The organism is Pseudomonas neuropathica (assembly GCF_051174785.1).
GTDB classification, from domain to species: domain Bacteria; phylum Pseudomonadota; class Gammaproteobacteria; order Pseudomonadales; family Pseudomonadaceae; genus Aquipseudomonas; species Aquipseudomonas neuropathica_A.
In genome coordinates this window covers 5,851,829-5,908,813 of the sequence record NZ_CP195111.1, presented here as the reverse complement: position 1 = coordinate 5,908,813, position 56,985 = coordinate 5,851,829, and the positions used below count along the sequence as shown (strand labels likewise).

Sequence of the window (56,985 nt, the reverse complement as noted above, 5' to 3'; positions counted from 1 at the left end):
CAGTTGATCGGCAGCCTTCAAGCTCTTTCAGTAACCGTTCTGCGGAGGGATGGTCCAGGTTGTTGTATTGCGTTGCGTTGGCTGTAACCGCAGCGGCAGCCGATGCATCGCCCCCAGTGATAGCAGCGGTCAGTACGCCAACCAACTGCGAGGCTGCCAGTAATTTGTTTATTCCTTGCTGATAAACCGCACTGTTCTTGTCAACGCCTACCGGCAACAATTTGTCAGCCAAAAAATCAACCAACGCCTCATTCGCACCCGCTGCAATCGCACCGGTGCGGAAATCGCCGCCCATCGCTTCGGCCATCAAGCCACCCAGCGCGGCATGCATCACGACTTTGGTGACTTTGCCTTGGTCGAATACGGTGATGTCACCAATTTTGTTGGCCGCTACTGCGCCACCGATGGCAACGACTGAGCCAAGCGCTGAAGAAACTAGGTTGTCCTGGAGACTCCCGCCCATGACTGCCGTTTTCGCCAAGGCATCAAATGTCGCCTTCATAGCCACACTTTGGACACTGTCCAGATCGAAGTGCAGATCTGTGGGGTTATACCCGAACTTCGAGGCAATACCTGCCGTGATTGCAGCAAAAACGTAACTCTTGAAACTCTCCGAAGAGATCACATCTTTGAAGGTCTCGCCCAAGTTTCCCTTGTTGTTGATTGCACTGGTGGCTGCCTGCCCTACCGCGGCAGAAAACGCCGCCGTGGCTGCCGCCGATGCAGCCGCGGCAATGGTTGCAGCCGTGGATGCGGAAGCACCTGCAGCGATTGCCGCAGACGAAGCCGCTTGACCTGCAGTAGCCCCTATCGTCGCGGCTGTTCCTGTTCCTGCTGTCAGTACAGAAACAATGATGACCACCGCCAGCATCGCCGCCGGCCCCATTCCGGAGTTGCTGTATTTGAACGACTCGTGGGTTTCCTTGACCATGCGCCAGTCAACATCACCGCGCTTCTCGGCTTCTTTCAACCAGGCCAGCCCCGGGTCTGCTTTGACCATTGCGTCGATTGTTTGACTGACCGACTTCTGGTTGATATCGCGCAGATCGATATTCAAGCCGTCAATGGCACTGATCACCAGATTGCCATTTGCGGTGAGTTCAGTCTGGCGCAACGTTTCATCAGTATTACCTCGGCCCTTGGAAGAACTCCATACCGAGCTTGAGCTGCTCTTTTCGTGACTCTCCTGATGCAGATCCTTGACGCCTTCGAAGGTGACTGAGCCGCCACTGGTAATGGTCAGGTCATTGCCACTCTTCAGTTTCGCGGCCTGATAGTGTTGATCGCCATTACTCACCAATACCATGTCACCACCCGAGGTGATCACACTGCCAATGTTATTGACCTTGGTCACCTCATCACGCTTGGTTTTACTGGAACCAAAAGAGCCCTTTTTCTTCTTGTCGTACAGAGAGTAATCAGAGTCCTGAGCCGCGAGAATATTCAGGTTGTTACCCGCTACCAGATACGCCTCGTCGCCCGCCGTGACCCGGCTGGAAACAACGGTCAGATCTTCGCCAGAACTAAGCGCCACACTGCCGCCCGCCGTCACACCTGACATGACCTGGCTGACATGATCCTCCTGAACCGTAAGCTTCTTGCTCTTGGACAAAGAGTGCTGTTCGTCCGCCGCAGAACTGATGATCAGGTTTTCGGCTGCGCTCATCGAAACATCACGTTTCGCATCGATCTGGCTGGCGATCACCGCCAGGTCGCGACCGGCCTGTGCTGTAAGGTCGCGACCGGCATTGACAGTCGCACCCAACTGAGTCGTGTCACTACTGTTGTGTTTGCTGTCGTGAAACACGCTGTTATTGACTTGTGTCGCTGCGATACTGAGATCGCGCTCGGCATCAAGATCCATGTCTCGACCGCTTTGCAGCACACCACCGGAGATATTTATATCGCGGCCGGACATGATGCTCAGGTCATTGGTGGCTTCGATACGTGCAGCGGTATCAGCAAAGTCGTGATGCTGGGTACCGAAACGCGTGCTGCTGTCGGACGAGGTAATGGTTCGCTCGTTGATGACATCCCCGTTGAGAGTGTTCAGCGACACGTCACGCCCGGTGATGATGCCCCCGGACTTATTGATAATGTCGTTGGTCGCCAACAGATCCAGACGGTTACCCGCCTCGATCGAACCACTATTGACCAGATCCTTGCCCGCCGTCGCCGACAGATTATTCGTCGCCTTCAACGTCCCGACGTTATCCAGGTTCTCACCGGCAATCAGCGTCACATCGTTACCGGCAATCAACGCCCCGGTCGGGCCCAAACGGCCATTGGCCTGCGCCAGATACACCACCGGCACCAGCACTTTTTCGCCATTCACTTCGTGCTCTTCGAGCCAGACGATGTCGTGGGTCAGTGCCGCGACTTGCTGCGAGGTGAGACCGACGCCGACGGACAGGTTGAGTGCGTCCTTGCTGGCGATGGCGTTGTTCATCAGGTACTTGAACATGCCCTCGTTGGAGGTCTGGCCGTCGAGGAAAGCCTGACCGGTGCGTGCGGTGACGGCTTGCTGGATCAGGCGTTGCTCGTAGAGACCGTCACCGAGGCGCTTGGCGCTCTGGTCGGGGTCGTAGCCGAGCTTATCCAGCAAGTAGTCGGAGCTCATGAACGACTTGAGGTCGGTGAGCACCGGGTTGGTTTCGATCAGGTATTTGTGCGCGTTGGACGGTGCCCGGGTGTCCGGCAAGCCGGTGACACGGGTGATCGGACGGCTGTCGATCAACTCCTTGGCATCGTTTCCTCGGTCTTTCATGCCTGGGCCAGCGGAGCTATCCGGCACCTTTACATCGACGGAACTGGCGACGGCCTTAACTACGCTTGGGGTACGGTGGAAGGTGTCGACTGCGCGAGTGCTGTCGGAGACAGCTGCCGGGGCATCGATAAACAAATTGCGCGGGCCGCCGCTGGTCGCGGCTACCAGATGGTCCTGCGCGTTCACCGCTTCAGTGCCGACAGTCCAAGTCGGCGCCGGCCCGGTATTGCCGGACGCTGCTGCGTTGCTCGTGCCCTGCCCGCTCAGACGGAACAGTCCGTTTTCCCCGGTTGGCAGGGAGAAGCCCGGCAAGCTCAGCGGATTGACTTGTTGCTGGGCGAGGTCGGGTGGTAGCTGGCTGTTGATGCGGATAACGGCCGTTGCGCTGCCTCCGAGCTTGGTATCGGCAACTTTATTGGTGCCGCCGCTGGAGCCGTAATCCTCATGGATCACGCTGTTTTCAACTTCCCGGGTAGCCGTGATCGAGACGTTGCCGCCCGCCTGGATGACCGCATTGCGACCGGTGACGGTGCTGGTGTTGCCAGTACTGTCGACGGCGAGTTCAGTGGTCTTGGTCGGTGTGAGTTGGGCCAGTTGGTCCGGTAGCGCTACCAGATTGTTCGGGTCATAAAGCGAGGGCGTTGATGTTTCAAAGCCATTGCTCAACCCGGACAGTGCCCGGCCATATTTGCGATCGCTGACGATTTCGCCCGTTTCGGCATCCTTCAGTGACACGATTTTGAAGGTTTCGCCGTCTCGTCCACCTTCTCGCTTGGTGCTCGAATAAGCGATCGCTTTGCGGATCTGGCTTTCTGGATCGAGGTAATACACATACGGGAAATCAGGGTTGTTGCGCTGGTTGTAAGGCATCACGACACCGGCGAAAAACCGTCCGGTGCCACCATCGGTCAAATCCATCGAGTAGTAGCGCGTGACTTCAATAGTCCCGGTTTTAGCGCCAATATTCTTGAGGCTATCGGCGTTGATCGTAATGTTGCCACTCGCCGCCACGGTGCTTTTGCTATTGAGAAAGGTCCCGCCCTGGAAAACGAAATCCTTGCCGACGTTAAGGACGGCAGACGGGCTGGTATCGCTGTCAGTGCTTTGATAGGTCTCGCGGGCAGCCAGGAACACGCTGTAGTTGTCCCCGACGCAATCGCCGCAGCTGCCGGCGATAAAGCCCGATATCAGCTTGCGATCAGCCGACATTACCGGACCTTCGCTACGGTTTTCGAACACATCGGCGTTGAGATTGAAACCGCCACCACTCTCCATCGAACCGGAGATGTTGTAGACCGCAGCGGCTCGTGGAACGCCGCCGTATCCGCCGATCGCAATGTTGCCCAGACCGTAGATATCACCGTGCTGGTTGGTCAGCGTGCTGACGCCGAGGGTCATGTTGTTGCCGCTGAAAATCAGCCCGCGATCGTTGAGCAACGAGGGCGTGTTGATGATGAGGTTCTGCGCCGCCCCCAGGGTGCCGTAGTTGGCAACACTGCCCGCGTTGATCGTCAGGTCTTCACTGGAGGTCATGCGCCCGGCGTTGCTGAGCTGCCCGCCGATATTGACGGTCGACGTGGCACCCACCGCGAAGCTGCCGCCCGCCGCAACGTTCATCTGCGCGACGGAAAGGTAAGCGACGCGCTGACTGGTCAAGCGGCCGCTGCCGGCGTAGGTTCCGCCGATTTGCATATCGAGGATGCCATCACTGGCGATCAAGCCATCGTTGGTCCAGTTGCCGCCACGGATCTGCAAGGAATCGGAAGCCAGCAATTTGCCGCTGGCGGTCTGGCTGAATTGGCCGACGTTGACGTTCAGGCGACCGGCCTGAATGACGTTGGAGTTGCTCCAACTGTCGGCATTGAGTTCCAGCAACCCGCCGGTGACGATGCTGCCGCCAGCGCCGATGACATTGACGGTGGAGATGTCGAACTTGCCGCGCCCGACGTGGTTGAGTTGCCCGCCGGCATTGAGCAGACCGCCGACGGCCAGGGTCATGTCGACGTTGGCGGTTTCCAGCACGCCGTTGCGGTTGTCGAGCAAACCGCCGATCTGGAACAGGGTTTTGCCGGTGTTGCCCAGCGAACGCAGACGACCGTTCTGGTTGTCGACGCTGGCGGCTTTTACGCTCAATTGGGTATCGCTTTCAATGACGCCCGTGCCGTTACGCAACGCGCCGCTGAGACCGAAATCGATGCGGTTGGCAGCGATCTGCCCGCCAGCATTTTCCAGACTTGTGCCGGTGACGCCCAGCAGTCCTTTCGAGTACAGCACTCCACTGCTGTTATCCAGCGCCGCCGTGGTAATGCTGTTGTCGGCCGACTGCGCGGAAATGCGCCCGCCGTTGTTGTTGAGGCCAGCCAATGCAGTAAGCGTCAGGCTCTGCGCCTGAATGATGCCGCCCTGGCGATTGTTGTTCAGGTCGAAGCCGTTGCGCAGCACGCCAACGGTGCGTGCTTCCAGTGCGCCTTTGATACTGGACAGCGTGCCGCCACGGTTATCGATGTTGGCCGCTGTGACCAAGACATTGCCGTTTTGCGCGATGACCTTGCCGCTCTGGTTGTCGAATTCACCGCTGACTTCAAGGGTCAACGCGCCTTCGCTCTGGATCGAACCTTTACCGTTGCGCAGGCTGGCTGCGTTCAGTTGCACGCCGGCCTTCTGGCTGTAGATCAGACCGTCGGCGCTGTTGTTGACGGCGCCCGTTGCGGTGATCTGCAATTGGTCGTTCGCCGCGACGGTGCCCTTGTTGCTGTTGTCCAGAGAATCGGTGTGCGCTTCCAGTGTTTTCTGGCTGGCGATCTGGCCGTTCTGGTTGCGCAGATCGGTCACGCCTTTAATCAACATCGCGCCGCTGCTCGCCAGTTTGCCGGCGTTGTTGTTCAGCTCTCCGCTCAGGTTGAGGGTGATCGCGGCGTTGCTGGCGATCTGGCCGCCGTTGTTGTCCAGACGAGTGGCCGTGGCCGTGAAGGCCTGTTCGGCATTGATTGAGCCGCCAGCATTGGTGAATGCCGTGCTGACGAGATCCAGCGCCGCGCCACTGAAAATCAGGCCTTGGCTGTTGTTGAGTGCGCCGCCCAGTGTCAGGATTTGCCCTGCGCCACTGCTCAGATTGCCCTTGTTGCTGTTATCGAGGCTACCTGCCTTGACGTTCAGATGGCCTTGAGCGACGACGGCTCCGGCCTGGCTGTTAAGCAGCGCATTGTTGAGGTCGACCGAGACATCGGCGAACTTGCTGGAGAGCGTGCCGCTGTTGCGGTTGTCCAGGCTGTCGGCGTTGACGGTGAGTCCTTGCCAACCGGAGATCAGGCCCTTCTGGTTGACTAGCTCGGTGCCACGCAACAGCAGTTTTTCACCGCTGATGATTTTGCCGGAGCTGTTGTTCACGGCTCGGGCAATCAGCTCGAAACCGAGGTTGCTGGAAATCTCGCCGCTCTGGTTGTTCACCTCACGCAGACGTTTGAGCGTCAATGGCCCTTGAGCCGTGAGCACGCCGCGCTGGTTGTCGAGATCACCATTAGCCAGATCGAGAGTGACGGCTTTGTCACCCACCAGGCGTCCGCCGTTCTGGGTCAAAGACGTCAGGTTCAGATCGATGTCACCGCTGGCGGATACTTCGCCGCCGTCGCTGGAGTCCAGTCCGCTGGCGTTCAGCGTCAGTTTGCCCTGGCTGTTGATCAAACCACTGTCGCGGTTGTTCAAATCGGCACTGGTGATCTCAAGGGTTTGCGCCGCACTGATCAGCCCATGGCCGTCATTGCGCAGCAGCCCGTCCACGGTCAGGCCGAGGTCGCCCCGGCTGACCAGGTTGCCGCTGCTGTTGTTCAGGCTTGCGGCATGCGCGTCGATGGTGGCTGCGCCGATCATGCCTTTGACGTTATCGAGGGCAGCCGCGATGCGCAGGGTCAGGCCTTGATTGCTCAGGAGCTTGCCGTTGCTGTTGTCGAGGCTTTGCGCGGTCAGGGTCAGCGCTTCGGCGCTGGAAATTGTGCCGCCCTGATTGTTGACGCCGTTCAGTTGCTTGAGTAGCAGCGTGCCCGGCGCGTTGATCAATCCACCGATGTTGTTCAACTGGCCGTGGTTCAGGTCCAGGCTCAGTTGCGTGTTGCTGAACAGTTTGCCGCCCTGTTGATCGAGCCCGCTGACCGAAGCCGTCAGCGCGTTCTGACTGCCGATACTGCCATCGCCACTGTTGGTGACCTGGCCGGCAGTGAGGTTCAGGGTGTCAGCGCTGGTCAGTCGACCATTGCTGTTATCAAAGGCGCCGGTGGTGACCGTGACCGCACCTTTACCGCTGAGCGTACCCTTTTGACGGTTGTCGAGGCTGGCACTGTCGAGGACGAGCGCGCCATCGGTAACCACTTGCCCGCCTTGGTTGTCGACTCTGCCGCGGCTGTCCAGCTTCAGATCCGCCGCGCTGGACAGGCTGCCACCGGCATTGGTCACTTGTGCAGTGTTGACCGTCAGCGTGCCTTCGCTGCTGACTTTACCCGAGGTGTTATCAAAGGCGCCGGTGAGGTTCAACAGCATGCCTTGCTGACTGAGCAATTGGCCGCCATTGTTATCCAGCGAGCGCCCCTGCAGATTGAACTGCGAGCCCGCATCGAGCAGACCTTTAGTGCGGTTTAGCACTTCGTCGACGGTCAGCGTCAGGGCCTTGCCGGTGAAGATTTTTCCGCCGTCGCTGTTATCGAGCTTGCCACCCGTAACGCGCAAATCGCCCTTGCTGCTGATCTCGCCGCCACGGTTGTCCAGGTCAGCGACGGTCAGGGTCATGTCTTGGCTTGATCCCAGCAGACCGTTCTGCCGGTTATCGAGTTGATCGGCCTCCAGTTTGAGGACGCCGATGGCGATCAACTGACCCTTCTGGTTGTTGACGGTTTTTGCCTGCACGCTGGCATCGGCCTTGCCGGTGATATTGCCTTCACGATTGTCCACACTATCAGCGTTGACGGTCAGTTGACCGTCGGCGATGACAGTACCGAGCTGGTTATCCAGGGTCTTGTCGGTGGTAAGCAACAACTCGCCGCGACTGCTGATCAAGCCTTCGTGGTTGTCGAGACTACCGCTGTGGCTGTCCAGCGTGGTGCCGGAAATGACGCCTTTGAGGTTGTTCAATGCCGCCGCAATGCGCAACGTCAGGCCCTGCTGGCTGAGCAATTTGCCGTTGCTGTTGTCGAGGTCGTGCGCGGCGAGCGTGAAGGCTTGCTGGCTGGAGATCTCCCCGCCCTGGTTGCTCACGCCGTTGAGGTTTTTCAACAGCAGCGTGCCGGGCGCATTGATCAAGCCGCTCTGGTTGTTCAACTGGCCGTGATTCAGATCGAGGGTCAGATCAGTCTTGCTGAACAGCTCACCGCCCTGCTGATCCAGCCCGGTGAGCGAAACGTCCAGCGCTTGCTGGCTGGCGATGCGTCCAGCGGCGTTGTTGACCTGCCCTGCCTTGAGCGTCAGCGCCGCGCCGCTGGTGAGTTTGCCACCCTGGCTGTTGTCGAATCCGCCGGTCTCGACCCGGCTGTTGCCTTGGCCGTAGATCACGCCTTTGCGGCTGTTATCAAGACTGCCGCTGTTGAGGGTCAGTGCGCTGTCGGTGTTGATCGAGCCGGCCTGATTGAGCAACGCGCCAGTGCTGATCAGTTTCAGGTTGCCAGCACTGCCGAGGCTGCCGTTGCTGTTGTCGATGCGAGCAGCCTTGACGGTCAGTGTGCCGTCACTGCTGATCGCGCCGAGCGAATTGGTCAGCGCGTCATCAAGGGTAATCACCAGACCGTTGCGGCTGCTGAGATTGCCGCCGCTGTTGTCCAGCGTGGTGCCGGTCACTGTTATCGCGCCTTGGGTGGCGGCGATCAAACCTTTGCTCTGGTTGATCAGCTTACCGACGCTCAGGCCAATGTTGCTGCCGGAGAGGATTTTGCCGCCGTCACCGTTATCCAGACGCAGGCCTTTGACGTTCATCAGCAAGCTACTGGAGATTTCGCCACTGCGATTGTCGACGTCGTCTACCGAGAGTGTCAGCGCTTTTGTCGTGCCGACAAGGCCACCGTTGCGGTTGTCGAGTGTCTTGCCAGTCAGGCTCAGATTGCCTTGGGCAACCAGCGCGCCGCCCTGTTGTTGCAGCAAGCCGATGGTTGCCAGCAGGTCGCTCTGACTGGCAATCCGTCCGGCCGCGTTTTGAATTTCGGCAGCGGTCAGGTTGACCGGGCCGACCGCACTGACAAGACCACCGCTGTTATCCAGACGAGTGCCAACATAGGTCAGGTCTTGTTTGCCGCTGATCACGCCTTTTTCGCGGTTATCCAGTTGCGCGATATTCAGGGTCAACTGCTGGTCGGCCTGAATCACCCCGCCCCGGTTGTCGACCATGTCGCCGCGCAAGGCCAGCGTGCTGTTGCCAATGACTTTGCCTGCGCTGTTCAGCAGCGTGCTGGCCTGCAGATCAATCGCGCCTTTGGCCGAGATGGCACCCTTGTTGCGGTTGTCGAGTGTGCCGCTGATGCGTGCAGTCAGGCTGCCATCGCTGACCAGCGCCCCGGCCTCGCGGTTATCCAGACTGGCTGCTTTCAGAAACACTGTGCGTGCCGAACCGAGAACACCGTCACGGTTGTCCAGCACACCGCTGAGATCGATATTCAGGCCCAGGTCACCGAGAATCTCCCCGCTGCGGTTATCGAGCATGCCGCCGGTGACGGCGATATTCTGCCCGCTGAGCGTACCGCTCTGGTTGTTCAGGGTTTGCGCGGTGTTGACCGTCAGGTTGCGGCTGGCGGTGAGCGTTTTGCCGGTGTTATCGAGGTTTTGCGCGGTGAGGCTCAGATCACCGTTGGCGTTGCGACTCCCATCGGCGTTGACGCCGGCTTCAATGGCACCGGCGTTGGTCAGTTGGCCGCCGGCGCTGAGGGTGAGGCTGTCGCGGGCCGCGAGGGTCTGGCGGTTGCTCAGATTGCCTTGGGTCTGCACGTTGAGCGCGGTGCCGGCGTAAACCGGGCCGCGTGCATCAAGGCTCGCGGCTTTGACGTTGACCGCGCCGGTGGCCGAGGTATCGGCCAGACTCAGTTGGCCGTTGGCATCGAGCTGAATATCACCGCCACTGGCAATCAACTTGCCGTCGAGTTTCACCCCGACCCCGGCCTCGGTGCCGACCAGTTTGATCGCCCCAGCGTACATGCCGCCCAGCGCCGAAGAATCGATCGCCAGTTGCGGCTTGCTGCTGCCGTCATCAGCCCGCGCCGTGGCATTAAGGGTTTGTGCGTTGACGTCATTGCGCCCAGCAACGATGGTCAGGTTCTGCGCCTGAAGTTGCGCGTTGATCTTTGCGCTGCGGGTGATGATTTCGAAACGGTCGACGTTGGTGGCGTTGAGGCCTGCACCTTCGATGGCCACCGAACCCTGATCGACTTGAAAGCGATCCAGCCGACCGTTATCGAGCACCGGTTTGCCGGTGGTCAATGTCACCCGTGGCGAGTTGATGAAACCGCAACCGTTGCAGGTAATGCCATACGGGTTGGCGACGATGACCCGCGCCGACTGCCCCGCCACTTCCGTGTAGCCGCGCAACTGACTCGGGTTGCCACTGATGACTTCGTTGAGAATCGCCTGCGCCGAACCGCTGTTCTTCAGGTTCGGGTTGTCGATGATATGCCCGCCCAGCTGGGTGAGATTATTCTGCGTCGAACCGTTGTTGAGAATCAGCCCCTGCGCACCGACGTTGTAATCGTGGAACTGGTTGTGCGACAGGCCGCTGGCATTGGGCGTGGCGATGTTGATGATCGGCACGCCATTGCCGGCGCGATCCAGCGAGGTATTCGGGTTGGCCACCACAATGCCGTCGGCCTGCGCCCACATCGGTTGCCAGAACATGACGTTGGCCAAGAGAAACGCCAGCCCGCGCTTGGGCATACCCAAAAAACGTTCACGGTCTTTCACGACCGCAGAAGGTTGGAACGCGAGAGAGGCAAACTGGCGAACGTCCATGTCGATAATCTCGATGAATTGTTTTTAGAGGAAGAAATCCAGGCGGAAGTAGATCGGTGCTTCACGCTCGGTCAGCGCATCCGGTCGTTCCAGGGAATGAGCAAACGTCACCCCGGCGGACAGGTATTTGCCACGGGCAAACAGGTCCAGCGAGTTGCTCGACATGCGCCCGTGCTGATCGCCGTTGTAGCGACCGTTCTGGATCACACCCTGGTCGTAACCGAGGCTGGTGCCGTATTCGGAGAACACCGGTTGCAGCCATTCGATGGTCACCGGACGCGTCCAGCGCAGGTCATTGCGCCAGTAACCACCGCTGTCACCGGACAGTGATTGATCCTTGTAACCACGAATCGACGACGAGCCGCCAAGGCTGGTGCGTTGCGGGCTGAACAACACGTCTTCACTGCGCTGACCGGTCATCAGGCTGCTGAAACTGAACGACTCGCCCCAGAGTTTGAATGGCTGCAAATAGCTCAGGGTGGCGGTGTATTTGCGGTAGCGCGCATTCGGTTCACCCGGACCCGGATCATGGCTGCCCTGCGCATCGAAGGCACCGATGCCTTCTTGCATGCCGGCGTCAAAGTTGACGAAGGCACTGCCGACGCGACGACCGTGGTTGAAGCCGAACTGCGCTTCGCTGATGCGGTTACTGCTCAGCTTGAGTTTGCTGTCTTCAATGAAGTTGTTGGTGCGCAGGTACGACAGGCCAGCGCTGAGCGAGGTCTTGCTGACGGCGTCGCGATGGATCACTCGTTCGGCGCGCAACTGATGGTTTTCGCTGTCGCCGGTCTGCTTGAAGTTGTAGAGGTTGGCGGCAATTTGCGAGCGGTATTCGCTCTGGCTGTAGGTGTAGCTGAACGTCCACCAGCCCCACGGCAAGCTGTAATTGAGCATGGCGTTACGCGAGGTGTGCTGATGATCGGTCATCGCATCGTGACCACCGCGCAGGCTCAACTGATCGGCCAGGCCAAGCGGGCTGTCCCAGTCAAACGTGGTGCCCCATTGCTGTTCGCCGGTGCTGCGCTGGCCGTCGTTGTTGCGTGACAGCCCGACTCGCCATGGTTTTTGCGGGGTGTTGGTGACCAGCACTTCGCTGCCGCCGACATTCTGGCCGGGCGCCAGCTCCATTTTTGCCTGATTGGATGGCAGGCGGTTGAGCTGATCGACCATTTGCTCGATCTCGCGCAGGTTGACCAGTTCGCCGGTTTTGCCGGGAAAAGCCATGGCCAGTTCGCGCTCTGAGAGTCGACTGCTTTCCGCGCCTTTCATGCCTTCGAGCTTGCCTTCAACCACCAGCACTTGCAGGTGCCCGCTGGACAGATCCTGCTGTGGCAGGTAGGCGCGGCTGGTGACCAAGCCTTTCTCGATGTAGTGATCGGTGATGACTTTGAGCAGCTCGTTGAGTTGAGGTACGCCCAGGCATTCGCCGATGTAGGGTTTGAGCAGACGGTTTTTTTCGCTGTCCGACAGGCTGTCGGCACCCTTGAGCTGGATGTCTTTGATCGGGAAGCAACGGGTATCGGTCGGGGCAGCCGGTTGCGCAGGCTTGGTGTCCTTGCCGGGCAGATCCTTGAGTTCTTCGAGGCGCCGCTGCTGCTCTTCGAGCAGACGATTCTGGCGGTCACGGATAAGATCGGTGTCACCGGGTGTGGGGGCAGCAACGGTGATCTGAAGCGGAGAAAGGCATAGCAAAGCCAAGCACAACCTCGCCACGAGGGCGGGTGAGGACATGTTCGATCCCTCGAGACGAAAGTGACATCAAAATAGTGGCGCGATATTAGATGGCCATCATTTTGACGTCAAACAATCGTTTCGACCTTTTGTCGGTTTTGTAACGAGAAATGTACATGACTCAGCTGAAGCAGCATTGCCCTTCAGTGTTCGACACCCAATCGCGTCGCAACGTCCTCCGGCGCCAGTGCGCGACCATCGGCCGAGGTCAACACCAGCTTGCGAATCGGTTGTCGATTTTGCGCGTCTACCATCACCGAACCCGGCTCGCCCGGCGCGTACATGAATTCACCGCCCCACTGCGACAGCGCGACGATCACGGTTTGCAAGGCTTTACCGCGCTCGGTCAGCACATATTCCTTATGGGCCCCGCCATCGACGGCCGGGACGGTCTGCAGGATCCCCTGCTCCACCAACGCCTTGAGCCGGGCACTGAGCATGTTCTTGGCGATGTCGAGATTCTTCTGAAAGTCATTGAAACGCCGAATGCCATCCAGTGCGTCACGAACGATCAGCAGCGACCACCAGTCGCCGATCAGGTCCAGCGTCCGGGCGACCGGGCAGGCATTGCCCTGCAGACTTTTGCGCTTCACTTGAACGTACTCCCTCTATTCATCATTCGGCTACGCGGCTTGGGGTTGCATCATACAACTCTGGAGCGGATCCATGACTGAACCGGCGCAAAACCAGCACCTGCATACAAGTAGCCGGATCGCTTTGCACTGATAGTGAATGCCGCCATTTCGGCACTGAACCCCGAAGCAGGAGTTTCCATGAGCACCTTCACCACGCAAGACGGTACCGAGATTTACTTCAAGGATTGGGGCAGCGGTAAGCCCGTGCTGTTCAGCCACGGCTGGCCGCTGGATGCCGACATGTGGGAATACCAGATGGAATACCTGAGCAGCCGCGGCTATCGCACGATTGCCTTCGACCGCCGTGGTTTCGGCCGTTCCGATCAGCCGTGGACCGGTTATGACTACGACACTTTTGCCGATGACATCGCGCAACTGATCAACCATCTGGACCTGCGCGACGTGACGCTGGTGGGCTTTTCCATGGGTGGCGGCGACGTCAGCCGTTACATCGCCCGCCATGGCAGCGAGCGGGTTGCCGGTCTGGTGCTGTTGGGCGCGGTAACCCCGCTGTTCGGTAAAAAAGCCGATTTCCCGCAGGGCGTCGACACGTCTGTATTCGACGGCATCAAGGCCGGCCTGCTGCAGGATCGTGCGCAGTTCATCGCCGATTTCGCCGCACCGTTCTATGGCACCAATCAAGGCCAGAAAGTCTCTGACGGCGTGCTCACGCAAACCCTCAACATCGCCCTGCTGGCTTCGCTCAAAGGCACGGTGGATTGCGTCACGGCGTTCTCGGAGACCGACTTCCGCCCGGACATGGCCAAAATCGACGTGCCGACGCTGGTGATCCATGGCGACGGCGATCAGATCGTGCCATTGGAAACTACCGGCAAACAGGCGGCGGCGCAGATCAAGGGCGCTGAACTGAAGGTTTACGCCGGGGCGCCGCATGGTTTTGCAGTGACCCATGCGCAGGCATTGAATGAAGATTTGCTGGCGTTTCTGAATCGCTGAAACCGGCGCAGTGGTGAGGGGAAGATTCTGCTCACCACTGCACGTCAGGCCAAGCTGTTTTTTTGCCTGTCAACCTCAAGCCGATTCTGTGCAAACCCCGTGTTTCAAGGGTTCCCAACCCTGCATCAGAATTTTATCTTCACATCCCAGCTTAATAATATTTTACCGATACCCCCCTCCTCCCTAGTCTGACCTCAAGCCAAACGGACAAGCCAACAGCGGCCCGAATCCCACTGCCTTGCTAGGAAGGATGTAGAGATGACCACTGCAATAATAAAAACCGACACGCTGATCGTGGGTGCTGGCCAGGCAGGCGTCGCCATGAGCGAGCACCTGAGCAAACTCGGTGTGCCGCACCTGGTGCTGGAGCGCAATCGCATTGCCGAACGCTGGCGCACCGGGCGCTGGGACTCGCTGGTTGCCAATGGCCCGGCGTGGCATGACCGCTTTCCAGGCCTGGAATTCGATGACGTCGATCCCGACGCTTTCGCTCCGAAAGAGCGCGTGGCGGATTACTTCGAAGCCTATGCAAAGAAATTCAATGCGCCGATCCGCACCGGCGTTGAAGTGAAGAGCGTGGTGCGCAATGTCGGTCGCCCGGGGTTCACCGTCGAAACCTCCGAAGGTGTGATCGAAGCCAACCGTGTGGTCGCCGCCACTGGCCCATTTCAGAAACCGGTGATCCCGGCGATTGCCCCCATGGACGAGCGCCTGCTGCAGATCCATTCCGCTGACTACCGCAATCCGCAGCAACTGCCGGCAGGCGCAGTGCTGGTGGTCGGTGCCGGCTCCTCCGGCGTGCAGATCGCCGATGAGCTGCAACGTTCCGGCAAGCAGGTTTACCTCTCCGTTGGCGCCCATGACCGCCCGCCTCGCGCCTATCGCAACCGGGATTTCTGCTGGTGGCTCGGCGTGCTTGGCGAGTGGGATCAAGCGGCGATGAAACCGGGGCGTGAGCACGTGACCATCGCAGTCAGCGGTGCCCATGGCGGGCGCACCATCGATTTCCGTGGTCTGGCCCATCGCGGCATGACCCTGGTCGGCGTCACCGAATCGTTCAATAACGGCGTGGTGACTTTCAAGCAGGACCTGGTCGGCAACCTCACTCGCGGCGACGAGAACTATCTGGCGCTGCTGGATGCCGCCGACGCCTACATCGAGCGCAACGGTCTGGACCTGCCGGAAGAACCTGAGGCCCGCGAAACCTATCCGGACCCCGAGTGCGTGAAAAATCCGCTGGCCGAACTGGATCTGGCCAAGGCTGGCATCACCTCGATCATCTGGGCCACCGGGTTTGCCGTGGATTATTCCTGGCTGCAGGTCGCGGCGTTCGATGACAAGGGCAAACCTGTGCATCAGCGTGGTGTGTCGAGCGAGCCGGGGGTGTATTTCCTCGGTCTGCCGTGGCAGTCGCGCCGGGGCTCGTCGTTTATCTGGGGCGTGTGGCACGACGCCAAACACGTCGCCGATCACATCGCCACCCAGCGTAAGTACCTCGACTATCGCGATGCCGAGCAGCGTGAAGCCGAGCTGCACCGGACCCTCCACAGCCAAGCCGCCGATACCGTCGACGCTTGAATTCCCTTTTCGCGCCGGCGCCGATTGCGCCGGGGCAAGCCTTCTTCAGGAGCCTTCCATGAGCCAGCCAACCCACACTCGCATTCGCATGTTCAACACCAAAGACACGTACCCGAACCAGACGCTGGACAACGATTTGTGCCAGGCCGTGCGCGCTGGCAATACGGTGTATGTGCGCGGTCAGGTCGGCACGGATTTCGACGGCAATCTGGTGGGGCTCGGCGACCCGCGCGCGCAGGCCGAACAGGCCATGCGCAACGTCAAGCAACTGCTCGAAGAAGCTGGCAGTGACATGAGCCATATCGTCAAAACCACGACTTACCTGATCGACCCGCGTTATCGCGAAGCGGTGTATGGCGAGGTCGGCAAGTGGCTCAAAGGCGTGTTCCCGATTTCCACCGGGCTGGTGGTGTCGGCGCTGGGGCAGCCGCAGTGGTTGATGGAGATTGATGTGATTGCGGTGATTCCTGAGTAAGTCAGGAAACCGAGTCGCGGCCTTCGCGAGCAAGCTCGCTCCCACAGGGGAATGTATTTCAATGTGGGAGCGAGCTTGCTCGCGAAGAGGCCCGCAAGGACAACCAACTTTCCGAACGGAGCAAAACCATGACCTTTTCAATCACAGCCCGCTGCGCCGAAACCGGCCAGTTCGGTGTCGCCATCAGTTCCTCCAGCATCGCCGTCGGTGCGCGCTGCCCGTGGCTGCTGCCGGGTGTTGGCGCGGTGGCGAGCCAGAACATCACCCTGCCGTCTCTCGGCCCGGAAGTCCTCGCTTTGATGGAACAAGGCCTGTCACCCGACGATGCGCTGGACAAAGTCCTCACGCGCAACGGCTACAGCCAGTACCGCCAGATCACGGCGATCAACCACCTCGGCCAGACCGCACATTTCAGCGGTGCGCAAACCCTCGGCATACACAACGCCGTCAGCGGCGAACAGTGCGTCGCCGCTGGCAACATGCTCGCCGGGCGTGCGGTGATCGAAGCCATGGTCAGCGCCTTCGAGGATGGCGAAGGTCAACTCGCTGATCGTCTGCTCAAGGCCCTGCACGCCGCACAAGCTCTCGGCGGTGAAGCCGGCCCGGTGCACTCCGCCGCCGTCGTGGTGGTTGGCGAGCAAACCTGGCCGATCGTCAACCTGCGTGTCGACTGGGCCGACGAAGACCCGATCGGCAAGTTGCAACAGCTCTGGAATGCCTACGAGCCGCAGCTTCAAGACTACATCGATCGCGCCCTCGATCCGGCCAAAGCGCCGGGTTATGGCGTGGCCGGGGATGATCGATGAACAGCGTCGAATTGCTCAAAACGCTGGTGGGATTCGATACCACCAGCCGTGAATCCAACTTGCAGTTGATCGAATTCGTCCGCGATTACCTCGCGGGTTTCGACGTGCCGTGCGCACTGATCTATAACGATGAGCGCAGCAAAGCCAACCTGTTCGCCACAATCGGCCCGGTGGATCAACAGGGCATCGTGCTGTCCGGGCACACCGATGTGGTGCCGGTCGATGGCCAGCCGTGGACGATGCCGCCGTTCGAACTGACGGAGCGCGACGGTAAAGTCTTCGGGCGCGGCACGGCGGACATGAAGGGTTATATCGCCTGCGTGCTGGCATTGGTGCCGGCGCTGGTGCAGGCGTCGTTGCGCCTGCCGGTGCACATTGCCCTGTCGTACGACGAAGAGGTCGGCTGCCTCGGCGTACGCTCGCTGCTCGAGGTCTTGCAGCAACGCCCGATCAAACCGTTGCTGTGCATCATCGGCGAACCGACCGAACTGAAACCGGTGCTCGGCCACAAAGGCAAACTGGCAATGCGCTGCGACGTGCACGGCCATCCGTGCCATTCGGCGTATGCGCCGCTCGGCGTCAATGCGATTGAATACGCCGCCGAACTCATCGCTGAACTGGGCCGACTCGGTCAGCAGCTGAGAGCGCCAGAGCATCACGATGCGCGCTTCGATCCGCCCTACAGCACGGTGCAAACCGGGGTAATCAGCGGCGGCAAAGCCTTGAACATCGTGCCGGCCGATTGCCGTTTCGATTTCGAGATCCGCGCCCTGCCCTCGCAAGATCCGGCCCTCGTCGCCGCAGCGCTGCAAGCCTATGCCGAACGCGAAGTGCTGCCACGTATGCGCGCGGTCAGTGCGCAGAGTGATATTCGCTTCAGCGCCTTGTCGGCGTATCCGGGGCTGGCCACCGATGCGCAAAGCCAGGCCGCCGAGCTGATTTCAGTGTTCTGCGGATCAAAGGATTTCGGCACCGTGGCATTCGGTACCGAAGGTGGACTGTTTGATGCGGTGGGCATTCCCACGGTGGTCTGCGGTCCCGGCAGCATGGACCAGGGCCACAAGCCCGACGAATTTGTCAGCCTCGAACAGTTGCAGGCGTGCGATGCCATGCTGCAACGGATGCTGGCGTTTATCAGCCTCTGACCAGCGGCTCGACGGCATTCACGAGTGCAGTCGGGCCAACTCTTCGCGGCAATGGTCAACAAACAACTGCACCGGTTTGGTCAGTTGCACCCGCCGCAGCCAGGCCGCGGACAAGCCGGAACCGGTGACGTTTTCCGCCAGCGGCACACAGACGACTTGCTGACCGTCGTAGGTGTAATCGCTGAACGGTTTGGTCACCAGAATCGAAAAGCCGAAACCGTTGCCAACCATGCCGCGCACCATCTCGATCGACGGCGAGCTGAAGACGATGTTGGGGGTCAGGCCGCGCTCTTCGAAGATGCTCACGAAATAGGTGCGGCTCGGCACCACGTCGAGCAGGATCATTGGTTCCAGCACCAGATCATGCAGCGAGACTTTCGCCTGCTGCGCAAAACGGTGATCCGCCGGGAGCAAGGCGTAAGGCTGCTGCGCGGGCATCAGCGGCGTGGTTTCAATCGTGCTATCGAGATCGTGCTCGAACAGCATCGCCACGTCGATGCTGCCGGCGGTCAGTGCCTGCACCAACTCCTGTTGTTCGCCATCACGAATGCGGATTTCCACCCCCGGCCAGCGCGCCTTGAACCCGGCAATCAGACGCGGCATATACAGCGGCGCGACGGTTTCGAAACAGCCGATATCGATCTGCCCCGCGACCACGTCATTGTCAGCCAGCGCGTTCTGCTCGAACTCGTGAGCCACGCGCAACAGCTCCAGCGCCTTGCGATAGAACCGCGAGCCACTGGGTGTCAGCGACACGCCTTGGGCGTGATGGCGGATGAACAACTGCACGCCGAAACTTTCTTCCAGGTGCTTGATGGCCGTGGAGACCGACGGTTGCGCGATGTAGAGCTTGCGCGAGGCTTCGGCGACGCTGCCGCAGTCGGCCGTGGTGACGAAGTATTTGAGCTGACGCAGGTTGTAGGCAGCCATGTGAACCTCCCGAAGAGCGCTGATATTCGCCCTGGTTCCCTGGCGCACGATCAAAGTTGAACATACCGGACGAGCCCGTGCGCGTGAGCATATTTTTTTTAAGGTCTGAAGCAACAAACTTACTAATTTATCTATCCCGACGCTTTGCACATGATCACTTCAACAAGAAATGCGCCGCCCGTGCCGGCGCTTGCCGAAGTACGTCCACGTACTCATCCTTGCCTTGGAGTTCGTCATGGCTACCCCAACAGCATCCTCCGCTCCGCTGATTGAAAAACACACGATAGGATACGTGCCCCCCGAAGATCGCCACGGAAAGGTCAGGGATCTGTTCACGCTCTGGTTCGGCGGCAACATCGCGCCGTTGCCCATCGTCACCGGCGCCCTGGGCGTGCAGTTGTTTCATTTGAATCTGCTCTGGGGCATCGTCGCGATTCTCGTCGGCCATCTGGTCGGTGGTGTGCTGATGGCGCTGCACTCGGCGCAAGGCCCGCAGATGGGCATTCCGCAGATGATCCAGAGTCGCGCGCAGTTCGGCTCCCTCGGCGCATTGCTGGTGGTGCTGATTGCCGGCGTCATGTACATCGGCTTTTTCGCCTCCAATATCGTGCTGGCCGGCAAGTCGCTGCATGGTGTGGTCGACAGTGTTCCGGTGCCGGTCGGCATCGTCATTGGCGCAGTCGGCTCGGGGATTATCGGCATCATCGGCTATCGTTTTATCCACGTGCTCAATCGCATCGGCACCTGGGTGCTGGGGATCGGCATCGTTGTCGGCTTCGGCTACATCTTCACCCACATCCAGACTGACGACTTCCTCACCCGGGGCAACTTCAACCTGTCCGGTTGGCTCGCCACTGTGTCGCTGGCCGCGCTGTGGCAGATCGCGTTTGCACCGTACGTGTCCGATTATTCGCGTTACTTGCCGGCGGACGTGAAAGTCTCGTCAACGTTCTGGACGACCTATCTGGGTTCAGCGCTGGGGTCGAGTCTGGCGTTCATCTTCGGTGCCGTCGCCGTGCTGGCAACCCCGGTAGGCATGGACACCATGGATGCGGTCAAACTCGCTACCGGCTCGATCGGCCCGCTGATGCTGGTGCTGTTTCTGCTCAGCGTGATCAGCCACAACGCCCTCAACCTTTACGGCGCGGTGCTGTCGCTGATCACCCTGGTGCAGACCTTTGCCTACCGCTGGATCCCCACCGCCAAGAGCCGCGCGGTGATCTCGATCATCGTGCTGCTGGCCTGCTGCTTTGCCGCCGTCGGCGCCTCGAAAGACTTCATCGGCCACTTCGTCGACATGGTGCTGGTGTTGCTGGTAGTGCTGGTGCCGTGGACGGCGATCAACCTGATCGACTTCTACGCGATCCACAAAGGCCAGTACGACATTCAGTCGATCTTCCAGGTCGACGGCGGTATCTACGGGCGCTACAACCCGCAGGCCTTGCTGGCCTACGCGATCGGCATCGCCGTGCAGATCCCGTTCATGAACACGCCGCTGTACGTCGGCCCGGTATCGGCGCATATCAACGGTGCGGATCTGTCGTGGCTGGTGGGACTGCTGGTGACCTCGCCGCTGTATTTCTGGCTGGCCAACCGCGACACGTCTTACCGTCGGCGGATGATGGGCGGCAAACTGGCGAGCAGTCTGTGAGACTGATGCGCTGAAAAAGAAGGCCCGCACTGTGCGGGCCTTCTGCGTTGCGATGTGGTATTTGTTTACGCCTGACAACGATTGGGTAAGGGACATCCAATGCTGCGAATACTCGGTAAAGCTTCATCGATCAACGTGCGCAAAGTGCTGTGGACTTGCGCTGAATTGCACATTCCTTTCGAGCGTGAAGACTGGGGATCGGGGTTCAGATCGACCAACGATTCGGAGTTTCTCGCGCTTAATCCCTGCGCCATGGTGCCGGTGATTCAGGACGGCGATTTCACCTTGTGGGAATCGAACACGATCATTCGTTATCTGGCCGCACGTTATGACGGTTCACACCTCTATCCGACTGACGCGCAAACCCGGGCGCGGGTGGATCAGTGGATCGACTGGCAAGCGTCGGAGCTGAATCGCTCGTGGTCGTACGCCTTCATGTCGCTGGTGCGCCAGTCGCCCGACTATCAGGACAATGCCGCGCTGGCGAACGGCATTGAGCAATGGTCGAAGACCATGGCAATCCTCGACCGACAACTGGAAAAGACCGGCGCCTACGTCAGCGGCGAACAGTTTTCCCTGGCGGACATTCCCATCGGGCTGTCGGTGAACCGCTGGTTCGAAACGCCACTGGCTCACCCGGATTTTGCCGCAGTGAACGCCTATTACGATCGCTTGAGCCTGCGTCCCGGCTACGTGCTGCACGGGCGAAACGGCACGCCGTGATCGAAATTATTTGCCTTTGAACGCCTCACGCCGCTCCTGCCGTTCGGCGGCGTAGGCGTCTTGTGGCTGGCTGAGCAGATCCTCCCGACGCAACGGTTCGCCGCAGTGCTCGCACAGCGGCCCGAGGCCGGCGCTGTGATTGCACTTTTTGTGGATCATGTTCACCGCCAGCCCCTCCCCCGGTGCCTTGCACCAGGTTTCTCCCCACGCCCGCAACGCGATGATTACCGGGTAGAACGCCTCGCCTTTCGCCGTGAGGTGGTACTCGTAGCGTTTCGGTCGCTCGTTGTACAAGCGGCGCTCGACCAGCCCATCCGCTTCCAGACATTTCAGACGCGCGGCGACCATTTGCGGCGTACCGCCGGTCTGCGCCTGGATCTCGTCATAGCGATGATTGGCCATGAACAACTCGCGCAAAACCAGCACCGTCCAGCGGTCGCCGACGATCGTCTCGGCCCGGGAGATCGGGCACAGCGTATCGGGAAGACTATCGTTTAATGCCATCAGGGCTTGCCTCTTTTACAGTTACTATGATTATCATATCTACACGATGCCGGGACAAGCCCTGTGCACCGATAATCCCATTGCCGGAGCAAGCCGCCATGTCGAATACCCCCTACCCGCTGGACAGAACTGCCTACCTGTTGGTCGATCCGTACAACGATTTTCTGTCGGACGGCGGCAAGATATTCCCGCTGATCAAACCGATGGCTGAACAGAACGGCCTGCTCGACAACCTGCGCAAACTCGACCGCACGGTGCGCGAGCTGAACATTCCGGTGGTCATCGTACCCCATCACCGCTGGGAAAAAGGCGACTACGAAACCTGGGATCACCCGACTCCCACGCAGTGCAAAATCATGCACATGCATCATTTTGCCCGTGGCGAATGGGGCGGTGAATGGCACCCGGATTTTGCGCCGAAGGACGGCGATATCGTGGTTCTTGAACACTGGGGTTCCAGCGGCTTTGCCAACACCGATCTGGATTTTCGCCTGAAGCAGCAAGGCGTCACCCACGTGATCATCGTCGGCCTGTTGGCCAACACCTGCATCGAAGCCACCGCCCGCTATGCCGCGGAACTGGGCTATCACGTCACTCTGGTTCGCGATGCAACCGCAGCCTTCAAAGCAGAAATGATGCACGCCGCCCACGAGCTCAACGGCCCGACATTCGCTCACGTGATTGCCAGCACGGACGAACTGATTGCCAACCTCAAGTCCCAAGGTGAAGCGCAATGAATCTGACCGGCCATTTGCTGATCGGCGCGACGGATGTCGCCGCCACCGAAGGCACGATGAAAGCGCTGAACCCGGCCAGCAATCAGTTGATTGAACCGGACTTCGCCTTCGGTGGTGCCGCGCAGGTTGACCAGGCAGCGAAACTCGCCGAGGCGGCATTCGACCGCTACAGCCACACTTCGCTGGCCGAACGTGCCGCGTTTCTCGAGGCCATCGCTGACAACCTCGACGCAGTACGCAGCGACTTGGCCGCACGCGCTGCGCTGGAAACCGGACTGCCCGAAGCTCAGCTTGAGGGCGAAGCGTTGAGAGCCGCGACCCAGTTCCGCCAATTCGCCGATGTGGTGCGCCGGGGGCGCTTTTTGCAACTGGCCATCGACCCGGCGCAACCCGAACGTCAGCCGCGCCCACGGATGGATCATCGCCTGCAAAAAATCGCCATCGGCCCGGTGGCGATTTTCGGCGCGAGCAATTTCCCGATTGCCTATTCGGTGGCGGGTGGCGATACCGCGTCGGCACTGGCGGCCGGGGCGCCGGTGATTCTCAAGGCGCACAACGCGCATCCCGGCGCTTCAGAAATCCAGGCGCGGGCCATTCGCCAAGCCGTGCAGGCGCATGGTTTACCCGAAGGTGTTTTTTCAATGGTGCGTGGCGGCGGCAATGCCATCGGCGAAGCGCTGGTCGATCATCTGCTGATCAAAGCCGTGACCTTCACCGGCTCCGAACCGGGCGGCATGGCGCTCTATCGCCGCGCGCAATTGCGCCCCGAGCCGATCCCGGTGTTCACCGAGATGACCAGCGTCAACCCGACCTTCATCCTCCCCGAGGCTATGGCAGCGCGCGGCGCCGAGATCGGTGACGGCTTTATCGAACGGATGCTGGTCAACGTCGGCCAGGCCTGTTTGTGTCCGTCGATCCTGATCGCCATACGCGGTGCGGGCCTTGAAGAACTGCGCAATGCCATGCGCAAACGGGTCAGCGCGGCAACGGCGCGGACAATGCTGACGCCGGGCATTCATGGCGCCTACGTCGAGGGTCTGATGGCGATGGAAGGTGCCGGCGCGCAGGTGGTCGCGGTAGGCACGCCGGCCGATGCCACATTTGCCGGACGTGCGACTTTGCTGGAAATCGAGGGCCAGCATTTGCTCAGCGAACCGGCACTGGCCCATGAAGTGTTCGGCCCGTCGGCGCTGCTGGTGGCGGTCAGTGATGCCGAGGAACTGCTGACGGTGGCCCGCTCGTTCAAGGGACAGCTCAGCGCGGCCATTCATCTTGAAGGTGCCGACCTGGAACTCGCGCGGCGCCTGCTGCCGATCCTCGAACGCCGCACCGGGCGCATCGTGGTCAACGCTTTCGCGCATCCACAGGAAGTGACGTACGCCACGGTGCACGGCGGGCCGTTTCCGGCGACTTCGGACAGCCGTTTCACCTCGGTAGGCATGACCTCGATCGAACGCTTCTTGCGTCCCGTGGCCTATCAGGGTTTTCCGGATGAGTTGTTGCCACCGACGTTGCGCGAGGGCAATCCGCTGCAGCTGCCGCGCAGCGTCGACGGGCAATAGCGGCGATCCAGTGCGCGGCGGACGCGATCAAGCATCTGCGCGCACCACCCCGCGCTCTTCCAGCAAACGCACAAACATGCTCAAACTGCGCGACACCGTGCCCCGCCGCCATACCAGCCAAGTGGTCAGATAGCGAAAATCCGCCGTCAACGGCCAGACACTCACGGTGGCGCTGCCCGGCATGCTCTGCAGCATTTTGCGCGGCATCAGCGCCAGGCCGGCACCGGCGCTGACGCAGGCGAGCATGCCGTGGTACGACTCCATTTCGAAAATCTTGCCCGGCACAGCAGCGTCGGTGCTGAACCATTTTTCGAAGTGATGACGGTAGGAGCAGTTGGAACGGAAGGCATAGATATTCTCGCCGTTTACGTCCGCCGCGCGCTTGACGGGCGCGTGGTTGATCGGGGCGATGATGACCATTTCTTCCTCGAATGCCGGCACGCCTTCCAACGTCGGATGCAGCACCGGGCCGTCGACAAACGCTGCGGCCAGGCGCCCGGAGAGCACGCCGTCGATCATCGTCCCCGAGGGACCGGTCGAGAGGTCGAGATCGACTTTCGGGTGCAACTGGTTGTACGCCGCGAGCAATTCGGGGATGCGCACCGCTGCTGTACTTTCCAGTGAACCCAATGGAAACGCGCCCTGCGGTTCCTCGCCCGCCACCGTGGCCCGCGCCTCTTGCACCAGATCGAGAATCCGTCGCGCGTACTCGAGAAAACTCCACCCGGCCGGGGACAGACGCAAGCGGCTTTTCTCGCGGATAAACAGATCAACACCCAGATCCTGCTCAAGCTGCTTGATCCGCGTGGTCAGGTTCGACGGCACGCGATGGATCTGCGCGGCGGCGGCGCTGATGCTGCCGTGTTCGGCAACGGCTTTGAAGATTTCCAGCTGCACCAGATCCACAGTCATTCTCCAATCGTGAAAGAAACGATCTTTATTATTCAGTTTCCAGAAAACAAACACCACCCTACTCTAGGCCCATCCGACGAACATGCAGGACGACGCCATGAGCCAGATTTCCAGCCAGACCCACGCCATCTCGATCAACCCCGCCAACGGCGAGCAGATTGGTCATTACGCGTTTGAATCCGCCGCCGACCTCGACGCCGCACTGACCCGCGCCGCCTATGGGTTTGGCAAGTGGAAGCGCAAGCCGCTGCAGGATCGCTCGCGTTTGTTGAGCGCCCTGGCCGCTGCGTTGCGTGAAACCAGCGAAGCCATGGCCACGATGATCACCCAGGAAATGGGTAAGCCGATTGCTCAGGCCCGTGGTGAAATCGAGAAATGCGCCAAGCTCTGCGAGTGGTACGCCGAACACGGCCCGGCCATGCTCGACGCCGAACCGACGCAGGTTGAAGGCGGCAAGGCACGCATCGAGTACCGTCCGCTCGGCCCGATTCTCGCGGTGATGCCGTGGAACTTCCCGATCTGGCAAGTATTGCGCGGTGCTGTTCCGGCGCTGATCGCCGGCAACACGTACGTGCTCAAGCATGCGCCTAACGTGATGGGCAGCGCTTATCTGTTGCGCGACGCCTTCACCCGCGCCGGTTTCGCCGAGGGTGTTTTCGAGGTGATCAACGTCACTCCTGAAGGTGTATCTACCGCGATTGCCGACCCGCGCATCGCCGCTGTAACGCTGACTGGCAGCGTACGTGCCGGTATGGCGATCGGCGCTCAGGCCGGTGCCGCGTTGAAGAAATGCGTGCTGGAACTGGGTGGTTCCGATCCTTTCATCGTGCTCAACGACGCCGATCTGGACGAAGCGGTACAAGCCGCCGTCATCGGTCGCTACCAGAACTCCGGCCAGGTCTGCGCAGCAGCCAAGCGGCTGATTATTGAAGAAGGCGTGGTTGAAGAGTTCACCCGTAAATTCGTCGAGGCCACGCGTAAGTTGAAGGTCGGTGATCCGCTGTCCGCCGAGACCTACATCGGTCCGATGGCACGCTTCGACCTGCGTGATGAGCTCGACCAGCAAGTGCGCGACACCCTTGAAGAAGGCGCAACGCTGTTGCTCGGCGGCGGCAAGTCCGAAGGTCCGGGCAACTACTACGAGCCGACCGTGCTGGCCGATGTCACCGACCGCATGACCTCGTTCAAACAGGAACTGTTCGGCCCGGTCGCCTCGATCATCACCGCCCGCGATTGCGCGCATGCCGTGGCCTTGGCCAACGACAGCGAGTTCGGCCTGACCGCGACCATTTACACCGCCAACGTCGCACTGGCCCAGCAACTGACCAGCGAACTGGAGACCGGCGGCGTGTTCATCAATGGCTACTCGGCCAGCGATCCGCGCGTGACCTTTGGCGGCGTGAAGAAGAGCGGTTTCGGCCGTGAACTGTCGCACTTCGGCGTGCGCGAGTTCTGCAACGCGCAAACCGTGTGGCTGGATCGCAAATAATCCAGACACCGGAAAACCCTGTGGGAGCGAGCCTGCTCGCGAAGAGGCAATGTCAGCCAACCTATCGGTTGCTGACACACCGCTATCGCGAGCAAGCTCGTTCCCACATTGGCTTTATGCGGCAGCCTGTTGCGGCTCCGCGACGCTCCGATCCTTGCTTAACAATCCCAGTACCACCGTCGCCGACACCAGCGTGATGACCGTCAGGATGTGCAACAGATACTGAAACGCCGCAGCATACCCTTGCACCAGACGTTCGTTGGCCAGCCCCGGAACGGTGTTGATCGCATGCGCCATATCACCCGTGGTCACCCGGTGCGCGGTCTCGGCAATCAGCGACGCCTCGGTACTGCCTGTCACCGCGTGCAGGGCACTCGACAGATCGGCGTGCAGCAATGACGCCAGCACCGCCGCGACAATCGCCAATGCAATCCCCTCACCCGCCACTCGCACAGTGCTGAAGATGCCCGCCGCCATGCCGGCGCGCTCTTTCGGCACGACACTGACCGACAAACCATCCATCAGCCCCCACGGCAAACCGGCGCCAATACCGATCAGCAACATCGGCACCACCAGCGCAAATTTCGCGTCACCGACGTTGTACAGGCTCAGCCAATGCAGGCCCACAGCGGCAATCAGGAAGCCGGCACCGGACAAGATTCCGGCGGAAACGAAGCGCGCCATCGATGCGGCCAGCATCGGCACCACCAGCATCGGCGCCGACAACGCCAGCAACAGCAGGCCTGCATCGATCTCACTCAAGCCCTCAACGCCGATGAAGCGTAGCGGCAACATCACCACCAGCACGATGTAGCAGAAACACGTGCCGATCGGCAGCATCTGCACGCCAATGAATCGCGGATAACGGAACAGCGTCAGGTCCAGCATCGGCCGTTCGACACGCATTTCGACGCGCACGAAAGCCGCCAGCAACACTGCCGAAGCGCCCAGCAAACCGATCACCAGCGGACTGTCCCAGCCACTGTCCGGCGCCTGAATCAGGCCAAAGGTGAAAAGCGCCAGCATCGCGCTGAACAGCAGCGTGCCCGGCCAATCCAGCCCTTTGGCATCAGGGTCGCGGGTTTCGCGCATGCGCGGCACAGCAAAGACCATCGCGATCATGCCAATCAACGCGGTAAAAACAAAAATCGCCCGCCAGTTGAAAGCCTCGATCAGCGCACCCGCCACCAACGGCCCGAATGCCAGACCAATGCCGAACGTCGTGCCGAGCACGCTGTACGCGCGGGTCCGGGCATGCCCTTCGAACTCCTGCGCCAACGCCGCCGAACCACTGGCTAGCGCCGCCGCCCCCGCCACACCCTGTACGGCGCGCAACACATCCAGCCAGAACACCGAAGGCGCCAGACTCTGCGCGATCGACGCGGCGGTAAACAGCAACATGCCGAAGGTGAACAGGCGTTTGCGTCCGTAAACATCCGCCAACGCGCCGGCGGCCATGAGCAGGCTGCCGAACGACAACATGAACGCATTGGTGATCCAGGTCAGCGCCACCGGGCTGCCGCCCAAGTCACGGCCAATGGCCGGTGTCGCCACCGCACCGCCAGTAAAACTTAACGGCAGGACCAGTGCCGAGAGGCACACGGCCGCGAGTATGAGCAACTTGTCGCGCGCTCCGTGCGGCTGAGTCTTAGAAATCATTCGTTCCATCCTTTGAGAAATCACAAAGCTGCGTTGCGCAGCGAATAAGGCGCGAAATACACAGAAAAATCCACCGAAGTTTGCGCACGAAAAAGATGAGAGCGAGCAGCCTCGCTCTCACAGCTCCGGCGTTCAGTTGGCGAAATCGGTAGACAGCGCCAGCTCATTCCACTCGGCCAGTTCTTGCGCCACCAACCGATTCTTCGCTTCGATCCGCGCCACCGTGTCACTGCCCAGCGCCAGGCGTTGCGGCGGGGTCGGTGCATTGACCAGCGCCAGCATCGCCTCGGCAAACTTCTGCGGATCACCCGGTTGCGCATGGTTGGCCGCCTCGGCGAACGCACGCATCTTGCCAACGGTTTCGTCATAGTCCGCCAGCTCAAGCCGGGTTTTGATCAGCGACTGTTCATCAAGGAAATCCGTGCGGAAGAAGCCCGGCTCGACCACCGTGGCTTGAATGCCCAGCGGCGCAAGTTCCTGATGCAACGCCTCGGTAATGCCCTCGACGGCGAACTTGGTCGAGCCATAAACACCCCAGCCCATATAAGCCTGGTAGCCGCCGATCGACGAGATGTTGATCACCCGGCCACTGCGTTGCGCCCGCATATGCGGCAACACCGCGCGGGTGACGTTGAGCAGGCCGAACACATTGGTCGCGAACAAGCGCTCGGTCTCGCTGGCGCTGGTTTCTTCGACGGCGCCGAGCACACCAAAACCGGCGTTGTTGATCAGCACATCGATCCGACCGAAGCGTTTGATCCCTGCGGCAACGGCCTGATGCGCTTGGTCTTCGCGGGTGACGTCGAGACGCACCGCCAGCAGGTTCGGTTGCTCGCCGAGGCGGTCAGTGATGTCTTGCGGGTTACGTGCGGTGGCGATCACCGCGTCGCCGGCACGCAGGGCGCGTTCTGCAATGAGGCTACCGAAACCACGGGAAGCGCCAGTAATGAACCAGGTACGCATATCAACTCCTCCTGTCTGCGACCCTGGCGGTGGTGCCGGGGTCTTCTTGATAAGTTGATGCGACTTTAAGGTCGTGTTACTGGTGTGATAATCCCAGCAATTTTGCATGACTTTGTGAAAGGCATTCACAGATGAAAACCCCTTCAGCGGCAGATCTTTCAGTATTCCTCTGCACCGCTCAGCAGTTGAATTTCAGCAAAGCGGCAATCGAGCTAGGCCTGACGCCGTCCGCGTTAAGCCATTCGGTAAAAGCTCTAGAGAATCGTCTTGGCGTGCGGCTGTTCAATCGCACCACCCGCAGCGTGGCATTGACCGAGGCTGGCGAACGCCTGTATGCCCGACTGAAACCGGCATTCCGCGACATCGACGATGCGCTGGAAGACCTCAACCATTTTCGCGATAAACCCTCGGGCAACCTGCGCATCACCTGCGGACGGCAAGCCTGTGAACTGGTGCTGCTGCCGATTGCCAGCGAGTTTTTGCTGGCCTATCCGGACATCCGTCTGGAAGTGGTCGAGAGCGATGCGCTGCTGGATATCGTCGCCAATGGATTCGATGCCGGGGTGCGCTTCGGCGATCGCCTGGAGGCCGACATGGTGTCGCTGCCGATTGGCCCGACAATGCGTTCGGTAGTGGTCGGATCGCCGGCCTTTTTTGCACGCCACGCGGCACCGCAAAAGCCGGAGGACCTGCACGGACTACCGTGCATCCGCCACCGCTTTCCCAGCGGCTCGATGTACCGCTGGGAACTCGAACGCGGCGGCATCGCCCAGGAAATCGAAGTCAGCGGTCCGCTGACCCTCGGCGATGTCAGCCTGATGGTCGGGCCCGCGCTGCAAGGGCTGGGCCTGGCCTATGTGTTCGAAGACATGGTCAGCGAACACTTGGCCAGCGAGCGGCTGGTGCAGGTGCTGGGAGACTGGTGCCCGTTCTATCCGGGCCTGCACCTGTACTACCCGAGCCGCCGTCATGTGCCGGCACCGCTCAAAGCGTTTATCGACTTCGTGCGCAACCGGCGCTAGGCGTTTACAGATACTTCAGCCAGGCGATGTCGCGGCGACGGGCCTTCAATGCCGAGAACCAACGCACGGCCGGGAACAGCGCAATCGACAGGAGCGCTGCCGCCAGCCAGATCGCCGCCACTGAGGAGAAGCCGAAATAGCTGCCCTGATTCAGCCCGAACAGAGCCACGCCGATCAGGTACAGCACCTTCAACGCGTACAGATGCAGCAGATAGAAAAACATCGGCGCCGAACCGAACACCGTCAGACAACGAATCCAGCGACGATCCTGCACACGCTCGAAGGCCAGTAGCAGCAACAACCCGACGCTCACGGTCAGCGCGATAAACAGCAACGACGGTGGGTACTTGGTGATGTTGAAAAAGCTCATCAGGGTTTGCACCGACGTGTCGCCCACGGCCCATGGTTTCTCGCCATAGCCGTTGATCAGCCGCAACCCGACAAAGCCCAGCAGTCCTGCGCTCCCCGCGATCAGCAGTTGCCACTGACGCAATCCCGCTTCAACACCGCGAGCAAACCACGGCCCCAGCGCGTAACCCAGACCGATCACACCGATCCACGGCAACAACGGGTACGACGTGCGCAGGCGCAGATCGGCGCTGACGTCGATCCAGCCGCGATCATGCAAAATCGCCCAAGGCACATGCAGCGCCGACTCCACTGGAAAATGCACCGCGTCGAGCAGGTTGTGTCCGGCGATGATCGTCAGACTCAACGTCAGCAACAGCCAGCGCGGCAGCCAGACCAGCAGCGACAAGGCGATCATGCTCAAACCGATCGCCCAGATCACTTGCAGATAAATCACACTCGGCGGCAGCTGGAAGGTCCACGCGAAGTTCACCAGCGTGAACTCCAGCACCACCAGAAACAGACCGCGCTTGAACAGAAACGCACTGACATCGGCCTTGCCTGCGTACTTTTCGCCGAACAACCACGCCGACAATCCCGTCAGCAGCACAAATACCGGCGCGCACAGATGCGCCAGGGTGCGACTGAAAAACAGCGCCGGTTCAGTGCTGGCAATGTCCATCGGGTCGCTGACCTGGCGATGCAGCAAAAAGGTTTCACGCACGTGGTCGAGCAGCATGAACAGAATGACCAGGCCTCTGAGGGCGTCAATGGACAGCAGCCGGCCAGTGGTCAACGGGGCAGAACGAGGAAGCACAATCGTCATGAGCGTTTCGCAATTGAAGGGATAACACCGGGTGGCAGAATGACCAGCCCTGAAAATTCGCGTTACCTTATAACAATAAACAACAAAAACCCAAGCTCAATCGATAGTGATTCTCAGAAAAACCTCAGCCGCACAAGTTGCCCAATAGCCTCAGGCTTCTATAGTGATCAAGTCCCCTGCCCTTGCGGCCTGCTGTCGAGCGTTGTCCATGGTCAACACCGAACACCTGATCATTTGCGAGCACTGCGATTGTGTGTACGAAAAAGCCGTGCTGGCCAAACATCAGAAAACCAGCTGCGTACGTTGCGGCGGCGTCCTCCAGCGCTTCAACGGTCTGACCGTCGAACAGCGCCTGGCCCTGACGTTTACGGCGGCGATGCTATGGCTGTTCGCCAACTTCTATCCGGTGATGAGCATCAGCCTCAAAGGCCTGAAAAACAGCGCGACGTTGTGGGATTCGGTGCTGGCGCTGAGCCAGGGGCCGATCACCTTCATCGCGATGGTAGCGGCGATTTCGATCATCATCGCCCCGGCGTTTCAACTGGTGCTGCTGGTCTGGGTGCTGAGTTTCGCCCTGTCCTCCCGACGTGCTCCGGGCTTCAAGTTGTGCATGCGCTGGCTGGAAACCCTGCGGCCGTGGAGCATGCTTGAGGTGTGCCTGCTGGGGGCGATGGTCGCGGTGTTCAAACTGGCGGGATTGCTCGATGTGTTGCCCGGCATCGGCCTGTTTGCGCTGGCCGTGCTCAGCTTGATGATGATCAGGATTGCCGGCCGCGATATTCGCGACCTCTGGGACATTCTATGAAGCGGCCACCGACTGCCAGCGAACTCAATCTGTGCCTGTGCCACAGCTGCGGGCTGGCCTGCGACATGACCGACGAACCACACGAATGCCCGCGCTGCGATGCGCCACTGCACCGGCGCAAAACCAATTCACTGGCGCGCACCTGGGCGTACATGCTTGCGGCGCTGGCGTTTTACGTGCCGGCCAATCTGCTGCCGGTGATGAACACCACCATGCTCGGCAGTGGCGCCGACAGTACGATCATGAGCGGCGTGCTGGAGTTCTGGGAGCACGGCGCCTGGGACATCGCGCTGATCATTTTCATCGCCAGTATCGCCGTGCCGGGAGTCAAGTTCGTTGCCCTCACGCTGCTGTTGATGACCGTGCAACGCGACAGCGCCTGGGCGCGCAAGGAGCGCTCGAAGCTGTACCGTTTCGTCGAACTGATCGGCTATTGGTCAATGCTCGACGTGCTGGTGGTGGCACTGGTCGCGGCACTGGTGAAGTTCCAGGCGCTGGGCGATATCGAACCACGACCGGGCATTCTGTTTTTCGGCCTGGTCGTGGTGTTTACCATGCTCGCGGCGATGAGTTTTGATCCGCGGCTGATCTGGGACAAGGACACGGACGAATCCCTCAGCGACGCTGAACCTCAAGCAGCACCTGCAACGGATGACGCAGTGCCTGATCCGACTGGCGCTTGACCTGACTGCGGCAGGAATAACCGGTCGCCAGTGCCTCTCCCTGCTCTGCCGGCGCCGCGACTTGACGTGCCCACGACTGCTCGTAGATCACCGCTGACGTTTCACGATTGCGCGCCTCGTGGCCATACGTGCCGGACATGCCGCAGCACCCGGTGGCTTGCGTGGACAGCTTCAATCCTGCGCGTTCGAACAGCTGTTCCCACTGACGGGTGGCGGCTGGGGCGTTGGTTTTCTCGGTGCAATGGGCGAGCAGTCGGAACGCTGCGGTTTTATGCTGCGCCGCCTGCTCCGGCATCACCTTGAGCAACCACTCCTGCACCAGCGCCACTTCCGGGCATTGCTGCATACCGGGGACTTTCAGGTATTCCTGGCGATATACCAGCGTCATCGCCGGATCGAGGCCCAGCAACGGCACGCCGATGTCGGCCAATTCACGCAACTGCCGGGCATTGCGCAGTGCCGCGCGATTGAACGCCGAAAGGAAGCCTTGCACGTGAAGCGGTTTGCCGTTGGCGCTGAACGGTGCGAGATACACCTGATAGCCAAGACGCGAAATCAGCTCGACCAGATCCGCCAACAGCGGCGCTTCGAAGTAGCGCGTGAACGCGTCCTGCACGATGACCACACTGCGCGCACGTTGCGCCGCGGTCAGCGCCGACAACGTCGAAACCTTCGCCGGTTGCACCTGCCAACGGCGCATCGCCGCATGGAAATCAAAACGACTGAGCAACGGCACGTCGATCATGCCGCCGACCCGTTCCAGCAGGCTGCGAACGAATGAAGCGCCCATCAAACCGTTGTACAGCGCCGGAATCCGCGCCATGTACGGAATGCTGTACTCCAGCGAGGCGATCAGATAATCCCGCGCCGGACGCAGATAACGGCTGTGATACAGCTCGAGAAAGCGCGAACGAAACTCCGGCACATTGACCTTTACCGGGCACTGCCCCGCGCAGGACTTGCACGCCAGGCAACCGGCCATGGCGTCATAGACTTCGTGGGAGAAGTCTTCGGCCTGCGTACGGCTGTTGCGCCAGCGCTGCCACAAGGTGCTGAAAAAGGCAGGCTTGCGAATGGCATCGGACAACACGTCGACACCCGCTTCGCCCTGCAATCGCAGCCACTCGCGAATCAACGAAGCACGGCCCTTGGGCGATTGCGACCGTTCGCGGGTGGCTTTCCACGACGGGCACATCGCGTCATCGGGGTCGAAGTTGTAGCAGGCGCCGTTGCCGTTGCAATGCATGGCCGCGCCGTAGCTCTGCCAGACTTTTTCGTCGATCTGCCGATCCAGTTCACCGCGCAATGTGACTTCATCGATTTTCAGCAGCGCCGCGCCGGTGTTGGCCGGAGTGGCAATCTTGCCCGGGTTGAACTGGTTGAACGGGTCGAACGCAGCTTTCAAGGCTTGCAGGGCCGGATACAACTCACCGAAAAAGGCCGGGGCATACTCCGAGCGCAGGCCTTTGCCGTGCTCGCCCCACAACAGGCCGCCATAACGCTGGGTCAGCGCCGCGACGCCATCGGAAACCGGGCGCACCAGCGCGGCTTGTTGCGGGTCTTTCATGTCGAGGATCGGCCGCACGTGCAGCACGCCTGCATCGACGTGACCGAACATGCCGTACTGCAAACCGTGGCTGTCGAGCAGGTCGCGCAACTCGGCGATGTACTCGGCCAAGTGTTGCGGCGGCACCGCAGTGTCTTCGACAAACGGCTGCGGCCGCGCTTCACCGGCGACGTTGCCGAGCAAGCCCACCGCACGTTTGCGCATGCCGTAGACCTTGTTCACTGCCGCTTGGCCAACGGCGAGCGTATGGCCCAGGCGTTCAACGGTTTGATCGCAAGTCAGGTGCTCGATGAACGCCTCGACGCGGCGTTGCAGATCTTCGGGATCGTCACCACAAAACTCGACCAGATTGATGCCCAGCGTCGGGCGCTCGGCGCTTTCCGGGAAATACTCGGCGACGCCGTGCCAGACGATGTCCTGCATCGCCAGCAGCAACACTTTCGAGTCGACGGTTTCGATCGACAGCGGCTTGAGCGCCATCAAGGCACGGGCGTCGCGCAAGGCGTCCATGAATCCGGCGTAGCGGATGTTCACCAGCATCGTGTGCTTGGGAATCGGCAACACATTCAGCCGCGCCTCAACCACAAACCCCAGCGAGCCTTCAGCACCACACAGCACACTGTTGAGGTTGAGACGCTGGTCCGCCTCACGCAGATGCGCCAGGTCATAACCGGTCAGGCAACGGTTGAGATCGGGGAAGCGCTGTTTGATCAGTTCACCCTGCTCATCAATGATCTGCCGCGCACAGCGATAGACCTCACCGACACGATCTTCGCGGGCGCACAACGCTTCAAGCTCAGTTTCCTCAAGGGGCAAACCGTGCAGGCGCTCGCCACCGCGCAGGACCATATCGAGCTCAAGCACATGGTCGCGGGTCTTGCCGTAGGTGCAACTGCCCTGGCCACTGGCGTCGGTGTTGATCATACCGCCGACGGTGGCGCGGTTGGAGGTCGACAGTTCCGGAGCGAAAAACAGCCCGGCGGATTTCAGCGCGACGTTGAGCTGATCCTTGACCACCCCGGCCTGCACGCGCACCCAGCGTTCCTCAACATTGATTTCGAGGATGCGGTTCATGTGCCGCGACAGATCGACGACGATGCCGTCCGTCAGCGATTGGCCGTTGGTACCCGTGCCGCCACCGCGCGGGGTGATCACCACCTGCTGATACGCCGGCTCGGCGATCAACCGTGCGACCCGTGCCACGTCATCGGCATCCATCGGAAACACCGCCGCTTGTGGCAGGCGCTGATAGATCGAGTTGTCAGTCGCCAGTACCACACGGCTGGCGTAATCGGCGCTGACCTCACCGCGAAAACCGCTGGCTTTCAAGGCTTGGAGGAACTGCTGGTAATCGCTGGTCAGGGCTTTGGCGGGGGACAGCTGGGCAATCATCGGTCAGGTTATCTCGGTCAAATCGGGCCGTGTGGCGGTGAACAGTTGTACGCAACGAATGATTGCGTCAGGCTCCGCCATCTCAGGGTGCCCATGTTCATTGCTGTCAGACGCTGGGACAACCGTAAATTCGACCCGCTATTGATGACTTTTACGAATGAATCCGCGCACGCTCACCCCGTCCATGTCGTTGTTGCTGGCCTTTGAGGCCGCCGCGCGCCATGAAAGCTACACCCGCGCCGCCCATGAACTGTCGCTGACGCAGAGTGCGGTCAGCCGTCAGGTGCAGATACTCGAGAAGATGCTCGGCATGCGCTTGTTCACTCGCGAAGGCCGGCAAGTGGTGCTGACCGATGTCGGGCGCATGTATCAACGCGAACTCGCCGAAGCGCTCGGGCAGATTCGCAGTGCGACGTTGCAAGCGATGGCGTTTGGTTCGGGCATTCACAGCTTGCGCTTGGCGACGCTGCCGACCTTCGGCTCGAAATGGTTGCTACCGCGCCTGAAGGATTTCTACACCGCGCACGCGGGCATGACCGTGCACTTGCATTCGCGGATCGAAGCGATCGACTTCGACACCAGCGAAATCGATGCGGCAATTTGCGTCGGCGGCGGTGACTGGCCGGGGTTGACCGCCCTGCCCTTGCACACTGAAGAATTGGTGGTGATCGCCAGTGCGCAACTGTCCGACGCCGAGCGCAATGACGCCGAACAGCACATCGCCGGGCAACTGCTACTCAATGTCAGCAGCAATGCTCAGGCCTGGGCGGAGTGGTTCAGTCATCACGGCTTGCCGCACCGCAGCATGCGCATCGGACCGAGTTTTGAAATGACCTCGCACTTGATTCAAGCGGTGCGGGCGAATATTGGCGTGGGACTGGTGCCGCGAATTCTGGTTGAGGATGAGTTGCTAAGCGGTGAATTGCTGCAATTGGGCGAGCCGATTACCAGTCGCCGCAGCTATTACCTGGTGTATCCGCCGCGCAATGAGAATTTGCCGTCGCTGAAAGCGTTTCGGGATTGGCTGGTGCATACACTCTGAAAGAATGAGTTGCCGCCATTCGCGAGCAGGCTCGCTCCCACACCTTGGAATGCATTTCACCTGTGGGAGCGAGCTTGCTCGCGAAGAGGCCAGCGAGCACAACATCAAAATCTCGGTTTGACTGCCTTCCAATCCGGCTTGTACCGCTGCATCTGCCGCACATCATCGCGCTGGCGAATCCCGCACGTCAGGTACTGGTCATGCAGCTTGCCCAACTGCTCATGGTCCAGCTCCAGCCCTAGCCCCGGCGCGCGGGTGATCTTCACGCAGCCATCGACAATCGGCAGCTTGCCACCCTTGATCACCTCCTCGTCAGGCTCCTGCCACGGGTAATGCGTATCGCAGGCGTAATCCAGATTCGACACCGCCGCCGCGACATGCGCCATCGCCATCAGGCTAATGCCCAGGTGCGAGTTGGAATGCATCGACACACCAACGCCGAACACATCGCACATCTTCGCCAGCGTCTGTGTGTCGCGCAGGCCGCCCCAGTAATGGTGGTCGGCAAGCACGATCTGCACGCTGTTCTGCGCGATGCTGCGGCGGAACTCGTCGAAATCGGTCACCACCATATTGGTCGCCAGCGGCAGGCCGGTGCGCTTGTGCAGCTCGGCCATGCCATCGAGCCCAGGGGTCGGATCTTCGTAATACTGCAGATCATCGCCAAGCAATTCGGCCATGCGAATCGAGGTTTCCAGCGACCAGTTACCATTCGGATCGATGCGCAACGGGTAACCCGGGAAGGCTTTTTTCAGCGCCTTGATGCACGCCACTTCATGCTCCGGCGGTAACGTGCCGGCCTTGAGCTTGATGCTCTTGAATCCATACGCTTCGATCATCCGCGCAGCCTGCGCAACGATCTGCTGCTCGCTGAGCGCCTCGCCCCAGTTGTCCGGCTTGTAGGGCGAATCGACATGCTGCGCGTACTTGAAGAACAGGTAAGCGCTGAATGGCACTTCATCGCGAATCGCGCCGCCGAGCAGGTCCACCAGCGGCACATTCAGGTAATGCGCCTGCAAATCGAGAAACGCTACTTCGAACGCCGAATAGGCATTGCTCACCGCTTTGCTGGCGTGGGAACCAGGCGCCAGTTCGGCACCGGCAAGGCTCGCAGGCTTGTTCGCAGCAACGGTGGCCTGCACGATGGCGCGCAACTGGTTGAGGTTGAACGGGTCGAGGCCGATCAGCTGTGCCTGCAACTGCTGCTGGATCGCCAGCGCCGGGGCATCGCCATAGCTTTCGCCGAGACCGATGTAGCCGTTGTCGCTTTCGATCTCGATGATCGAGCGCAAGGCGAAGGGTTCATGAATGCCGCTGGCGTTGAGCAGCGGCGGATCACGGAAGGCAATCGGGGTCACGGTTACGCGAATGATTTTCAAGATAACGCTCCTGACAGATCAACAATCAATTCAGTGGCTCGCGGCCGGGCTGGCCGTCGCAACAACGGCGGAGACCTCAGGCGGCTTTGCGAGGTTTTTGCCTTTCGCGCCAGGCGCCGTGCGGGCGAAAAAAATCACCACGGCGGCGATCAGCGACGTCGCGGCCAGGCCATACAGACCGCCCTCGATGGAACCGGTGGTTTGTTCAAGAAAGCCGAACGCGGTCGGCGCCACAAAACCGCCGAGATTGCCGATGGAGTTGATCAACGCGATCACCGCAGCGGCGATACGCGCATCCAGATAGCTTTGCGGGATCGGCCAGAACAGTGCCGATGCAGCCTTGAAACCGATAGCGGCGAAACAGATGGCGACGAAGGCGAAGATCGGCCCGCCAGTGGTCGACATGAACATGCCGATCGCCGCGATCACCAGCGTTAGCGCCACCCAGGCCTGCTGGAATTTCCATTTGCCGGCCATCGCCGCGAAACCGTACATGGCAACAATCGAAATGATCCACGGGATCGAATTGAGCAACCCGACCTGGAAGTCGCCGAGGTTGCCCATCTTCTTGATCATGCTTGGCAGCCAGAATGTCGCGCCGTAAATGGTCAGTGCGATGGAAAAGTAGATGAAGCAGAACAGCGCAATCTGCCGGTCCGCCAACAGCTTGAACATCGACGGTTTGGCCACTTGCACCGCTTCACGGACACGCTGCTCTTCGGCAATCGCGGCGACCAGCGCTTCACGCTCCTCTTCACTCAGCCACTTGGCCTGGCGCGGGTGGGATTGCAGCCAGAACCAGACAAACGTGCAAAGCACCACCGAGGCTGCGCCTTCAATCAGGAACATCCACTGCCAGCCGTGCAACCCCAGACCACTGATGTGCAGCAGCGCTCCGGACACCGGGCCGGAGATCACCGAGGCAATCGCCGAGCCGCTGAGAAACACCGCCATGGTCTTGCCGCGCTCGGAGGCCGGCAACCACTGGGTGAAGTAATAAATGATCCCCGGGAAGAACCCTGCCTCGGCCGCACCGAGAATAAAGCGCAGCACATAGAAACTGGTTTCACCTTTGACGAACGCCATGGCCATGGCGGCCGCGCCCCAGGTGAACATGATCCGTGTCAGCCAGACTCGCGCGCCGTAACGTTGCAGGAGCATGTTGGACGGTACTTCGAAAAGCGCATAACCAATAAAGAACAAACCGGCACCGAGGCCATAAGCCGCAGCGCCAATGCCCAGATCGGTCTCCAGGTGACTGCGCACAAAACCAATGTTGACCCGATCGATGTAGTTGACGATAAACATCACCACGAACAGCGGCAGCACGTGGCGCTTGACCTTGGCGGCGGCACGGGCGAGAACCGTGACATCCAGCGGACTCTGGAGGGTTTTCAAGGGCGACTCCCGATCTTGTTTTTTTAGGGATGGCGTGAAGCGTTGAACCGATCATGGACGGGGTCATTGATCCCGTCTAATCTAACTTGGCATTCGATTGATACCCGGATTAGATCAATGTTCGAACTGACCCAACTGCGCTGCTTCACAACGGTCGCCACCGAACTCAACTTTCGCCGCGCCGCCGAGCGACTGAACATGACGCAGCCGCCGCTGAGTCGGCAGATTCAATTGCTCGAGCATCACCTCGGTGTCGAGTTATTTACCCGCAGCACCCGTAGCGTCGCCCTGACGGCTGCCGGTCGGGCGTTCTTCGTCGAAGCACAGAATCTGCTGGAGCGTGCGCAGCAAGCGGCGGTCACCGCCCGGCGGTTTGCCGCGGGCGATATCGGTTCGGTGAACATCAGTTTTGTCGGCAGCGCGGTGTATGAATTCCTGCCCAAGGTCATCGCTGAGGCGCGACTTAAACAACCACAGGTGAAAATCGATCTGTCGGAGATGAACACTTATCAGCAACACGAAGCCCTGCGCGCGCGCCGCATCGATCTGGGCATCGCCCGCGCGCCGCTACTGGAGCCGGGATACGCCACCGAGTGCCTGGTGCGCGAGCCGTTTGTGCTGGCAGTGCCGAGTGGGCATCAATTGGCAACGGCGGCTGAAGTGTCAGTCAGTGACCTGGATAAACAGCCGTTCCTGATGTATTCCCACGCCGCGTATCCGCCGTTCAACGAATTGCTCACCGGCATGCTGCGCTCGGCCCGGGTTGCGCCGGATTACGTGCAGTGGCTCGGGTCGTCGTTGACAATTCTGGCACTGGTCAACGCCGGCATGGGCTTGGCACTGGTGCCGCGTTGCGCTACCAGTGTGGTTTTCAAGAATGTGGTGTTTCGCGATATCGATCTGGGCGAAGGGGTGCAGAGCGAGCTGCATCTGATCTGGCGGGAGAACAACGACAACCCGGCGTTCGCGATGTTGCTGGAGGCGATTCGCCGGGCGGTGGCTGAGGGTTGGGGCTGAAAATACTAGCCCTTCAGTGGTGGCGGAGCGCTGGGGGCCTTGGGCTGCGCGTTCGCCACTGGCTTGCCATCTTTCGTGTAACGACGCGCTACCCATTCCGGCATTGGTTGCGATGCTCTGGCTGTCATGACGAAACCTCCGATTTCGGGCCGAATTCGACCCACTTGACCTTGCCGGAATCTATCAGCAAAAACTCAGCGCCAAAAGGCACTTCTGCCCCTTCGGCATCCAGCCAACAGGGATTTTGCATCACGAACTGGCCACTGTTGGATTCCGGCGGCCACTCCACAGGCCAGCCAAAAACGCGCCTTTCATCCTCCAAGTGCAGTGTGACCAGACGATGGTGCTGGGCAAAAATGCTGAACCATTCGCTGGGGTAGGAAGTTTGTTTCGTGACATTTCGACTGCGTAACCAAGCGTGCAACTTGTCATTCGTGGCCAGGTAGCAGGAAAGCAATCCGAGCGTCACCGACACAACGAATGCCCACATTGTTTCCGCTTTGGCATCCCAATGCCCCAGAGAAAATCCTTTCGAACCCACCCACAAACTCAGAGCGCCGATTCCCCAAACCGCTCCCTGAATCACAAACGTAAAAATCAACGCCTGCACAATCTGCCCAAAAGTATCGGGCCGTCTGAACGCCGTCAGCGAATAAAAAATCCACGCCGACAAAAATCCGGGAATCAGATACTGCAACAGCGGAATAACTTCTTTGACCAGATCATCCATGATCCGCGGCTCCTTGAAAGACCGGCCGACCTGACTATCGACCGCCCCGCAAAAGCCTAGTGCACACGGAGGAAACCCTTCCTGCGCAACTGTCACCGTTCATTTCGCGAATCAGATCCACACCTTCAGCCTCCAGGCAGCCAAAAAAAACAGAAACCGGTGATACGGCTTCTGCTTTTTTTGTCTCTGCAGGCATCGTTACAGGCAATCACGCACCGATTGGCGCAACGACCCGGACTTGGCCCACGGTGGCCCCTGATACAGCGAAACCCGACTGCCATCCTTGTACTTGACGATATCGAGGATCTCGTCCGCCGTGATAATGCTCGGCGCAGTGATGCGGTAGCCGTTGGAAATCGACGTCTGCGAGGTTTTCGCGACATCCCGCTGCCACAACGGTAATACACACGCGGCATAGTCCTTGGGCGTCTTTTCACTGGTCTTGCTGATATTCGGCTCACCCGGCACCAGCGATGCCGGCAACGAGCAACCCGCCAACATGGCCAACGCCAGACTCCCGATCCATATCCGCATGGTGTATTCCTGATCTGAAAAAAAGTGAATGTAGCGTTTAAGCGGCGCTACATCCATCGTGGCACCGCGCCCTTGGCGCAATCTGCACAACTTTTCACAACCGTTCAGCGTGCTGACGAACAGGCTTTGCCCATCGACGAAAAATGCGACTACTCTTTTCTACCGAGAATGTTCTGGAGGTGATCATGCGGCTCAATGAATACGAACACGAACTTCAACGCGACCTGCAAAGCGTTGCATCGGACTTGAGATGGTCGGCGGTCGACCTGAAACGTATCGCAGAACAACTGCGCAAATCCGGTAACGAGGCAGATGCGCAAAGCGTGCTGAGATCCTGTGAGGTGCTGCAAAGCGATGAAGAACGGCTGCAACTGTATGCCAAGGAAGTGAAAGCCCGCGCCATCAGCCGGACCAAGGTCCACTGAGACCACCCTCCCCTAAAACAGAAGCCCCGACACAGGCCGGGGCTTTTTCCTTACAGCCAGTCAGTGGGTTTTGTGACTTGGCACGCGCACCGAGCGTTTTTTGTAGCCAGGCAGTGCAGCGGCGTAGGCCAGCGCTTCCTCCCGGCTGCCAAACGACGCCAGCCGATCGCCCTGGGTGCAAACCCGCCATGGGCCATTGTTCACGCTAAGCACGTCATAGCCGTTCATGTGCATCTTGTTCAACATCGGCATGCTCATGGACACCTCCATTTTCGCTAACGGTCAGATCCAGCTTCACGCTTTTACCTTACACCCTGATTCTCCCGAAATGCCGACCGGGTGTCGCAAGCCGCGACCATCATGGCGCGGGCACTTTACGCCGCAGCAAACGCTCCAAACTCCAATGAAACCTTTACCGCAAGCCTCGGCTCAAATATTGCAGTTTTATTTCTATTTTGTGACAAGCAGTAAACGGGTAACAGATGAAAGTACGTGCAACCGTTATATGCGAACAGGATCGCCACATTCTCCTGGTACGCAAACCCCGCTGCCGCTGGACATTGCCCGGCGGCAAGGTCGAGCCAGGGGAAACCCGAGCGGAGGCTGCCGTACGCGAACTGCAAGAGGAAACCGGCCTCGACGCGGGCGATGTGTTGTATCTAATGGAATTGCACAGCGGCAGCACGCGGCACCATGTTTACGAGGCGTCGGTGCTGGACTTCGAGCAACTGCGTCCGCAGAACGAGATCATCGATTGCATCTGGCACCCGCTGGACGCAGTGCGCAATCTCAACACCAGCGAAGCGACGTTGCGCATCGTTCAAGCGTTTCAACGGCGTTTATGAGGCGTTAGCCGGCGAACGCTCGGCGGCCCGCGCTCATTTCTGTGCGTAACTCACCGATGAAGTTGGAAATGTCACGGATCGTGACGAGGTGTTCCGGGGAAACGCCATTCAACAGCAATTCGACGCGTCCGCTGTCCGGCTCGTACACCTTGATTTGCAAAAGGCCTTGCGAACTCGGAATGCAGTCACACTTGAACGCAGGAAAGCCGGATTCGACAATCCGGCAGATATCGTCAATGGCAAGCATGAGTGAACGCCTCGCAGGCGATGGGTCGGTCGACCGGATGAGCATAGATGAGCAATGTGTGACTCGCCCGGTACAAAAATGCCAACCCGATCACAACTTTCCCCCCTGCCCTCAGTGCGCATCGTGATCCCAAATCCAGTTCCACATTCCCGGCAAATTCACTGGCTCCGAGCTTTTATCCACGGTACGCGCCAGCGCGGCTTTTTCCAGTTCGGCGTGATTATCGTAGAAAGGCTTGTCCGCCAGCTTCACGCCTGTCGCGGCGGCGCTATCGAGCAGAATCTGCAGGTATTCGCGAGTGTGCCGCGCGGTATAGCGGTTGAGGTCATGAAACGTCACTACCACCGGAATCACCCCGTCAACGGTTGGCAACCCGCCGAGGGCAATACGTTCACGGACTTCCGATAACTGGCGCAGCATGTTGGCCCGACGCCGGGGGCTGGCATTGAAGCCCCAGATCTTGCCGTCGTTGGCGCTTAAATCCGTCAGCAACACGTGCAAACCGTGCTGTTGATAGGCGGCAAAGGTACGTTTGTCGTAATTCCAGAATGGCGGGCGCAGCAACTTCGGTGGCGCGCCGGTGATGGCCGCAATATCAGCCGCGCCGTTGGTCAGCGACTCTTCGAGTTCTTGCGGATCGAGCAAGCGATGATTGGTGTGCCAGTGGGTGGCCGTGTGAAACGCCAGTATGTGCCCCTCCTCATGCTCACGCCGCATGATGCTGCGACCGATGTCACTGTTGCCCGCTCGCGGTGCACGCGTCTGCACGAAGAACACCGCTTTGATATTGGGCATCAGCGGATTCTCCTTGAGACTGTCGAGCACCGTCGCCGACGGATTCCAGAAACTGGAGGCGCTGGGGCCGTCATCGAACGTCAACAGAAAGCGCACCGGTGCCTGGGCTTTCAGGCGCGTTTCGGTTTGCGCGGTCATTTCTATCGGGGCGGCGATACAACCGGCCAGCCCGAGGGCGATGAGCGCTGCACAGAGAAGCTTGAATCCGGATGTCATGTTTTGCCTTGAGCACGGCGGCTGCCGTCATGTTGTCGATTGGCAAAACTCCCTCGCCCTTATCCATCCTTGCGCTCCGATCCGCGAGCCGAGGTTGGATAAGGTACACAGGGTTTGGTTCCGGCGCTCGCTCAGTGAGCCAATGCCTGCTGAAAAGACGTGTCGATAATCCCGGCGGTGGCCAACGGTGCCGGCAGCGCTTTCACCTTGAACAGGAAATCGGCGGTGCTCTGCAGATCCGTCGCCGCCTGCTGGTCCACCGGCCCGACGGTCATGTGTGCCTGACGCAACCAGTGACGCGACACCTGCTGATCGAGATTGGCTTTCTTCGCCCACAGGTCGGCGTACTCATCCGTATGACTATCAACCCATGCCCGCGCCTGTTTCAGACGTCCGAGAAAATCCGCGATGGCTGCACGTTTGTTGTCGATCGCCGGCGTGGATGCCGCGATCGCACTGAGCCCCGGCATCAGATTTTTTGCCGTCAGGATCGGCCGCGCACCAGAAAACACGATTTGCTGGGAAATGTACGGTTCCCACACCGGGAAGGCATCGATGCTGCCCTGGGGCAAGGCTGCCGCAGCATCGATCGGCATCAGCTTGACGAACTCGACGTAGTTTTCCGGCAGACCGCCCTGCTCCAGTGCACGCAGGGTCAACTGCTGACTCCAGGCGCCGGGCCAGTAGGCAACTTTCTTGCCCTTCAGGTCGGCGATGGTTTTCACTGGCGAGTCTTTCGGCACCAACAAGGCGATGGTGTCGGGATTTTGCCGTGATACGCCGATCAGTTTCACCGGCGCCTGTTTGGCGGCCAGAAACAGAAAACCGGAATCGCCCAGGAAGCCCAGATCCAGTGAGCCCGTCTGCAAAGCTTCAGCCAACGGTGCCGCAGCCTGGAAGTGTTTCCAGTCGACTGTATAAGGCGCGTCTTTCAACACGCCGGACGCCTCCACTGAGGCACGGATGTTGTAGTAGTTCTGATCGCCGACATGCAGGACCAAAGGCTCGGCTGCGTGGGAAAGCGGCGAGATAAACAGTGCAGCGCTCAGCGCACCGCGTAGGAAACGAGAAAGCTTCATGGCGAGTCCTGCAAAGGGAAGTTGCATAGACCATAACGCTGTTGATTCCTGGTTTTGAAATTCGATTAATGCATAAGATCATCACTGTCGATTTTTACTGTTTCTACAGCAACAGTGGCCAACCACAGTGTTGCCCAGCCAACAGCCGAAATCTGCTCAGAAGCCTTGAAAGCCTTAGAAACAGCGCTTTCAAGCACATGGCACAGAGCCTGCAATATTCCATTCATGCAGGAAGCATTCGATAAAAATATCTTTTTGGACATAAGAAACCTGTGCCTTTGCCGGAGCGCCCCCCATGACATCGTTCTTACCCCGACTCAAAACCCTGTTGGCTGCCAGTGCCATGGTGCTGAGCCTGCAACCGCTCGCCCAGGCAGCTGAAACCGCGCCGGCGCAAGTGCATCTCGACTACGCCTATTACTCGCCGGTCAGTCTGGTGCTCAAGCATTTCGGCTTCCTCGAAAAAGCCTTGCCGCAAACCAAAGTCAGTTGGGTGTTGAGTCAGGGCAGCAACCGCTCGCTGGAGTACTTGAACAGTGGCGGCGTGGATTTCGCTTCCAGCGCCAGCCTCGCCGCCGTATTGAGCCGGGCAAATGGCAGCCCGATCAAATCCGTCTACGTCTATAGCCGCGCCGAATGGACTGCACTGGTGGTCCGCAAGGATTCGCCGTACCAGACCGTCGCCGACCTCAAGGGCAAAAAGATCGCCGCCACCAAAGGCACCGACCCGTATCTGTTCACCCTGCGCAGCCTGCAACAGGCTGGACTGAAAAAAGACGACGTGGAATTGGTCCATCTGCAACATCCGGATGGCCGCACCGCACTGGAAAAAGGCGATGTCGACGCCTGGGCCGGACTCGATCCGCACATGGCTGCCAGCCAGGTCCAGGCCGGTTCGCGCCTGCTCTATCGCAACCCGGCGTTTAACAGTTACGGCGTGGTCAGCGTCACCGAGCAATACGCCAAAGAGCATCCGCAAACTATCGACACCGTGATCAAGGCCTACGAACAGGCCCGCGACTGGGCTCTGAAAAATCCCGACGAATTCGCCGCGCTGCTCGCCAAGGAATCCGGCTTGCCGCTGGACGTGGCCAAGTTGCAACTGTCGCGCACCGACCTGAGCAGCCCGCAACTGACCCGCCAGGACATCAGCGCCTCCAAGGCTGCGGCGCCGATACTGGTTTCCGAGGAACTGGTGCGCCGTGGGGTGAATGTCGATCAAGTCATCGATCAATTGCTCGACAGCGGTGTGCAGCAAGCCGTCGCCCACCAGTAACCGATCAGTCTCACGACAAATCCGCGCCCGTCGCGGATTTGTCGTGAGCGGAGCCAAACCATGACCACTCACAGCAAAGACCTGCCCGCGCCGTTCGCTGCGCCACGCCAGCGCACTCCGGGTTTCAGTCCGACATGGCAGCGCCGCTGCAAAGGCCTGGCCTTGCCGCTGCTGATCATCGTCGCGCTGGAAATTATCGTACGTATCGGCTGGCTGCCCTCCTACCAGATGCCGGCGCCGAGCGAGATCGCCCTGACCCTCACTGACCTCGCCGAAGGCGCGTTGTGGAAACACATCGGCGCCAGCCTGATTCGCGTACTGTTCGGATTTGCCATCGGCGCCAGCCTCGCACTGGTGTTTGCCGCATGGGTCGGCTTGAGCCGCGAAGCCGAGGCTTATCTGGAACCGACCTTCGCTGCCTTGCGTTCCATTCCGAGCCTGGCCTGGGTGCCGTTGCTGCTGTTGTGGCTGGGCATCGACGAAACCTCGAAAATCGTTTTGATCGCTATCGGCGCGTTCTTTCCGGTGTACGTCAACGTGGTCGCGGCCATTCGCAACATTGATCGCAAACTGGTGGAAGTCGGCCGCATCTATGGCTTCAGTCGCTTGCAATTGGTGCGACGGATATTGCTACCGGCCGCCCTGCCCGGCCTGTTCACCGGATTGCGCAGCGGCATGAGCCTGGCGTGGATGTTTCTGGTGGCGGCGGAACTGATCGCAGCCACCAAGGGGCTTGGCTATCTGCTCAGTGACGGCCGGGAAACCTCGCGGCCGGACATCGTGCTGGCTGCGATTATCGTGCTCGCCTTGCTCGGTAAATTCAGCGACGGCCTGCTCGCCATGCTCGAACGCCGCTGGTTGAACTGGCGCGACACATTTACCGGTCAGGGCGCCAGCGACTAAGCTGAAATCTCCAACCGGAGATCGGCCCATGTGCGGAAGACTCTCGCAGTACCGTGGCATTCACGACTTTGTCGCGGTGCTGAGCATTCCCGACGCGTTGATCAACCACGTTGGCGATGCGCCGCTTGATCGCTATAACGCGGCGCCGACCACCGCGCTGGCCGTGCTGCATCAACAAGGGCAGCACCTGCATGCCAACAATCTGCGTTGGGGCTGGCGCCCGCACTGGGCCAAGGATCGCCCTCCACCGATCAACGCCCGGGTGGAGAAAGTCGCCCACGGCCCATTCTTCCGGGCGATCTGGCGACATCGCTTGATTGTGCCCGTGGACAACTGGTTTGAATGGGTCGATAGCGCAGACAAAACACGACAACCCTGGCTGATTCGTCGCGCGGACCACCAAGCGGTTTTCTGCGCTGCCATTGGACAGTTTCCGACAGCCGCAACACCGGCTCGGGATAACGATGGTTTCGTGATCATCACCGCCGATGCTGTCGGCGGTATGCTCGATATCCATGATCGCCGACCGGTGGTGTTTCGCGCAGAGTTGGTGCGCGAGTGGCTGGATCCGGCGACGCCGGTTGAACGCGCCGAGCAAATGCTGCTGTATGAAGGTGAAGGCAGTGAGGTATTCGAGTGGTACAAAGTCGGCAATGCCGTCGGTAACGTGCGCAATCAGGGTGCCAATTTGATTATTCGGCAAACTTGAACATTTGTTGCCTTCACGCGTTTATCAATTGCAGGAGCTGCCCAAGGCTGCGATCTTTTGGCACTTGCTTTCTCAGAATCAAAAGATCGCAGCCTTCGGCGGCTCCTGCAGGTGACGCGTGATCGTTACAACAACTGTTTCATCTTTGAGACGCTGCAAATAAAACACACGTTCGAATGAACTAACCGCCTGTCTGACATTTCAACCGTCATACATACATTTATATGCACTACGGCTAGCATGCGCGCCGCATTTCCATTTGGTATACCAGTTGACCAAAGAGTCAACAAACCAGGAACCCCCTAACGTCTACAAGCCTTGCAGAGAAATAAGTTGCGCGACGATTTTGCAATCAAACAGGTCAGCGGCCTGGAGTGTATTTATCTGTCGATGACAGAACGCTTTGAACTCGACTGTTTTATCGGCCACTACATCAAGACCCGAAACCTGCGTTCCGTACCCGATATCGACCGTATCCTGCGCACCACCCTCGAAGGGTATCCTGGCCACGCGCCGGTGATGGTCAACGAGCTGAATGCGTGGATTGATCGAACCTTGGGATATCGGGCCACACACCCCGATTTCACGCAGCTGGACGATCTTTGAACCCGTAAAAAAGCCCCGCACTTGCGGGGCTCTTTCGTAGACGTCACTCAAAATTTGCGGTCAGGATCCGAAAGCTCTCGGCCATCATCGCGCTTCCAGGTCTGTTCCTTGTGCTTTTCACGCTCTATTTCTTCTGGCGTTGGTTCGTCCGTATCTTGGTCATCCGTGTCTGGATGCTTTTGCTCAGTCGCCATGTGCACCTCCCGTTATCAGTAACCCTTCATCCTTAAAGCGTAGAACAGACAACTTACAGCCACCAGCGCAGCAAAAAGAAGAACGCCATGCTCAACAACATGCTGAGCAAAGTACTGCGCGTGTAGATCACCAGGGCGATCGCCACCAGCGAACTGAGCAGGTAAGGATTGCCCCACTGCAGATTCAGTTGTTTGTCGGGCATGAAGACAATCGGCCCACAGATCGCGGTAAGCATCCCCGGTACTGCAAAACCGAGGAACTGCCGCGCATTACTGCTCAGACGCACCGGCAAGCGCGGCTCGAGAAACACGTAGCGATTGAGAAACACCAGAAGCCCCATGCCAAAAATTACCGCCCAAACCATCATGTACGCTCCCGATACAGCTTGTTGCAGATAAACCCTGCAGTCATTCCGGCCAGTCCTGACAACACCAGCGCCGAACCCCATTGCCAATAACTGAACAACACTGAACAAAACAGCGACACCGCCACACACACCAGCGTCGGTACGTTACGCACCACCGGCGTGATCAACGCGATAAACGTGGCGGCAATCGAGAAATCCAGCCCCAAGTGCTCAAGCCCCGGAATGCTGCTACCAAGGACAATGCCGGCGAGGGTGAACAGATTCCACGCGATGTAAAACGTCAGGCCGACGCCCAGCGCATACCAGCGGTTGAACTGCTGGCGATCATGTTGACTGGTCAGTGCAAACAACTCATCGGTGAGCAAAAAACCCAGGCCTATTCGCCAGCGCCCCGGCAGCGGCGAAATCACCGAACGCATGCTCATGCCATAGAGCAAGTGCTGCGACGTCAGCAACAGCGTGGTCAACAGAATCGAGAAAATCCCCGCGCCGCCCTTGAGCATGCCGATCGCCACCAATTGCGCTGCACCGGCAAACACGATGCTCGACAGGCCCTGCCCTTGCAGCGGCGTGAGGTTGGCCTCGATCGCCATGGAGCCGGCCAGCAGCCCCCACGGCGCGGTGGCCAGAGACAACGGCATGATCGCCGCAGCGCCGCAAAGAAACGCACTGCGCGGCATAAGTGAATCAGACATAAACGTTCTTCAACCAGGAAAACGGTCGAAGACTGTGCCAGCCATTTCGCCTTTCTGGCTTGAACAATCTTGCGCACTTGTGGGAAATCGGCCGGATGCGCGCGCAATTCGCTGACTTTCGCCCTGACCTTTAATGCCCTGAGCGGCGTAACATAGCGCCATTCACAACCGCGTCAGGGAGACGACATGCTGTACCGAATCGCAGCCGACGGGCTGGTGCTGTTTCATTTGTCATTCATTCTGTTCGTGCTGTTTGGCGGGCTGCTGGTCCTCAGATGGCCACGGGTGATGTGGCTGCATTTGCCGGCCGCTGCTTGGGGCGTGGCGGTCGAAGTACTGCATCTGACCTGCCCGCTGACGTACTGGGAAAACCTTATGCGCCACGCCGCCGGGCAGACCGAATATGCTGGCGGCTTCATCGAACATTACATCTGGCCGATCATCTACCCGGCCGGGCTGACCCCGCAGATTCAACTGGCGCTCGGCAGCGTGGTGCTGGCGGTCAATCTGCTGGTGTATGGCCGCTTGATCCGCTCGTGGAAGCTGCGTCGAGCTGTGTAATCAGCGCGACGTTGCCTTCAGGGCTTCCAGCCAGGCCGGATCCAGGCGCGTCTGCTCGGTATCGAGTCCCAGCGCCTGCATCCGCGCCTTGTGCGCCTCGGCTTCGCGCCACAGTTGCCCGTGATCGCTGGAGTTGCCGTCCAGTTCGTGCATTTGCGTCAATCCCAAGTGGTAAAAACGCAAAACCTTCATCGCCGTCGGATCGTTCTGCTCCACCGCCGCAGTCACGTTATGCATCACATTGGTGATGCTCATCAGATTGCGCTTGAGTCGCCAGCTGTACACCGCTGGCGCCATCCAGCGCTGATTCCAGAAGCGCCCGCGCAATAGCGCTGCGGTCAGCAAAAATGCGACAAACACCCCGCCGACGTTAAACCGCAGATTGTCACCGCCGGGTTCGCCGAACAGCGCCACGGCGAAGCTGGAGAACAGCATCGCCAGCACCAGGAACAGCACGGCGATGATGATCGTGCTGCGTCGCGTCTGCTGGCGAAAAGTGGCGGCGTCCATCGGCTGAATCTCGAACATCACAAATGACTTCCTTGAGCGACAAAAGGGGTAACTGAAAAAACCGGCCGGCGCATTATCGCCTCTACCGCGGATTTAGCTATGCTGGGGCTCCTTTTCATCTTTTCAACGTCCAACGGGGACATGGCGGTACAGCGCAGATCGTGCCATCTTCATTCATGGATACACACTATTCGGATGCCATCCGCCTGGTTTTGGGATGACATCGTTTTAAGGATCATTGCATGACCCAACGACACGTAATCAATGCCTCGGTCAGCCCGAAAGGCAGCCTGGAAACCCTTTCTCAACGTGAAGTTCAGCAACTGAGCGAAGCCGGATCCGGCAGCACCTACACCCTCTTCCGCCAGTGCGCCCTGGCCATCCTCAACACCGGCGCCCATGTCGATAACGCCAAGACCATCCTCGAAGCCTACAAGGACTTCGAAATCCGCATTCACCAACAGGATCGCGGCGTACGCCTCGAGCTGCTGAACGCTCCGGCCGACGCGTTTGTCGACGGCGAAATGATCGCCAGCACCCGCGAAATGCTCTTCAGCGCCCTGCGCGACATCGTCTACACCGAAAATGAACTCGACAGCCAACGCATCGACCTGAGCACCTCGCAAGGCATCAGCGACTACGTTTTCCACCTGCTACGCAACGCGCGCACCCTGCGCCCGGGTGTCGAGCCGAAAATCGTCGTGTGCTGGGGCGGTCACTCGATCAACACCGAAGAATACAAATACACCAAGAAAGTCGGCCACGAACTGGGCCTGCGCAGCCTCGACATCTGCACTGGCTGCGGCCCCGGCGTGATGAAAGGCCCAATGAAAGGCGCGACCATCGCCCACGCCAAACAGCGTATTCATGGCGGTCGTTATCTCGGTTTGACCGAGCCGGGCATTATCGCCGCCGAAGCGCCTAACCCGATCGTCAACGAGCTGGTGATCCTGCCGGACATCGAGAAACGTCTGGAAGCGTTCGTGCGTGTCGGCCACGGCATCATCATCTTCCCGGGCGGCGCTGGTACGGCGGAGGAGTTCCTCTACCTGCTGGGCATCCTGATGCACCCGGACAACAAAGGCCTGCCGTTCCCGGTGATCCTCACCGGGCCGAAACATGCCGCGCCGTATCTGGAACAACTCGACGCCTTCGTCATCGCCACCCTCGGTGAAGCGGCCAAGCAGCACTACGAAATCATCATCGACGACCCGGCCGAAGTGGCGCGGCAGATGACTCAGGGCCTGAAAGCGGTGAAGCAGTTCCGCCGCGAGCGCAACGATGCGTTCCATTTCAACTGGCTGCTGAAAATCGACGAAGGCTTCCAGCGCCCGTTCGATCCGACCCACGAAAACATGGCCAACCTCAAACTGCACCGCGACCAGCCACCGCACGAACTGGCGGCCAACCTGCGCCGGGCGTTCTCTGGCATCGTTGCCGGCAACGTCAAGGACAAAGGCATTCGTTTGATCGAAGAACACGGGCCATATCAGATCCGTGGTGACGCCGCGATCATGCAACCGCTCGACGCACTGCTCAAAGCTTTTGTCGCCCAGCACCGGATGAAACTGCCGGGTGGCGCGGCGTATGTGCCGTGTTATCGAGTGGTGGCTTAACTCTTTCGGTTACCACGCTACAAATGTAGGAGCGAGCCTGCTCGCGATGGCGGTATATCAGTCACAGCTGATGTTGACTGACCCTCCGTTTTCGCGAGCAGGCTCGCTCCCACAGGTTCTGGTGTGTAGCGCAAAGGGTGTTTACAACCCAAGTCCCCTTTGGGAGCGAGCCTGCTCGCGAAGAGGCCCGAAAGAACACCATCAACCTTATCCCACCAATCGCGCAGCCAACGCCTTGGCCTGCAATGCCACATCCGTCACCGCTGTACTCTCCCACCACATCCCGCGCAACGGCGGCCCCATCGCAAACAACCGCTCAGCCGCTCGCCCCTCGGCATCCAGCACCGCACCATCCACGGCCGCCGCAATCCCCAACGCCAACGGTCCCGGCTGCACCAAACCACGCTCAAGCAACTGCTGCGGCAACGGTCGCGCCACCCGACGCCAGTCGTATTCAATGCCACTGGAGTTGATCAGCGCGGCGCCCTGCACCACGCAGGTTTCCGACTCACCGCGACGTCGAATACGAATGCTGACGCCACCTTGCGGACTCGGCTCAAGCCCTTTGAACAAAGCCGCCTGAATCCGCAATCGCCCTTGCGCATGCAACCGTTCAACCAGCGCCGCACTCAACGGCGGTGAGCGGTGATGATGACTTTCCCACCACGGCCGCACATGTCGTACGAATTGTCGACGCTGCATGTCAGTCGCCTGACTCCACAACCGGGCGATATGCGCCCGAACCGTGTCCAGTGGCGCCTGCCAATCGATGCCCTGGTCAATGGCATCGCGGCAGTGCCGACGTAATTCGCGCAGCAATTGTCGCGGCGTGCGAATGCTGTGATCGGCGCCAAGAAAATCCACCCAGGCCAGTGGTTGTCGGCGCACATGGGGCAACAAGCCATGCCGGGAAAACACTTCAATCGGCCCGCGATGCCCGGCCTGCCCCAGGGACACCACGGCATCGACCATGGTCAGGCCGGAGCCAATGATCAACACCGTCGATTGCGGATCGAGGCGACGCATCGCCGCTACATCCCAAGGGTCGAGCGCGGCGGTGTTGAGGCCACTGGAGTCTTTCTGCGGGGTTCGTGCGGCAGGGAACATTCCAGTCGCCAGCACCGCGTAGCCACCGTGTAGCGTCTGACCATTACTCAGCGTGAGCTGCACCGAATCGGCCTCGGCCTGCAGGTCGACGACCTCCGCACGAATGTGTTCAACGCTTGAGCCATTTTGCGCACCGACTTTGCGCGCTTCGGCCAGGCGCTGCTGCACATAGACCCCGAACAATCCACGCGGCGGAAACAGTTCGCTGACCGGTACATTCTGCTCGGCAGACTCCGGCCAACCGCCAGCGGTAATGTGCTCGGTGAGCCATTGCGTCAAATCATCAGGATTATCCGGATCAACACTCATACGCGCGGCGTTGCCGTTGAGCGTGTGACCCAACTCGATCGCGCTGTACGCCTCGCCCCGTCCCAGTTCGGCACGCGGCTCAACGATCAGAATCTTGCGCCGGCCAGGCAGACGCAACAATTGCACCGCCAGCATCGTGCCGCTGAGGCCACCACCGATAATCAGAATGTCTGCGCTCTGACTCATTCAAATCACCACATTACGCACAAACCGCGCCGCAACATCCCCATCATTGCGATAGGAATGCGGCTGGTTACTGGCAAACATGAAGAACTCCCCAGTGCCGATGTGCTGCGGCTGATCGCCGAGCATCAGGGTCAGGCAGCCTGCAAAGACGAAAATCTGCTCGCTCCAACCTTCGGCATCCGCTTGCGAGGGGTAGACTTCGCCCGGTTGCAGGCACCATTCCCATTGCTCGACTTCGCGAGTCGCCGTGGCTTTGGAGAGCAGCACCGCTTTGCTGCCAGGGATCGTACCCGCCCATGCCACCTCGTTGATGCGGCTTGGATCACGCGCATCCGGCGCCTGGATCAGATCGCTGAACGCCACATCGAGCGCTTCGGCAACGCGGTCGAGAGTGGTCAGGCTGACATTCTTTTCACCCGCCTCGATCGCCACCAGCATGCGCCGGCTGACCCCGGATTTTTCCGCCAGCGCGGTCTGGCTCATATCGGCGGCATGCCGCAGACGTCGCACATTCAGGCTGACGTGTTGCAGGACGGACGCCCGTTGTGTTGAATCTTTGTGCACTATATTGCTCACTCAGTGAGGTTGGGCAGTATACTGCGCAACGTTGGGCGCATTGTGCGGCCTCCTTTTTATAGTGCGCAAGGTCATGACGTCGCTGAACAGCTCCTCCACTTCCCTCCGTTTCTCTCGTTTCAGCAAAGCCGAGTGCGTGCTGGTACTGATCACCATGATCTGGGGCGGCACGTTCCTGCTGGTACAGCACGCGATGACCGTCAGCGGCCCGATGTTTTTTGTCGGCCTGCGCTTTGCTGCTGCGGCGGCTATTGTCGCGCTGTTCTCATGGCGTCATCTGCGCGAACTGACGTTGTTTGAACTCAAGGCCGGCGCCTTCATCGGCGTGGCGATCATGCTCGGTTACGGCTTGCAAACGGTCGGTTTGCAAACGATCCCGAGCAGTCAGTCGGCATTCATCACCGCGCTGTATGTGCCGTTCGTGCCTTTGCTGCAATGGCTGGTGCTGGGGCGGCGGCCGGGGTTGATGCCGAGCATTGGCATCATGCTGGCGTTTACCGGGCTGATGTTGTTGTCCGGGCCATCCGGCGCGGAGCTGAATTTCAGTCCGGGCGAAATCGCCACGCTGATCAGCGCCATTGCCATTGCCGCCGAGATCATTCTGATCAGCACCTATGCCGGGCAAGTCGATGTGCGCCGAGTGACCGTTGTGCAACTGGCAACGACGTCCGTGTTGTCGTTGCTGCTGGTGGTGCCGACCGGGGAAATGATTCCGGATTTTTCCTGGACGCTGCTGGTGACCGCGCTGGGGTTGGGCGCGGCGAGTGCGGCGATTCAGGTAGCGATGAACTGGGCGCAGAAGAGTGTTTCGCCAACCCGGGCGACGTTGATCTATGCCGGTGAGCCGGTATGGGCCGGGATTGTCGGGCGGATTGCCGGGGAGCGCTTGCCGGCGATTACGCTGGTGGGGGCGGGGTTGATTGTGGCGGCGGTGATTGTCAGTGAGTTGAAGACCAAGGGTAAGGTTGCAGAAGCCGAAGCTGACGCTGAGCTGGAGCGGGAAACGCAGGGCTAATCCGCAACATCTTCAGCGTCTGCCCCAACGCTTTCGCGAGCAGGCTCGCTCCCACATTTTGAAATACATTCCAATGTGGGAGCGAGCCTGCTCGCGAAAGGGCCATCTGCCACGACATCACTGCCCTGAAACAATGCCAAACAGAAAATTCCAGACTACTTTGTAGGATTCTGAGACATCCTGGCGTTTGGTGATCGGGGAGCTGGCACGTATGATGCTTCACAAACTTCCGCAGATTAGAAGCCTATGTCCCTGATAGTTCTACTGCTTCTGCCATTCATTGGCAGCTGTCTGGCAGCGGTGCTGCCACACAACGCGCGTAATACCGAATCCCTGTTGGCAGGTCTGGTCGCTTTGATCGGCACCGTCCAGGTCGCGATGTTGTACCCGCAAATTGCCCACGGCGGCGTGATCCGCGAAGAATTCATGTGGCTGCCCAGCCTTGGTTTGAACTTCGTCCTGCGCATGGACGGTTTCGCCTGGCTGTTCTCGATGCTGGTGCTCGGCATTGGCACGCTCGTTTCTTTATATGCCCGTTATTACATGTCGCCGGACGATCCGGTGCCGCGGTTCTTCGCGTTTTTTCTGGCGTTCATGGGCGCCATGCTCGGCCTGGTGATTTCCGGCAATCTGATTCAGATCGTGTTTTTCTGGGAGTTGACCAGCCTATTCTCATTCCTGCTAATCGGCTATTGGCACCACCGCGCGGATGCTCGTCGCGGTGCGTACATGGCTTTGATGGTCACCGGTGCCGGCGGGTTATGCCTGCTGGCGGGGGTCATGATTCTTGGCCATGTCGTCGGCAGCTATGA

At 59.7% G+C, this 56,985-nt stretch carries 50 protein-coding genes (2 of these 50 only partly in view); 25 read left to right on the top strand and 25 right to left on the bottom strand.

Annotated features, from left to right (window positions below):
• From ACRRSD_RS26665 to ACRRSD_RS26655, 3 genes are all read right to left on the bottom strand, one after another.
• On the bottom strand, window positions 1–10,735 hold the 5' portion of the coding sequence (locus tag ACRRSD_RS26665; RefSeq protein WP_435036272.1) for a filamentous hemagglutinin N-terminal domain-containing protein. Its footprint begins 749 nt before the window's first position; 10,735 of the gene's 11,484 nt are visible here — the first part of the coding sequence; the start codon lies at window positions 10,733–10,735; its stop codon lies off the left edge, out of view.
• 24 nt (window positions 10,736–10,759) lie between these two features.
• Complete coding sequence (locus ACRRSD_RS26660; RefSeq protein ID WP_435036271.1) at window positions 10,760–12,466, bottom strand: ShlB/FhaC/HecB family hemolysin secretion/activation protein; 1,707 nt, start codon at window positions 12,464–12,466, stop codon at window positions 10,760–10,762.
• Between the two features lie 143 nt (window positions 12,467–12,609).
• Complete coding sequence (locus ACRRSD_RS26655) at window positions 12,610–13,059, bottom strand: winged helix-turn-helix transcriptional regulator (protein WP_435036270.1); 450 nt, start codon at window positions 13,057–13,059, stop codon at window positions 12,610–12,612.
• Window positions 13,060–13,239: 180 nt separating this feature from the next.
• Here ACRRSD_RS26655 and ACRRSD_RS26650 point away from each other — a divergent pair, with 180 nt between their 5' ends.
• From ACRRSD_RS26650 to argE, 5 genes are all read left to right on the top strand, one after another.
• The gene (locus ACRRSD_RS26650; RefSeq protein ID WP_435036269.1) at window positions 13,240–14,058 is read left to right on the top strand and encodes an alpha/beta fold hydrolase; all 819 of its coding nucleotides are present in this window, start codon (window positions 13,240–13,242) and stop codon (window positions 14,056–14,058) included.
• A 258-nt stretch (window positions 14,059–14,316) separates the two neighbouring features.
• Window positions 14,317–15,636, top strand: a complete 1,320-nt coding sequence (locus ACRRSD_RS26645; protein ID WP_435036268.1) for a flavin-containing monooxygenase — start codon at window positions 14,317–14,319, stop codon at window positions 15,634–15,636.
• Between the two features lie 58 nt (window positions 15,637–15,694).
• A complete protein-coding gene (locus ACRRSD_RS26640; protein WP_007910844.1) occupies window positions 15,695–16,111 on the top strand; it encodes a RidA family protein in 417 nt (138 codons plus the stop codon).
• A gap of 128 nt (window positions 16,112–16,239) precedes the next feature.
• The gene (locus ACRRSD_RS26635; protein ID WP_435036267.1) at window positions 16,240–16,917 is read left to right on the top strand and encodes a DUF1028 domain-containing protein; all 678 of its coding nucleotides are present in this window, start codon (window positions 16,240–16,242) and stop codon (window positions 16,915–16,917) included.
• On the top strand, window positions 16,914–18,062 hold the full coding sequence (gene argE, locus ACRRSD_RS26630) for an acetylornithine deacetylase (protein ID WP_435036266.1): 1,149 nt from the start codon (window positions 16,914–16,916) through the stop codon (window positions 18,060–18,062). Before ACRRSD_RS26635 ends, argE begins: the two co-directional genes overlap by 4 nt.
• Before the next feature lie 18 nt (window positions 18,063–18,080).
• Here argE and ACRRSD_RS26625 read toward each other — a convergent pair whose 3' ends face one another.
• Entirely contained in the window at window positions 18,081–18,992 is a 912-nt protein-coding gene (locus ACRRSD_RS26625) for a LysR family transcriptional regulator (protein WP_435036265.1), read from the bottom strand.
• Between the two features lie 235 nt (window positions 18,993–19,227).
• Between ACRRSD_RS26625 and ACRRSD_RS26620 the strand changes: the two genes are divergently transcribed.
• Window positions 19,228–20,643 carry a purine-cytosine permease family protein gene (locus ACRRSD_RS26620; protein ID WP_435036264.1) on the top strand — a complete coding sequence of 472 codons (1,416 nt, stop codon included), beginning with the start codon at window positions 19,228–19,230 and terminating at the stop codon, window positions 20,641–20,643.
• A gap of 99 nt (window positions 20,644–20,742) precedes the next feature.
• Window positions 20,743–21,366, top strand: coding sequence for a glutathione S-transferase family protein (locus ACRRSD_RS26615; protein WP_435036263.1), 624 nt, complete (start codon window positions 20,743–20,745; stop codon window positions 21,364–21,366).
• A gap of 6 nt (window positions 21,367–21,372) precedes the next feature.
• Here ACRRSD_RS26615 and ACRRSD_RS26610 read toward each other — a convergent pair whose 3' ends face one another.
• Window positions 21,373–21,870 (bottom strand): winged helix-turn-helix transcriptional regulator, encoded by a 498-nt coding sequence (locus ACRRSD_RS26610; protein ID WP_435036262.1) that lies wholly within the window; start codon window positions 21,868–21,870, stop codon window positions 21,373–21,375.
• A 98-nt stretch (window positions 21,871–21,968) separates the two neighbouring features.
• On the opposite strand from ACRRSD_RS26610, the gene ACRRSD_RS26605 reads away from it, so the two are divergent.
• Window positions 21,969–22,607 (top strand): isochorismatase family cysteine hydrolase, encoded by a 639-nt coding sequence (locus tag ACRRSD_RS26605; protein ID WP_435036261.1) that lies wholly within the window; start codon window positions 21,969–21,971, stop codon window positions 22,605–22,607.
• Window positions 22,604–24,169, top strand: coding sequence for an aldehyde dehydrogenase (NADP(+)) (locus ACRRSD_RS26600; protein WP_435036260.1), 1,566 nt, complete (start codon window positions 22,604–22,606; stop codon window positions 24,167–24,169). Before ACRRSD_RS26605 ends, ACRRSD_RS26600 begins: the two co-directional genes overlap by 4 nt.
• A gap of 27 nt (window positions 24,170–24,196) precedes the next feature.
• Here ACRRSD_RS26600 and ptrR read toward each other — a convergent pair whose 3' ends face one another.
• Window positions 24,197–25,075, bottom strand: a complete 879-nt coding sequence (gene ptrR, locus ACRRSD_RS26595; RefSeq protein ID WP_122600302.1) for a putrescine utilization regulator PtrR — start codon at window positions 25,073–25,075, stop codon at window positions 24,197–24,199.
• Between the two features lie 103 nt (window positions 25,076–25,178).
• Between ptrR and ACRRSD_RS26590 the strand changes: the two genes are divergently transcribed.
• Window positions 25,179–26,570, top strand: a complete 1,392-nt coding sequence (locus tag ACRRSD_RS26590; RefSeq protein ID WP_435036259.1) for an aldehyde dehydrogenase family protein — start codon at window positions 25,179–25,181, stop codon at window positions 26,568–26,570.
• 114 nt (window positions 26,571–26,684) lie between these two features.
• Here ACRRSD_RS26590 and ACRRSD_RS26585 read toward each other — a convergent pair whose 3' ends face one another.
• Window positions 26,685–28,229, bottom strand: coding sequence for an MFS transporter (locus tag ACRRSD_RS26585; protein ID WP_435036258.1), 1,545 nt, complete (start codon window positions 28,227–28,229; stop codon window positions 26,685–26,687).
• 132 nt (window positions 28,230–28,361) lie between these two features.
• Window positions 28,362–29,192, bottom strand: a complete 831-nt coding sequence (locus ACRRSD_RS26580) for an oxidoreductase (protein ID WP_435036257.1) — start codon at window positions 29,190–29,192, stop codon at window positions 28,362–28,364.
• A 131-nt stretch (window positions 29,193–29,323) separates the two neighbouring features.
• Between ACRRSD_RS26580 and ACRRSD_RS26575 the strand changes: the two genes are divergently transcribed.
• Window positions 29,324–30,214, top strand: a complete 891-nt coding sequence (locus ACRRSD_RS26575; RefSeq protein ID WP_435036256.1) for a LysR family transcriptional regulator — start codon at window positions 29,324–29,326, stop codon at window positions 30,212–30,214.
• A gap of 4 nt (window positions 30,215–30,218) precedes the next feature.
• On the opposite strand, the gene ACRRSD_RS26570 is transcribed toward ACRRSD_RS26575, so the two are convergent.
• On the bottom strand, window positions 30,219–31,388 hold the full coding sequence (locus tag ACRRSD_RS26570; protein WP_435036255.1) for a DUF1624 domain-containing protein: 1,170 nt from the start codon (window positions 31,386–31,388) through the stop codon (window positions 30,219–30,221).
• A gap of 208 nt (window positions 31,389–31,596) precedes the next feature.
• On the opposite strand from ACRRSD_RS26570, the gene ACRRSD_RS26565 reads away from it, so the two are divergent.
• A complete protein-coding gene (locus ACRRSD_RS26565; RefSeq protein WP_134173786.1) occupies window positions 31,597–32,193 on the top strand; it encodes a paraquat-inducible protein A in 597 nt (198 codons plus the stop codon).
• On the top strand, window positions 32,190–32,876 hold the full coding sequence (locus ACRRSD_RS26560) for a paraquat-inducible protein A (protein ID WP_435036254.1): 687 nt from the start codon (window positions 32,190–32,192) through the stop codon (window positions 32,874–32,876). Before ACRRSD_RS26565 ends, ACRRSD_RS26560 begins: the two co-directional genes overlap by 4 nt.
• Here ACRRSD_RS26560 and ydiJ read toward each other — a convergent pair.
• Window positions 32,809–35,835, bottom strand: coding sequence for a D-2-hydroxyglutarate dehydrogenase YdiJ (gene ydiJ, locus ACRRSD_RS26555; RefSeq protein ID WP_435036253.1), 3,027 nt, complete (start codon window positions 35,833–35,835; stop codon window positions 32,809–32,811). The genes ACRRSD_RS26560 and ydiJ overlap by 68 nt on opposite strands.
• A gap of 157 nt (window positions 35,836–35,992) precedes the next feature.
• Here ydiJ and ACRRSD_RS26550 point away from each other — a divergent pair, with 157 nt between their 5' ends.
• Window positions 35,993–36,877 (top strand): LysR substrate-binding domain-containing protein, encoded by an 885-nt coding sequence (locus ACRRSD_RS26550; RefSeq protein WP_435036252.1) that lies wholly within the window; start codon window positions 35,993–35,995, stop codon window positions 36,875–36,877.
• 104 nt (window positions 36,878–36,981) lie between these two features.
• Here ACRRSD_RS26550 and ACRRSD_RS26545 read toward each other — a convergent pair whose 3' ends face one another.
• Window positions 36,982–38,256, bottom strand: a complete 1,275-nt coding sequence (locus tag ACRRSD_RS26545) for a glucarate dehydratase family protein (protein ID WP_435036251.1) — start codon at window positions 38,254–38,256, stop codon at window positions 36,982–36,984.
• Window positions 38,257–38,286: 30 nt separating this feature from the next.
• Window positions 38,287–39,654 (bottom strand): MFS transporter, encoded by a 1,368-nt coding sequence (locus tag ACRRSD_RS26540; protein ID WP_435036250.1) that lies wholly within the window; start codon window positions 39,652–39,654, stop codon window positions 38,287–38,289.
• Window positions 39,655–39,771: 117 nt separating this feature from the next.
• Here ACRRSD_RS26540 and ACRRSD_RS26535 point away from each other — a divergent pair, with 117 nt between their 5' ends.
• Window positions 39,772–40,671, top strand: a complete 900-nt coding sequence (locus tag ACRRSD_RS26535; RefSeq protein WP_435036249.1) for a LysR family transcriptional regulator — start codon at window positions 39,772–39,774, stop codon at window positions 40,669–40,671.
• Window positions 40,672–40,795: 124 nt separating this feature from the next.
• On the opposite strand, the gene ACRRSD_RS26530 is transcribed toward ACRRSD_RS26535, so the two are convergent.
• Both ACRRSD_RS26530 and ACRRSD_RS26525 read right to left on the bottom strand, forming a co-directional pair.
• Window positions 40,796–41,401, bottom strand: a complete 606-nt coding sequence (locus tag ACRRSD_RS26530) for a DUF6338 family protein (protein WP_435036248.1) — start codon at window positions 41,399–41,401, stop codon at window positions 40,796–40,798.
• 198 nt (window positions 41,402–41,599) lie between these two features.
• The gene (locus tag ACRRSD_RS26525) at window positions 41,600–41,935 is read right to left on the bottom strand and encodes a hypothetical protein (RefSeq protein ID WP_435036247.1); all 336 of its coding nucleotides are present in this window, start codon (window positions 41,933–41,935) and stop codon (window positions 41,600–41,602) included.
• Window positions 41,936–42,120: 185 nt separating this feature from the next.
• Here ACRRSD_RS26525 and ACRRSD_RS26520 point away from each other — a divergent pair, with 185 nt between their 5' ends.
• On the top strand, window positions 42,121–42,360 hold the full coding sequence (locus tag ACRRSD_RS26520; RefSeq protein WP_016983018.1) for a hypothetical protein: 240 nt from the start codon (window positions 42,121–42,123) through the stop codon (window positions 42,358–42,360).
• 60 nt (window positions 42,361–42,420) lie between these two features.
• Here the strand turns inward: ACRRSD_RS26520 and ACRRSD_RS26515 are convergent, their stop codons facing one another.
• Window positions 42,421–42,618 (bottom strand): DUF2188 domain-containing protein, encoded by a 198-nt coding sequence (locus tag ACRRSD_RS26515; RefSeq protein ID WP_435036246.1) that lies wholly within the window; start codon window positions 42,616–42,618, stop codon window positions 42,421–42,423.
• Between the two features lie 224 nt (window positions 42,619–42,842).
• Between ACRRSD_RS26515 and ACRRSD_RS26510 the strand changes: the two genes are divergently transcribed.
• Window positions 42,843–43,205: an NUDIX hydrolase gene (locus ACRRSD_RS26510; RefSeq protein WP_435036245.1), complete on the top strand. Its 363-nt coding sequence runs from the start codon at window positions 42,843–42,845 to the stop codon at window positions 43,203–43,205.
• Window positions 43,206–43,209: 4 nt separating this feature from the next.
• Here ACRRSD_RS26510 and ACRRSD_RS26505 read toward each other — a convergent pair whose 3' ends face one another.
• The 4 genes from ACRRSD_RS26505 to ACRRSD_RS26490 form a co-directional block, all read right to left on the bottom strand.
• Window positions 43,210–43,452, bottom strand: a complete 243-nt coding sequence (locus ACRRSD_RS26505; protein ID WP_007910802.1) for a DUF1652 domain-containing protein — start codon at window positions 43,450–43,452, stop codon at window positions 43,210–43,212.
• A 111-nt stretch (window positions 43,453–43,563) separates the two neighbouring features.
• Entirely contained in the window at window positions 43,564–44,463 is a 900-nt protein-coding gene (locus ACRRSD_RS26500; RefSeq protein WP_435036244.1) for a polysaccharide deacetylase family protein, read from the bottom strand.
• Window positions 44,464–44,594: 131 nt separating this feature from the next.
• A complete protein-coding gene (locus tag ACRRSD_RS26495; RefSeq protein WP_435036243.1) occupies window positions 44,595–45,542 on the bottom strand; it encodes an ABC transporter substrate-binding protein in 948 nt (315 codons plus the stop codon).
• A 65-nt stretch (window positions 45,543–45,607) separates the two neighbouring features.
• Entirely contained in the window at window positions 45,608–45,805 is a 198-nt protein-coding gene (locus ACRRSD_RS26490) for a hypothetical protein (protein WP_435036242.1), read from the bottom strand.
• Between the two features lie 32 nt (window positions 45,806–45,837).
• Here ACRRSD_RS26490 and ACRRSD_RS26485 point away from each other — a divergent pair, with 32 nt between their 5' ends.
• The 4 genes from ACRRSD_RS26485 (at window position 45,838) to ACRRSD_RS26470 (ending at window position 49,036) form a co-directional block, all read left to right on the top strand.
• Window positions 45,838–46,818: an aliphatic sulfonate ABC transporter substrate-binding protein gene (locus ACRRSD_RS26485; protein WP_435036241.1), complete on the top strand. Its 981-nt coding sequence runs from the start codon at window positions 45,838–45,840 to the stop codon at window positions 46,816–46,818.
• A 60-nt stretch (window positions 46,819–46,878) separates the two neighbouring features.
• Entirely contained in the window at window positions 46,879–47,721 is an 843-nt protein-coding gene (locus ACRRSD_RS26480) for an ABC transporter permease (protein ID WP_435036240.1), read from the top strand.
• Between the two features lie 28 nt (window positions 47,722–47,749).
• Window positions 47,750–48,430 carry an SOS response-associated peptidase gene (locus tag ACRRSD_RS26475; RefSeq protein WP_435036239.1) on the top strand — a complete coding sequence of 227 codons (681 nt, stop codon included), beginning with the start codon at window positions 47,750–47,752 and terminating at the stop codon, window positions 48,428–48,430.
• 333 nt (window positions 48,431–48,763) lie between these two features.
• Window positions 48,764–49,036: a hypothetical protein gene (locus tag ACRRSD_RS26470; protein ID WP_435036238.1), complete on the top strand. Its 273-nt coding sequence runs from the start codon at window positions 48,764–48,766 to the stop codon at window positions 49,034–49,036.
• A gap of 47 nt (window positions 49,037–49,083) precedes the next feature.
• Here ACRRSD_RS26470 and ACRRSD_RS26465 read toward each other — a convergent pair whose 3' ends face one another.
• The 3 genes from ACRRSD_RS26465 to ACRRSD_RS26455 are packed head-to-tail and all read right to left on the bottom strand — an operon-like array spanning window position 49,084 to window position 50,293.
• A complete protein-coding gene (locus ACRRSD_RS26465) occupies window positions 49,084–49,230 on the bottom strand; it encodes a hypothetical protein (RefSeq protein WP_435036237.1) in 147 nt (48 codons plus the stop codon).
• Between the two features lie 53 nt (window positions 49,231–49,283).
• Complete coding sequence (locus ACRRSD_RS26460; protein ID WP_435036236.1) at window positions 49,284–49,595, bottom strand: AzlD domain-containing protein; 312 nt, start codon at window positions 49,593–49,595, stop codon at window positions 49,284–49,286.
• Entirely contained in the window at window positions 49,595–50,293 is a 699-nt protein-coding gene (locus ACRRSD_RS26455) for an AzlC family ABC transporter permease (protein ID WP_435036235.1), read from the bottom strand. The genes ACRRSD_RS26460 and ACRRSD_RS26455 overlap by 1 nt, the downstream gene beginning before the upstream one ends.
• Window positions 50,294–50,479: 186 nt before the next feature.
• On the opposite strand from ACRRSD_RS26455, the gene ACRRSD_RS26450 reads away from it, so the two are divergent.
• On the top strand, window positions 50,480–50,854 hold the full coding sequence (locus ACRRSD_RS26450; protein ID WP_435036234.1) for a DUF2784 domain-containing protein: 375 nt from the start codon (window positions 50,480–50,482) through the stop codon (window positions 50,852–50,854).
• Here ACRRSD_RS26450 and ACRRSD_RS26445 read toward each other — a convergent pair whose 3' ends face one another.
• Window positions 50,855–51,382 carry a DUF3087 domain-containing protein gene (locus ACRRSD_RS26445; protein WP_435036233.1) on the bottom strand — a complete coding sequence of 176 codons (528 nt, stop codon included), beginning with the start codon at window positions 51,380–51,382 and terminating at the stop codon, window positions 50,855–50,857.
• Window positions 51,383–51,606: 224 nt separating this feature from the next.
• Between ACRRSD_RS26445 and ppnN the strand changes: the two genes are divergently transcribed.
• Complete coding sequence (ppnN, locus tag ACRRSD_RS26440; RefSeq protein ID WP_007910770.1) at window positions 51,607–52,980, top strand: nucleotide 5'-monophosphate nucleosidase PpnN; 1,374 nt, start codon at window positions 51,607–51,609, stop codon at window positions 52,978–52,980.
• A gap of 207 nt (window positions 52,981–53,187) precedes the next feature.
• Here ppnN and ACRRSD_RS26435 read toward each other — a convergent pair whose 3' ends face one another.
• Together ACRRSD_RS26435 and ACRRSD_RS26430 are read right to left on the bottom strand one after the other, a co-directional pair.
• Window positions 53,188–54,582: an FAD/NAD(P)-binding protein gene (locus ACRRSD_RS26435; protein WP_435036232.1), complete on the bottom strand. Its 1,395-nt coding sequence runs from the start codon at window positions 54,580–54,582 to the stop codon at window positions 53,188–53,190.
• Entirely contained in the window at window positions 54,583–55,146 is a 564-nt protein-coding gene (locus tag ACRRSD_RS26430; RefSeq protein WP_435036231.1) for a helix-turn-helix domain-containing protein, read from the bottom strand.
• 85 nt (window positions 55,147–55,231) lie between these two features.
• Between ACRRSD_RS26430 and ACRRSD_RS26425 the strand changes: the two genes are divergently transcribed.
• Together ACRRSD_RS26425 and ACRRSD_RS26420 are read left to right on the top strand one after the other, a co-directional pair.
• Window positions 55,232–56,173, top strand: a complete 942-nt coding sequence (locus ACRRSD_RS26425) for a DMT family transporter (RefSeq protein ID WP_435036230.1) — start codon at window positions 55,232–55,234, stop codon at window positions 56,171–56,173.
• Between the two features lie 246 nt (window positions 56,174–56,419).
• A protein-coding gene (locus tag ACRRSD_RS26420) for a monovalent cation/H+ antiporter subunit A (protein WP_435036229.1) crosses the window boundary here: on the top strand, window positions 56,420–56,985 show its beginning. Its footprint extends 2,353 nt past the window's final position; only the first 566 of its 2,919 coding nucleotides appear in the window; its start codon is at window positions 56,420–56,422; its stop codon lies beyond the right edge, outside the window.

What these genes read in the sequence shown, in the direction of transcription:
- ACRRSD_RS26660 (WP_435036271.1), bottom strand. Translation starts at nt 12,466, where the DNA reads ATGTCCTCACCCGCCCTCGTGGCGAGGTTGTGCTTGGCTTTGCTATGC.
- ACRRSD_RS26650 (WP_435036269.1), top strand. Translation starts at nt 13,240, where the DNA reads ATGAGCACCTTCACCACGCAAGACGGTACCGAGATTTACTTCAAGGAT.
- ACRRSD_RS26645 (WP_435036268.1), top strand. Translation starts at nt 14,317, where the DNA reads ATGACCACTGCAATAATAAAAACCGACACGCTGATCGTGGGTGCTGGC.
- ACRRSD_RS26640 (WP_007910844.1), top strand. Translation starts at nt 15,695, where the DNA reads ATGAGCCAGCCAACCCACACTCGCATTCGCATGTTCAACACCAAAGAC.
- ACRRSD_RS26635 (WP_435036267.1), top strand. Translation starts at nt 16,240, where the DNA reads ATGACCTTTTCAATCACAGCCCGCTGCGCCGAAACCGGCCAGTTCGGT.
- argE (WP_435036266.1), top strand. Translation starts at nt 16,914, where the DNA reads ATGAACAGCGTCGAATTGCTCAAAACGCTGGTGGGATTCGATACCACC.
- ACRRSD_RS26625 (WP_435036265.1), bottom strand. Translation starts at nt 18,992, where the DNA reads ATGGCTGCCTACAACCTGCGTCAGCTCAAATACTTCGTCACCACGGCC.
- ACRRSD_RS26620 (WP_435036264.1), top strand. Translation starts at nt 19,228, where the DNA reads ATGGCTACCCCAACAGCATCCTCCGCTCCGCTGATTGAAAAACACACG.
- ACRRSD_RS26615 (WP_435036263.1), top strand. Translation starts at nt 20,743, where the DNA reads ATGCTGCGAATACTCGGTAAAGCTTCATCGATCAACGTGCGCAAAGTG.
- ACRRSD_RS26610 (WP_435036262.1), bottom strand. Translation starts at nt 21,870, where the DNA reads ATGGCATTAAACGATAGTCTTCCCGATACGCTGTGCCCGATCTCCCGG.
- ACRRSD_RS26605 (WP_435036261.1), top strand. Translation starts at nt 21,969, where the DNA reads ATGTCGAATACCCCCTACCCGCTGGACAGAACTGCCTACCTGTTGGTC.
- ACRRSD_RS26600 (WP_435036260.1), top strand. Translation starts at nt 22,604, where the DNA reads ATGAATCTGACCGGCCATTTGCTGATCGGCGCGACGGATGTCGCCGCC.
- ACRRSD_RS26590 (WP_435036259.1), top strand. Translation starts at nt 25,179, where the DNA reads ATGAGCCAGATTTCCAGCCAGACCCACGCCATCTCGATCAACCCCGCC.
- ACRRSD_RS26585 (WP_435036258.1), bottom strand. Translation starts at nt 28,229, where the DNA reads ATGATTTCTAAGACTCAGCCGCACGGAGCGCGCGACAAGTTGCTCATA.
- ACRRSD_RS26580 (WP_435036257.1), bottom strand. Translation starts at nt 29,192, where the DNA reads ATGCGTACCTGGTTCATTACTGGCGCTTCCCGTGGTTTCGGTAGCCTC.
- ACRRSD_RS26575 (WP_435036256.1), top strand. Translation starts at nt 29,324, where the DNA reads ATGAAAACCCCTTCAGCGGCAGATCTTTCAGTATTCCTCTGCACCGCT.
- ACRRSD_RS26570 (WP_435036255.1), bottom strand. Translation starts at nt 31,388, where the DNA reads ATGACGATTGTGCTTCCTCGTTCTGCCCCGTTGACCACTGGCCGGCTG.
- ACRRSD_RS26565 (WP_134173786.1), top strand. Translation starts at nt 31,597, where the DNA reads ATGGTCAACACCGAACACCTGATCATTTGCGAGCACTGCGATTGTGTG.
- ACRRSD_RS26560 (WP_435036254.1), top strand. Translation starts at nt 32,190, where the DNA reads ATGAAGCGGCCACCGACTGCCAGCGAACTCAATCTGTGCCTGTGCCAC.
- ydiJ (WP_435036253.1), bottom strand. Translation starts at nt 35,835, where the DNA reads ATGATTGCCCAGCTGTCCCCCGCCAAAGCCCTGACCAGCGATTACCAG.
- ACRRSD_RS26550 (WP_435036252.1), top strand. Translation starts at nt 35,993, where the DNA reads ATGAATCCGCGCACGCTCACCCCGTCCATGTCGTTGTTGCTGGCCTTT.
- ACRRSD_RS26535 (WP_435036249.1), top strand. Translation starts at nt 39,772, where the DNA reads ATGTTCGAACTGACCCAACTGCGCTGCTTCACAACGGTCGCCACCGAA.
- ACRRSD_RS26530 (WP_435036248.1), bottom strand. Translation starts at nt 41,401, where the DNA reads ATGGATGATCTGGTCAAAGAAGTTATTCCGCTGTTGCAGTATCTGATT.
- ACRRSD_RS26525 (WP_435036247.1), bottom strand. Translation starts at nt 41,935, where the DNA reads ATGCGGATATGGATCGGGAGTCTGGCGTTGGCCATGTTGGCGGGTTGC.
- ACRRSD_RS26520 (WP_016983018.1), top strand. Translation starts at nt 42,121, where the DNA reads ATGCGGCTCAATGAATACGAACACGAACTTCAACGCGACCTGCAAAGC.
- ACRRSD_RS26515 (WP_435036246.1), bottom strand. Translation starts at nt 42,618, where the DNA reads ATGAGCATGCCGATGTTGAACAAGATGCACATGAACGGCTATGACGTG.
- ACRRSD_RS26510 (WP_435036245.1), top strand. Translation starts at nt 42,843, where the DNA reads ATGAAAGTACGTGCAACCGTTATATGCGAACAGGATCGCCACATTCTC.
- ACRRSD_RS26505 (WP_007910802.1), bottom strand. Translation starts at nt 43,452, where the DNA reads ATGCTTGCCATTGACGATATCTGCCGGATTGTCGAATCCGGCTTTCCT.
- ACRRSD_RS26500 (WP_435036244.1), bottom strand. Translation starts at nt 44,463, where the DNA reads ATGACATCCGGATTCAAGCTTCTCTGTGCAGCGCTCATCGCCCTCGGG.
- ACRRSD_RS26495 (WP_435036243.1), bottom strand. Translation starts at nt 45,542, where the DNA reads ATGAAGCTTTCTCGTTTCCTACGCGGTGCGCTGAGCGCTGCACTGTTT.
- ACRRSD_RS26490 (WP_435036242.1), bottom strand. Translation starts at nt 45,805, where the DNA reads ATGTCCAAAAAGATATTTTTATCGAATGCTTCCTGCATGAATGGAATA.
- ACRRSD_RS26485 (WP_435036241.1), top strand. Translation starts at nt 45,838, where the DNA reads ATGACATCGTTCTTACCCCGACTCAAAACCCTGTTGGCTGCCAGTGCC.
- ACRRSD_RS26480 (WP_435036240.1), top strand. Translation starts at nt 46,879, where the DNA reads ATGACCACTCACAGCAAAGACCTGCCCGCGCCGTTCGCTGCGCCACGC.
- ACRRSD_RS26475 (WP_435036239.1), top strand. Translation starts at nt 47,750, where the DNA reads ATGTGCGGAAGACTCTCGCAGTACCGTGGCATTCACGACTTTGTCGCG.
- ACRRSD_RS26465 (WP_435036237.1), bottom strand. Translation starts at nt 49,230, where the DNA reads ATGGCGACTGAGCAAAAGCATCCAGACACGGATGACCAAGATACGGAC.
- ACRRSD_RS26460 (WP_435036236.1), bottom strand. Translation starts at nt 49,595, where the DNA reads ATGGTTTGGGCGGTAATTTTTGGCATGGGGCTTCTGGTGTTTCTCAAT.
- ACRRSD_RS26455 (WP_435036235.1), bottom strand. Translation starts at nt 50,293, where the DNA reads ATGTCTGATTCACTTATGCCGCGCAGTGCGTTTCTTTGCGGCGCTGCG.
- ACRRSD_RS26450 (WP_435036234.1), top strand. Translation starts at nt 50,480, where the DNA reads ATGCTGTACCGAATCGCAGCCGACGGGCTGGTGCTGTTTCATTTGTCA.
- ACRRSD_RS26445 (WP_435036233.1), bottom strand. Translation starts at nt 51,382, where the DNA reads ATGTTCGAGATTCAGCCGATGGACGCCGCCACTTTTCGCCAGCAGACG.
- ppnN (WP_007910770.1), top strand. Translation starts at nt 51,607, where the DNA reads ATGACCCAACGACACGTAATCAATGCCTCGGTCAGCCCGAAAGGCAGC.
- ACRRSD_RS26435 (WP_435036232.1), bottom strand. Translation starts at nt 54,582, where the DNA reads ATGAGTCAGAGCGCAGACATTCTGATTATCGGTGGTGGCCTCAGCGGC.
- ACRRSD_RS26425 (WP_435036230.1), top strand. Translation starts at nt 55,232, where the DNA reads ATGACGTCGCTGAACAGCTCCTCCACTTCCCTCCGTTTCTCTCGTTTC.